The organism is Flavobacterium lipolyticum, from assembly GCF_020905335.1.
GTDB classification, from domain to species: Bacteria; Bacteroidota; Bacteroidia; order Flavobacteriales; family Flavobacteriaceae; genus Flavobacterium; species Flavobacterium lipolyticum.
In genome coordinates this window covers 1,326,447-1,384,117 of record NZ_JAJJMN010000001.1, presented here as the reverse complement: position 1 = coordinate 1,384,117, position 57,671 = coordinate 1,326,447, and the positions used below count along the sequence as shown (strand labels likewise).

Sequence of the window (57,671 nt, the reverse complement as noted above, 5' to 3'; positions counted from 1 at the left end):
ATAACCTCAAAAGCACAATCTAAACCAACAAATCAGGATAAGGTTTTAAATCAGAGTGATGAGTTAAAGGAAGTGGTTATAAAAAGTCAGCCGTCATTGTTAAAACATGGAGCAAACGGAAGTGTTGAGGTTTTGGTTGCAAATACATTACTTTCCACCAGTAGTTCTGTTACTGAATTATTAGGCAGAGTTCCAAATGTTATTGCAGCTGATGGACAAATTAGCGTGCTTGGAAAAGGTGAAGCAATTATTTATCTCAATGGAATTTTGATTAACTACGAACGATTTGCTGCAATTCCGGTTTCGCAAATTCTGAAGATTGAAGTTGTTTCCAATCCTTCCTCAAAATACGATGCCGAAGGAAAAGCAGTGATCAATATTATTACCAAAAAGAATATTGAAAACGGAATAATGGGAACAGCAAGTCAGCAGATTACCGTTTCTGAATTTGCCGGAACCAGCACCAATACACTGCTCGATTTTAATTATACAAAAGGCAAGTTCTCTTTTATAACCAATTACGGATTGCAATTAGGAAAAGGAAGGGAATTATTATATACCACAAGAACAAGATCCAATACCGACGAGTATCTGCAATCAAAATTGACTACAGATTGGCAAAGACAATTTAATAATTACTCGAATTTTGGATTTGGATTGCAATATACCATCTCGGACAAACAGTACATTACGTTGGGGTATAGCGGAAATGTCGCAGATTTAGGAGGAGCGGTTAAAAGTCGTAATGCCATAACAAATAACAGTAGCAATAGCCTTTACAGTACCAACATTTCTAAAAATGATGTGTTGTTAAATCAGTTCATTAATTTAAATTATAATGTGGTAACAGATGATCAGGGTTCATCATTATTTGTGGCTACCCAATATTCTAATTATAATGGGAATGTTGATGATTTCATTGATGAAAATGGTCTGGTCGATAGCTTTCTGACTGAAAAATATTTAAAGAACATTGTAGAAAACACTACAAATATTACAAGCCTACAGTCAGATTTTACTAAAAAGATAGATGAAGATACAACATTAGAAATGGGGGCTAAATTTAGCCGCGCTGCGATCAATTCTAAAACGAATTTTTTGGTATCGAAAGTAAAAGAAAGTGATTTTGAAGTGGACACGGGGCTTTCAAGTGATTTTAAATACGACGAAGAAATTGGTGCAGCTTATTTTAGTTACCTGTCATCATTAAGTGAAAAGTTTAGTTATTCGCTTGGTGCCCGAGGCGAGTGGACCAATTACGATTTGCGTACCAATGCTAACGGAAATCAGGAATTTAAAAAAAGTTATGCGAATTTTTTTCCAAACGTTCTGTTGAATGTGAATGTTTTGGATGAATTAAAGGTGCATGCGTCTTATGTTTCCAGAATAACAAGACCACGATATCAGTCTTTAAATCCATTTGTCATTTACCAGGATCCTTTTACGACCATAGAAGGAAATCCTAATTTGTTGCCGGAAAAAATTCATGCTTTTGAAATTGGTGCATTCTACAGAAAATTCGATTTTAAAATAGGATATACACATAGAATAGATCCTATATCCGGAGCTGCTTTGCGAGGAGAGAAGCCGAACAGTTATATCTTAAGATCGATAAATTTTGATAGAGAAAATACTTTTTTTACCTCTCTTTCAAGATCGTTCAAAAATAAAATTTGGAGTTCTGTAAATACGGTAAGTGTCAGTTATAGCAAAGCGGTTGATCATAAATATTCATATGAATTTGGTGCTGTAAAACCACAGTTGTATTTGTATTCGAACAATACGTTTACAATCCCCAATCTGTTCAAAATACAGCTGCTTGCCTGGTATTTGGGAGACAGAAGTTACGGATTGGGTCATGATGATGATCGGTCGACAGTAACTATTGGAATTGAAAGAAACTTTTTTGATGATGCTTTAAAACTAAATTTTACAGCCAATGACATCTTTCACAAATTTAGAACTTCCGGAAATTATAATGTAGGACAAACCGAAATCTATTATCACAGAACCTATACAACAAACTATTTCAGACTGGTTGCGACCTATACTTTTGGAAATTCAAAAAAACAAGCGTTTAAGAAATTAAAAACAGAAGAAGTGGAGAATAACAGAGCAAGATAATTGAAAGAAAAATGGCTCACTTAATCAAGAATAATAATTTTCATGACTTTGTATTTTGATATAATCGTTTTTTTTTGCAAGTCAGCAGAGCTGTAGTATAAGTAATTGGCTTATCTCTATAGAAAACAGTCGGGTGAGTGGTATGTTTAGTTTTTTCGCTAAGTTCTTTCCATCTTACCAGATAGTATTGTTTCTTAACAGTTGTTGAAATAATAATAAGAATTATAAATAAGAGTATGTTTCTATCGATTTTATAAGCGTATTTAATCTTTTCCTTGTTTAGGATAATGAAGTATAATGAGACCATTATTATTGTAATCTGGCTTTCGATGGCTCTGAAAGGATTTGTGAGTATGCATAATGCAAAAGTGATTAAAAGAAAGTAGTATTTTGGATTGAAGGTTTTGGTGCTTAATGATTGATAAGGGTCGAATATTTTTTTAACTGTAAAAAGTAACAAAACCAGAATTGGTACTCCAAGTTCTATTGCAGTTTGCACACCAATTGTCATAAAATACGATTAATTTTATTTTGTCCTGGATTTGATTTCTTCATTGATGCTATCTGCCTCAATTATCTGTTTTTTTATTCCCTTTGTAAGTTTATACGTTATACTGAACCTAATCCATTTCGTGTCAAATTTTTGAAAAATAAATGAGTATTGATCCAGAATTATTGAAGTACTTTTAAGTTTATATGTTCCTAAAATATCATTTGCAGTAATAGAGGCCTTAAGTCTTTTACTTAAAAAGGTTTTACTTATACTTGAATTTAAAGAAAACAGATAATTTGTTTTGTAGGGGCCTTGAATAAAAGGAGAAATGTATTCGTTTACTATTTCTAGATTAAAGTTGTTAGGAAAAGTAAATAAATTAGTAGTGGTAAATTGGTTTGACCAGTTGTAAGAATTAATGCTTAAAAAATCGTCTGAAGATTTAATGGTATCATAGAACATAACAATGTTAAAATTTAGATTCCACCATTTAAATAAATCAAATGTCGAGTTATTGCTAAAAGATAAAGAATTGCCGTTTTTAATATTGAGTGGTGTTAAAATTGTAGATAAGATCTCATTGTTTTGAAGAGGCGTTTGGAAAATTTCATTTTTATTAATGGAATAGTCAATTGCAAAAACATAATTCTGCTTTAGTATGTATTGTAGCTCAAACTGGTGTGAAATGGAGGGTTTTAAATTAGGATTTCCAACTAGTATTGTATTTGGATCCACATAATAATTAAATGGCATTAGATTATTAAAAGTAGGTCTGGTTATTCTTTTGCTATAGGACACATTAAAATTATTAGTTTGCGAATGATTATATGAGATACTAAAAAAAGGAAAGAAATTAGTTTTATTATGACTTAACGTATAGCTGTTTTTACTATTGATTCCTTCGGAAAAATTAGACTCTACTCTAGAACCTAGGATAAAATCAATCTTTTTAATTGTTTTCTTATATTGAGCATATCCTCCCAAGATCCATTCTTTATATCTATAATCATTAGACTTTTCTTTATTCAATTGCTCTTTTTCAATGGTGTCTTTTATATCAAAAAATAAATTTTCATTATCAATATTTTGAAATATCGCTTTCGCTCCAGACTGAATTACAGAGTTTGAGTCTATTTTATGTTCATAATCCAATTGATTTACAATAAAATTAATGTTGTTAGGCGATTTATTTAAAAGATTACCATGATTAAAATTTGATGGAAGAGAATAGGAAGAAAGATCCGATATATTACGTATTTTATAACTTGAATAATTTGATTTTATAATAAATGTAGATTTATCGTAATTTAAAGTATAATTAACCCCAATACTGTAATCTTTTAATTTATTATGGCTTATTTGTTTTGAGATTAATGTTGAATCGATATAGGAATTTCTGGAATAAAAATCTAGATGAGTGTTTTGTATTATATTCTCGTCATAAAATGAAAAGGTTGAGTTCAGTAATAAATTTGATTTCTTAAATTGATGTTCAAATTGAGAATTTATCGCATTGGTTTTAGATATGATTTTTGCAAAAGTATATTGTCGGGTTTCATTACTTGCGAATAGTCTCTTTGTATCTGCTTTCTCAAAATCTGTTATATTGTTTTTACTATACTGTACAAAATATTTGTTTTTTTTTGTGTTAAATTGAAACTTAATATTCTGTTCTTGCTTATAATATTGTCCTTGAGTAGATGTCATAGTAGCTCCAACAAAAAAACCTTCTCTTTTGTTTTTTTTAGTTTTTATATTTACTATTCCGCCGTGACCAGATGCGTCATATTTAGATGAAGGTAAAGAGTTGATTTCTAACAGGCTTACATCTTGGGCCGAGATGGTTTTAAGATATTGAATCAATTCACTCTCTGTCAGATATAGAGTATTGTCATCAATCTGAATTTGTACACCACTTTTCCCTTTTAGTCGAAATGTATCAGAAGACATATTAAAACTTATCCCAGGTAATTTTGCTAACATTTCAAATGCATTGCCACTTGACATTACGGGGCTATTTTGAACATTTATTGTTAATATGCCTTGTTTGTTTTCGATAAGTTTTTTCTTGGAAGTAACTACTACTTCAGCTAACTTCTCGTCTTTTAAAATTTTTATAGTATCGTTAAAAATATTTTCTGTAAGGTAAATACTGTCACATTGATTTATGTTTTCGTATGATAGACATCTATAATACTTGCCAATAGGTATATTCGTAAAATGAAAAGAATTATTTAGAGCTACTTCAGAAAATTTAACCGCAGAATTTTTTGTGTTAATAAGTGAGATTGTGAATTCAGTACTTTTCTCTTTATTTATTTCGACAATAATACCATTGTAAGAAATATTTTGCGCACTAATAAAAGAGATACTCATAAAAGATAAAAGCAGTATAAATTTAGTTTGCATGTTTAATGGGTATTACTTTTTTAAATAATTTGGCATATTCGTTGTCTGTTAAAAATATTGAATAACAGGCTAACATCATGATTGAAAAATTATCAATACGCATCAAAATAAATATTCCGGTATGGAATAAAACACCAAGCAGTAAGATTTTCATTTTTGTTTTTTTAAATAAAACCAGGAATGAAAATGAGAACTGAAATGCAATGGCAAACCATGTCATAAATTTAATGAGGAGTGTAGATTCAGTCAGTATTTTATTTAAGAAACTAGCCGAAAAATCATCATTGTTTAAAATATAATATAGTGCAGAACCTTCTCTCCAATATTCGCCCTGTAATTTATGCATAGAAGCAAAAAAATAGATTATGCATACTTGTAGCATCATAGCGATCACAAAATAGTGCGAAGCAATATTCAAATATGGCTGCACTTTGTTTTTTATATTTAGTGAGAATCGTTCATAGGAATCGATCAAACTATAAGAATCTATAAATATAAAGAATGGGATCATTACTGAAATCACATTGTCTGATCCATCAAGTAGATAAATTGCCCTTATTTTAAATATAAATAATAGAAAAAAGAGTAAAATTGCAGAAATACGAGTTAAAATTCCAAGCATAAAGCTTGTGCTTAATATAATACCGGAAAAACAAAACACTTTGATAATCACGGATTTATTAAAATCTATATATAGCCAATCTATATTATAGTAGTTAATAATATCCAAGTAAAGTTCGTAAGAAACAATTCCTTCGTCAGAAAACAAAAAACGTCTATTAAAGTAAAAGCTCATAAAGTCTTTTAAAATAAGAACACCCATTACGGTTCTAAAAATTGTTATACCGATTTTTCTATTAAAAAGATGCTCGTTCATTGTTAATCATATTTTTAGTTAGATTAATATTTTTGATTTCAAAGTAATATTGTTTTTTTTTACAACTCGGTTTTCTGAATGGGCTCAAAGGTTCATTAATCAGGTATACGTTTAGTTTTATGCTATCATGTGGAGCTATTTGATGTAAAAATTTTTCTTGCTTTGTTAATACAATTTTTGAATAATTCAAAATTGACAATAAGCCATTGGATTTCTGAAGAAGTTTTTCGGTAGTATATCCTCTAGTATGATTAATCATAATATCATTATAACATTCACTCATGTATTTGATGATCCTCTGATCTAAAGAAAATGGATTTCTAAAACTGTTATTCTTTATTTGTTCATGAATATCTATAAGAGGAGAGTTTATACTTTTAGAATGAAATTTTAGAATAATATATTCGTTTCCTTGTGGAGGTTCTGGGGCAAACATGCACCAGTTTTGTTCAAAGTAAGGGTTAATATAATTATCATCAATTTTCTCTAATATTTCATAATTGAAAAAACTCCAACCCTGATTGTAACATTGTGTTGAAATAATCAGCAGGAAATGAAATGATAAAAATGATATTATAATCAATCTATATATTTTCGTGTGCTTTAACATAATTATGTGTTTAAATGAATAAGTCAAACCTCCTAAACTTATTTAAATTTATGAAGCTGATTTAAACCAGCTTCATAAATGAATTTAACTACTCGTCTATTGTGGAGGATTTTCCAGTGGTTTTAGTGGTTTTAGTAGTTTTGGTGGTTTTGGTAGTTTTAGTTGTTTTATTTCTACTTGAAGAGTTTAATTCGTATACTCTCGTTCCAGAAATCTGAGATTCTATACCGTCTCCAATTGAAGATCTGTGACCTATTGAACTAACTGTTGCAAATACAACCGTTAATAATCCTGCTTTTAAAAAATTCATAATTAAAGTTTTAGTTGTTAATTTTTGTCTATTTCGGCACACAAAAAAAATCCTATTTCCTTTTTTAATTTTTTGATAAAAGAAAAAACCTCAATTTGTAGCTGCCAAATATGTTGATTCAGAAAAAAAGACCTGAAAATTATAAGTGCTTATTTAAATTCTATTGAATACTATTTTGCAACAGGTAATTTTACCATTGTTTTTGATGTTTTGATGACTGATAGTTCATATGTCGTCTTCTATTATGGGCTATTTATGCAAAACTTTTTAAGACTCATTTTTTTCTAAAGGTTTGTGTACTGTTCTTTTGTTTTCTCTTAATTATATGTCATTACTTTGTACTATTATAGTCAAATTTTTTAACGTCCTTTTATTTCGTACTTGACGTTTTTGGCTGTCTAGAATTTCAAGACTTGTTTAGACACGCTGTCTTTGTTTTTAGTGATTTTTTTAAATTCTTGTGAAATTTCTCCGTCCTAGTTAATTATTTCATCTTTTGTACAGGATAAAAAAAGGAGAGATGAGATCAAGAACGGCTTTGCAAATGATTTGATATGGATTTCGTTTCTCATAGTGAAGTAGTTATATTTTAATGTGTTTTTTTCTTTATATTAAAGTTAAACTGCTTTCGGGGAAATTGTCAGCCGAAAATCGGTTATTTAAAATCTGTTTTTAAATAATTGTAAAGTAATTCTTATATTTATACGCAAGAAAAGTATTAATGATGAATAAGACTGTAGGGGAAAAATTAAAGATGCTGCGTAAAGCGAAAAATATGTCACAAGAAGAAGTAGCAGACAGTCTTCATATATCACCATCGGCTTATGCAAGAATGGAACGTGGAGAAAGTACTTCCTGGGCAGTTCATTTTAAAAGGATTTGCGAGGTTTTTGAAATAGCACCGGAAGAATTGGTTAGAGAAGAGATAGGGGTTAAAACTTATGAGAGTTTGTTGAATATTGATCAATTGATAGATTATTCTATGCTTGGTATTTATCGAAAGATTATTAGGAAATACGAATTAGAGATTGAAGATCTTAAAAGTATAATTGAGCATTTGAATAAAGGACAGGACTAAAAAAAAGCTTCACTTTAGGGGTGAAGCTTTTTTAGTATAGGAATTATATAATTAACGTGTAATACAGATTTAGTTGATCTCTTTAGTAACAATTTGCATGGTCTCGCGGCTCACTTGTTTCAGTAAAACGGTTTTGTTTTCCTCTACCGTTTGTGCCGCTTGTTCTGTAAAATGGCGAATCGTGTATAAAGTCACATTCTCGCTAAATTCTACTTTGAACTTTTTCGAAAGAATGGCATTCAACTCATTAAAATTCCCAAATTTATCTTCTACACAAACCGAAAAACTAATGGCAGAATTCTGAATCAGATTTACTTTTATTTTGAATTGGTGAAACAAAGCAAAAATCTCGCTGATGTTCTCTTCCATAATAAAAGAAAAATCAATCGAAGATAGAGAAATTAAAAGCTGCTCTCTTTTTACGATAAAGCAAGGATATTGCGGCTCCAAATCGACACCTTTAGAAACACAGGTTCCTTTTAAAAGCGGATTAACAAAAGATTTTACGTACAGCGGAATTTCCTTTTTCTGTAAAGGCTGCAATGTTTTTGGGTGAATTACAGTAGCTCCGTAGAAAGCCAGCTCGATCGCTTCACGATAAGAAATCTGGTTTAATAAACTCGCATTTTCAAAATAACGCGGATCGGCATTCATAACTCCCGGAACGTCTTTCCAAATTGTAACACTTTCTGCATTCAGGCAGTAGGCAAAAATTCCGGCAGTATAGTCAGAACCCTCACGGCCTAAAGTAGTAGTAAAGTTATTCTCATCGGCGCCTAAGAATCCCTGAGTAATGTTTAAAACCTTACGAGGAACATTTTTACTGATATTTTGTTGGGTAACCTCCCAATCTACTTCTGCATCGCGGTAGTTGGCATTGGTTTTGATGAAATTTCGAACATCAAGCCATTGTGTTTGAATGCCCATAAAATTCATAAAATGACTTAAGATAGTCGTTGATATCAATTCTCCGAAGCTCACAATCTGATCGTAAACAAAATTATAGTTTGGAGATTTATTGTGCGCCAGGAAATATTCCAATTCAGAGAATAATGCTTTTACAGCAGTAAAAACAGCATGTTCTTCGTTCTCAAACAAATCCAGTAGAATTTGATTGTGGTATTTCTTTATTTCCTGTACTGATGAACTCAGTTCGGATGATTTATCAAAATAATTTTTGATTACTACTTCAAGAGCATTTGTCGTTTTTCCCATTGCGGAAACTACTAAAATCACATCTTCATAACCTACTTTTTGTAAAACGTCGTATACGTTTTTAATTCCTTCGGCATCTTTAACCGATGCTCCACCAAATTTAAATACTCTCATTTTTAATTTTAGATTTTTTATTTCAGATTTCAGACCGGATGAAATCTTGTACATGTTATTATTTTTTCTGCCATGAATCTATACTAATTGGTAAAATTCGTGGCAAAATATTGTTTTTTATAATTTTTCTAAAAACGAATTAATTCCCGTTTCGTCCATTTGAACAACTCTCCAGTCTTCAAGGATTTTTGCACCCGAATTCTCGTAGAATTTTACAGCAGGAGTATTCCAGTCCAAAACATTCCAATCGATTCGGAGAACATTATCCCGCTTTCCCTGTTTTATGATTTCGGCATAAAGTGCAGATCCTAGACCTGTACCTCTCATCTTCTCTTTAACGACCAAATCTTCAAGATGTATTGTTTTTCCTTTCCAGGTGGAGTATCGGTAATAGTAGAACGCGATTCCAACAATTTCTTTATGATTTTCGTCAGTATCAATTTCAGCAACAAACACATGAAACAGTGGTTTTTCACCAAAACCGTCACGTATTAAATCTGCTTCTGTAATGACTACAGCATTTGGTTCTTTTTCGAATATTGCCAACTCCTGTATTAATCCCAGAACCGATTTCATGTCTTCAGGATTCCCTTTTCTAATATTCATATATTCTTATTATTAAGCGTTTATTGGCTAAAAAAGTATTCTTTTGCTCAGTACTTTAGGGCTTTATTTAGCAAATATACAATAGTGGCAAACTAACGAAATAATTTTTAAACCATTCTCACAAAAAAAACGATATTTGTGACTTAAAAACAAAATTACAACGATTTAGTAATGGAAGAACGCAATAAAACACTGGGAGAGTTTATTATTGAGAACCAAAAAGCATTTCAATATTCGTCGGGGGAGCTTTCCCGAATTATCAATTCTATACGTTTGGCGGCCAAGGTCGTAAACTATAAAGTAAACAAAGCTGGATTGGTGGATATCATTGGCGCTGCAGGCGAGCAGAATATCCAGGGTGAAGACCAGCAAAAATTAGATGTATATGCAAACGAAGTATTTATTCAGACGTTAATTAACCGTGAGATTGTCTGTGGTATTGCTTCAGAAGAAAACGACGATTTTATTACTGTTCAGGGGAGCGACAACAGTCATAATAATAAGTACGTGATCTTAATGGATCCGCTAGACGGATCTTCGAATATCGATGTGAATGTATCAGTGGGAACCATTTTTTCGGTTTTCAGAAGAATTACACCTATCGGAACTCCGGTTACAAGCGAGGATTTTTTACAACCGGGAGTCAATCAGGTAGCAGCAGGATATGTTATTTACGGAACATCGACCATGTTGGTATACACAACAGGTCATGGTGTAAACGGATTTACCTTAAACCCTGCTATTGGAACATTCTATCTTTCACATCCTAATATGAAATTTCCACAAAATGGAAATATTTATTCAGTCAATGAAGGAAATTATGTTCACTTTCCACAAGGAGTAAAAAATTATATCAAATATTGTCAGAGAGAAGAAGAAGACAGACCTTACACTTCAAGATATATTGGAAGTTTAGTTTCTGATTTTCACCGAAATATGATCAAAGGAGGAATTTATATTTATCCAACCAGTTCAAAAGCACCAAAAGGGAAGCTGCGTTTGTTGTACGAATGTAATCCTATGGCTTTTATTGCAGAACAGGCAGGAGGAAAAGCAACAGATGGTTTTGGAAGAATTATGGAAATAAAGCCAACTGAATTGCACCAAAGAGTTCCATTTTTCTGCGGAAGTTACAACATGGTCGAAAAAGCAGAAGAATTTATGGCGGAAGCGCTTTAGTTTTTAGTCACAGTCACAGTTTTAGTCGCAGTTTAAGTTAGGACTAGAAACAGCAAACCCGACAGTTTTAGAGTGCACTCTAAAACTGTCGGGTTTATTTTTTATTTAGTTTTAGCTATAGTCTGAAAACTGAAAACTGCGACTGAATACTATTTATGCATGTGTTGCATTTCGTAAACAAAAGTATCACCGTCTACTTTTTTGTCGACTAATGATAATGCTTTAGAAATAATATAGTTTACGTTGCTTGGTGTAAAACCTAAAGCGATACCTAATTTTCGTAACATCACTTCTTGTTGGTCTTCAAGATGGTGATCTACGTGTACCATTCTTGTTAAGTCATACAAACGCTCTAAACGCTGTACGTGCAAATAAGGAGGATTGATAGGGTATTTTAATGGGTCGTTAAGAATTTCTTCGTATTCAGTTTCTGAAATTTCTAAACGTGCAGCCAATTTGTCCAAGAAATTTTTTTCTTCAGGATGTACAATTCCATCAGCTAGTGCTACACGAACAATAGCAGAAAAGTGACCTTTGTTTCTTTGTTTGAATTCGCTATCAAATAAATCTGAAAATGACATAATTATGGTTTTTTTTATCCTACAAAGATAATTTTTATTTTAAATTATTAATTTTAAAGTTCTCATAAAATTTAACTTAATTTTTATCGGTTGTTTTACTTTGGGACAGCTGTAATTGTTCAAAATAAATCGTAAGTTTACAACCCCTAATCATTATAATAGAGTACCCTTATGTCAGAATTTTGGATTTATTTTCAAATAGGATTAAAGCATGTTTTAGATATTAACGCTTATGATCACGTTCTTTTTTTAATTGCATTAACAACCCCTTATTTGTTTAAAGACTGGAAACGTATTTTGCTTCTCGTTTCTGTTTTTACAATTGGTCATACACTGGCTTTATTGCTTTCTGTTTACGGAATTATTGCAATAAAAGTGAATACTGTTGAGTTTTTAATTCCCATAACGATTTTAATTACTGCAGTTTTTAATCTCTTTACAGCCGGAAAGAACTCTAAAAATGATGGTTTGAATGTAGTGTTTTTTGTGACCTTATTTTTTGGAATTATACACGGACTTGGATTCTCGAATTATTTCAAAACTATTTTAGGAGGGTCACCTGGTTCAAAATTACTACCTTTAGGAGAATTTGCTTTAGGAATTGAAGCAGCACAACTGGTAGTGGTTTTTGTAGTTTTGATACTATCTTATATTGTGCAGACCATATTTCGTTTTTCAAAACGCGATTGGGCACTTGTAATGTCGGCTTTTGTTATCGGAGTGGTTATTCCCATGATTATTGAAAGCCCAATTTGGAACAGATAAAATAAATGAAGAAAAAAAAATTAAATAAATACGACAAAGCTTATCTGAGGATTGCCAAAGAATGGAGTTTATTGTCGTATTGCAAACGAAAGCAGGTAGGTGCTATTATTGTAAAAGACCGGATGATCATTTCGGATGGATACAATGGTACCCCGTCTGGTTTCGAAAATTGCTGTGAAGATGAGGAAGGATTGACCCGTTGGGACGTTCTTCATGCCGAGGCAAATGCCATTTTGAAAGTAGCAAGATCAACGCAATCCTGTGAAGGAGCGACTCTGTATATTACACTTTCACCTTGCAAAGAATGCAGTAAATTAATACATCAGTCGGGTATAAAAAGAGTGGTGTATCATGACGGATATCGTGACGATTCCGGAATACAGTTTTTAATAAAAGCAGGTGTCGAAGTCGAACATATTCCTGTTTTAGAAGAGTAAATGAAATTTAATTCAAAATATTTACCACTTGTTATCGGAGCAACTTTAGCTCTGGGTATCGTTCTCGGAAGCCTTATGAATGCTCCCGCAGATGATCAGCTTTTGGCTAAAAATTACTCAAAAACCAAACTGAACAAGCTGATCGATTTTATCAATAATGAATATGTTGACAGTATCAACACCGATTCAATTGTAAATCTTACAGTCGATAATATCTTATCAAAATTAGATCCGCATTCCGTTTATATTCCGCCAACAGAACAGGCCGAAGTAGCCGAAAGTATGAAAGGGGATTTTGTAGGGATTGGGATTAATTTTTACATGTATAAAGATTCTGTTGCCATTATAAAACCAATTGAAAATGGGCCTTCAGCAAAAGCCGGAATAAAGTCTGGTGACCGTATTCTATTTGCCGGAAAAACCAAATTGTTCGGACGCAGACTGTCTTCTGATATTTTGTTTTCTAAGTTAAAAGGATTAAAAGGATCTGAGATTGAACTGACTGTTTTTAGAAGATCAGAACAAAAGAAACTTAAGTTTAAAGTAAAAAGAGATATTATTCCAATCAAAAGCGTTGATGCGTCATTGCTGCTGGGGAATAATGCCGGATATATCAAAATCAATCGTTTTGCCGAAACTACTTTTAATGAGTTTAAGAGTGGTCTGGAGAGATTGAAGCAAAAAGGAATCGAGTCGCTGGTGATTGATCTTCGTGACAATGGCGGTGGTTATATGGAAGAAGCCAGCGCAATTGCAGATGAATTTTTAAAAGACAAACAGCTGATCGTTTTTACTAAAAATAAAAACGGTACTACCGAGAAAACTTATGCTACCAAAGCAGGCAGTTTTGAAACCGGTAAAGTGTATGTGCTGATTAATGAAAATAGTGCATCGGCCAGTGAAATTCTGGCAGGAGCATTACAGGATAATGACCGTGCGATCATTGTAGGTCGACGTTCTTTCGGAAAAGGTCTGGTGCAGCGTGAAATGGATTTCAACGACGGATCGGCAGTGAGACTGACCGTGGCTCGTTATTACACCCCAACCGGAAGATCGATTCAGAAGCCTTATAAAAAAGGAAATGAAGACTATTTTAAGGAATCTGAGGCCCGTATAAAATCAGGTGAACTTTATGCAAAAGACAGTATAAAAGTAGCTGATTCTTTAAAGTTTAAAACACCAAAAGGTAAAATTGTATATGGCGGTGGTGGAATTGTTCCTGATGTTTTCGTGCCAATGGAGGCGGAGCATGGAAATGAAAATGTGGCCTACCTGATGCAAACCGGAATTGTAGGGCATTTCGTTTTTGAAGAATTGGATAAAAATAGAGCTGTATTTGCCGGACTTCATTTTAATGAGTTTTTAGCAAAGATGAAGAGTTCTGATCTGTATTTTAAAAAGTTCAAAACCTATGTGCTGTCAGCTGGTTTAGATTTAAAATTTGACAAAACCAAAGCATTGGTAAATCGATATATCACTGCTGAGTTTGCCAGACAATTGTATGGCGAATTGTATTATTACGATGTTATTTTAAAAGAAGATGCCATGATCAAGGCTGTTTTGAAACCAAACAAGTAATCCCTAATCTTCATCAGATGAAAATAGAAACTATTGTAAATGCTGAGATTGAACTATTAACGGCCATGAAAAGTGCAGATGTTCCAACTTTGGAAAAGATGCTGCACGACGATCTACTTTTTAATTTACCGGACGGACAAACTATTACGAAAGAGTTTGATTTAAATTCGTATCGTTTAGGTAAGATGCAAATAGATGCATTAGAAGCTTCAGATCAGACTATAAACGTAATTGGTGACTCGGCTGTGGTTGCAGTGACGATTTTGTTAAAGGGAAGCTTTAATCATAATCCCTTTAATGGAACTTTCAGGTATATCAGGGTTTGGAAACAGTTTGATGAAAATCTGAAAGTAATTGCCGGCAGCTGTATTCAATTGCAGTAAAAAAGATCTAAGCTGGATTTTGTTAATCTGAGTGCTTTTGTGCTAACTTTTCCGGGGTTTTATCGAATACTGTCGTGTGCATGAGTCTGCACGCCATTGTTCCATAAAGTTAAGATGTCAGTCGCTACGGCAGCACCACTTCCGGCTGCAATCGCTAATTGACTTCTCCAGCCTGCCAGAGTTCCTGTAACGTAAATGCCGTCAGCAACCTTGTGGTCGTCGTTTTTAAGCTGGATGCGTTGTTTTTCTGGAAGTGCTTTTTTGTGTGGCTCGGTATAGTGCATCAGGCCTTCTATGTCAAAAGTATTTGCTGAACCAATACCGATCACGATACTTTTTGTTTTATAGGAGCTTTTGTTGGTAGTTACAAGGAAGTCCGGATATGAACCTTCAACTTTAACTACTTTTTCGTTTTCTATCTGAGTGATATGAGGATAAGTTTTGGCTAAATCCTGAGTACTTTCTACTAACAAATCAGATCCCAGTTTGCCAGGAGTAATGCCATAAGCATTGAAAAAAATGGCTTCCTGTAGAGAAGAGTTTTTTTGATGTGTAAAAATTCCAATTTTCTTATCGGTTACAAAAGCTTTGTTTTTGGCCGATCCCAATACAAGAGCGCAGGACATGCCTGAAACACCTCCTCCAATAATTAAAACATCAAACATAGGATTATCGTCCGTTTGTTTTTTCTTCAATTCTTTTAGAGATTCTGAAAATCAAAAGAATTAAAACGGCGCAAAATGAAGCAGCGATTCCAATAAAAGCAACTACACTGTCTCCTTGAAAAGGATTTTTGAAGTCCAGTAGCGTAATATTAAAAACGATTAATGCCAGGGCTAAAAGCACTAAAATGGAAGTGAAAATTTTCATAATGGTTGTTTGTTTGTCTAAAATAATAAAGTAGAACCGTCAGATGTGAAAAGTATCTTAAAGTTATATTTTAGAAATTTTATGGGGTAAATTTATAAAAATAAATGTTAGACAAACAAACCTTTAACATTAGCAGCAAATAATTTAACAGCAATTGCTAAAAGGATTACTCCAAAGGTCTTGCGAACTACGCCAAGTCCGTTTTCTCCTAATAAATTTTCTATTTTTTTAGATGATTTCAAAACAACGTAAACCAAAATAATATTCAGTAAAATGGCAATAATGATGTTAATTGTGTGAAACTGAGAGCGTAATGATAATAAAGTTGTCATAGTACCGGCACCTGCAATTAAGGGGAAGGCCAAAGGGACAATCGAAGCTGATCCTGGTTCTTCATCACGATAAATTCGGATTCCTAAAATCATTTCTAAAGCCAGAAAGAATAATACAAATGAACCTGCAACAGCAAAAGAATGTACGTCAATTCCAATAAGATGCAGAAAACCTTCTCCGACAAAAAGAAAAGTAATCATAATCAGACCGGCTACAATCGAAGCTTTCTCTGATTCTATATGGCCGACTTTCGCTCTTAAATTTAATATAATCGGAATCGATCCGACAATATCGATTACGGCAAAAAGTACCATTCCAACGGTGATAATTTCCTTAAAATCAATTTCTAACATAATTTTTTTATTTACTGTTTAGAGATGTGCAAAAGTAGATAATAAAGTTAATGCTTTTTTGTGATATAGTCAAAGCACTGTATTTTTGTTATAAAAACACGTGTTGTTGCTTAAAAAAATGATTTTTATAACAATTACTGCGTTGTTTTGCATATTTGCAAGGCGTTTGCCGAAAAATGTTGCGGCGGTTTTTTGTGCAAGACCGGCATAAAGTGTTTTGCATGACAATCTGTTGGGTAAGCATGAGAAAAGAATAGGCAGAATATCTGCTTTCTTTGCGTATCTTTGCACTTTATAAATTACAGTATTTCAATATCATGTTTCAATTAGGGAAAACCATTATTTCAGAAGATATTCTTGAAAAAGAATTTGTGTGCAACTTGTCAGCTTGTAAAGGAGCTTGCTGTGTTGATGGAGATGCCGGTGCGCCTTTGAGTGAAGCTGAGACTAAAATTCTGGAAGAAATCTATCCTAAAGTAAAACCTTTCTTGCGAAAAGAGGGGATTGCTGCCATCGAAGCTCAGGGTACCTGGGTAAAAGGAACGGATGGTGATCTTGAAACGACTCTGATTGATAATAAAGACTGTGCCTATGTTATTTTTGATGGCAAGACCGCACTTTGCGGAATCGAGCAGGCGTACAATCAGGGAATCGTAGACTGGAAAAAACCTGTTTCCTGTCATTTATATCCAATCCGGGTGAAAGACTTTACAGAGTTTGCTGCTGTAAACTATGACAAGTGGGACATTTGCGACGATGCCTGTTCGTTAGGTAAGGAGTTGGAAGTTCCAGTGTATAAATTTGTTAAAGAAGCATTAATTCGCCGCTTTGGACAGGACTGGTATTTGGAGCTTGAAAAAGTTGCGGAAGAACTCAAAAAATCGTAAAAAATCGGCAGCCATTACTGTTGCTGGGAAGTGCTCAGATTTTGATTAAAAGGCATTTGAGAAGTCAGGTAAAAACTTTTAAAAACATTTGAAATTTTCTTGCTTTTTGTTTCAAAAATTCTATATTTTACTTCCAAAAATGAGATGAAATTTAATATTAATTTGCTTGTTTTCAGTATTTTAGTTATTGTATGAAAAATATCTCATTTTCGACGTGTTGTTAAAAACTACGTCCGATTGTGAATAAGTTTGGCTTTTATTTTAGGCAACAAATGACAATCTTTGTAGTCTACTGAATGAGTTAAAATTTAGTATAAAAATTAAAGAAAAATTTCATGTTACAAGTCGAGCCAATATTACAAGAAAACAAAAATCGTTTCGTTATTTTCCCAATAAAACACCATGATATTTGGGAATGGTACAAGAAGATGGAGGCTAGTTTCTGGACTGCCGAAGAAATCGATTTGCACCAAGACTTGACTGACTGGAATAATAAATTAAGTGACGACGAAAGATACTTCATCAAACACATTTTAGCTTTTTTTGCAGCTTCTGACGGAATTGTAAATGAAAACCTTGCAGAGAACTTTGTAAATGAAGTTCAATATGCCGAAGCTAAATTTTTCTATGGTTTTCAAATTATGATGGAGAATATTCATAGTGAGACTTATTCTTTATTAATTGATACCTATGTGAAAGATGAAGCAGAGAAAGCAGAATTGTTTAATGCTTTAGAAGTTTTTCCTGCAATTGGTAAAAAAGCAGAATGGGCTTTAAAATGGATCGAATCGGATTCGTTTGCTGAAAGACTAATTGCTTTTGCAGCGGTGGAGGGGATCTTTTTCTCAGGCGCTTTCTGTTCTATTTATTGGTTGAAAAAACGTGGTTTAATGCCAGGTTTAACTTTTTCGAATGAACTGATTTCACGTGACGAAGGTGTACACTGTGATTTTGCAGTGCACTTACACAATCATCACCTGGTTAATAAAGTGCCAAAAGACAGAATTAAAGAAATCATCGTTGATGCTTTAAATATCGAAAGAGAGTTTGTAACAGAATCTCTTCCGGTAAGTTTAATAGGAATGAATGCAACTTTAATGACGCAATATTTAGAGTTTGTTGCGGATAGATTATTAGTAGAATTAGGTTGCGAGCGTGTGTATGGATCAGCGAATCCGTTTGACTTCATGGACATGATTTCTCTTCAGGGAAAAACTAATTTCTTTGAAAAACGTGTTGCGGAGTATCAAAAATCAGGTGTGATGAACACAGACAGTGATGCTCAGAAAATTTCATTTGATGCAGATTTTTAGCCAACAGCAATAAATTTAGTGTATTCCAAGACGCTAAAAAAGTAAATCATTTTATAAGATTGAATCTTCATCCCAAATCGTTGATTCAAGTACAATTTTTAATGCCTTTCAGTTTGTTTTTTCAAACTGGAAACAGACAACTATTGAGAATCCTGCAATTCTCAAAAAATAATTTAAAAACACACAATGTTTAAGCCTTGGAAATCGTTATTCCCGAGACTTTCATTTTTTCAATAACTAAAAAAGTAAGCTTATGTATGTAGTAAAAAGAGATGGCCATAAAGAGCCGGTAATGTTTGATAAGATTACAGAAAGAATCAAAAAATTGTGTTACGGTTTAAATGAACTTGTAGATCCTGTTAAGGTAGCGATGAGGGTTATTGAAGGATTGTATGATGGGGTTTCGACTTCTGAATTGGATAATCTTGCGGCAGAAACAGCGGCTTCTATGACTATTGCGCATCCTGATTATGCACAATTGGCGGCACGTGTGGCAATTTCAAATCTACATTCCAATACCAAGAAATCGTTCTCCGAAACGATGAAGGATATGTACAATTACGTAAATCCAAGAAACGGACAAGAGGCTCCGTTACTTTCGGATGAAGTATTTAAAGTAATTCAGGAAAACTCTGCTTTCTTAGATTCTCATATCATTTACACAAGAGACTTTAATTACGATTACTTTGGTTTTAAAACCTTAGAGCGTTCTTATCTGTTAAAAATAAACGGTAAAATCGTCGAAAGACCGCAGCATATGTTAATGCGTGTTTCGGTGGGTATTCACCTTGACGATTTAAAAGCAGTAATTGAAACCTACGACTTAATGTCTAAAAAGTTCTTTACGCATGCAACACCAACGTTGTTCAATGCGGGAACTCCAAAACCACAAATGTCTTCTTGTTTCCTATTGGCCATGCAGGACGATAGTATTGATGGTATTTATGATACTTTAAAACAAACTGCTAAAATCTCACAATCGGCGGGAGGAATTGGACTTTCTATTCATAACGTTCGTGCGACGGGATCGTACATTCGTGGTACAAACGGAACTTCAAACGGAATTGTTCCGATGTTGAGAGTTTTCAACGATACCGCACGTTATGTAGACCAAGGCGGTGGAAAACGTAAAGGAAGTTTTGCTATTTACATCGAAACCTGGCATGCTGATATCTTTGATTTCTTAGATTTAAAGAAAAACACAGGAAAAGAAGAAATGCGTGCGAGAGATTTATTCTTCGCAATGTGGACTTCAGATTTATTCATGAAACGTGTACAGGAAGATACTACCTGGACTTTAATGTGTCCTAACGAGTGTCCTGGTCTGTACGATGTTTATGGAGAAGAATTCGAAGCGTTGTATACCGATTATGAATTTAGAGGAAAAGGTAGAAAAACGATTCGTGCACGTGAGTTATGGGAGAAAATCCTCGAATCACAAATCGAAACAGGAACACCATATATGTTGTACAAAGATGCAGCAAACCGTAAATCAAATCACAAGAATTTAGGAACCATTCGTTCGTCTAACTTGTGTACGGAGATTATGGAGTACACTTCTAAAGATGAAATTGCAGTTTGTAATCTGGCTTCTATTTCATTACCAATGTTTATTGATAACGGAAAATTCGATCACGAAGCACTTTACAATGTTACGAAGCGTGTAACTCGTAACCTAAACAAGGTAATCGACAGAAACTATTACCCGGTTAAGGAAGCAGAAAACTCAAACATGCGTCACCGTCCGGTAGGATTAGGAGTGCAAGGTTTGGCTGATGCTTTCATCATGTTGCGTATGCCTTTTACAAGTGATCAGGCTAAAGCATTAAACCAGGAAATTTTCGAAACTTTATACTTTGCAGCCGTAACCGCTTCTATGGAAATGGCAAAAGAAGAAGGACCATATTCAACTTTCGCAGGTTCTCCAATGTCACAGGGAGAATTCCAATACAATATGTGGGGATTGAAAGACGAAGAATTATCAGGTCGTTGGGACTGGGCTTCTTTAAGAAAAGAAGTAATGGAGCACGGAGTTCGTAACTCATTATTAGTTGCGCCAATGCCAACAGCTTCGACTTCACAGATTCTTGGAAACAACGAAGCTTTCGAACCGTATACCTCAAACATTTACACGCGTCGTGTATTGTCTGGAGAATTCATCGTAGTAAACAAACATTTACTTCATGATTTAGTAGACAGAGGTTTGTGGAACGAAGATTTGAAACAAGAAATTATGCGTCATAACGGATCTGTCCAAAACATTGATATTGTACCACAAGATTTAAAAGATCTTTATAAAACAGTTTGGGAAATGTCGATGAAAGACATTATCGATATGTCACGTCAAAGAGGTTACTTCATTGATCAGTCACAATCGTTAAACTTGTTCATGCAGGATGCTAACTATTCTAAACTAACGTCTATGCACTTCTACGCTTGGCAATCAGGTTTAAAAACAGGAATGTATTACCTAAGAACAAAATCAGCAGTTGATGCGATTAAGTTTACGTTGAACAACGATAAAAAAGAAGAAACAACCAGTACTTTAGTTCCGGAAACTGAAGCAATCAGTGTGGAAGATTACAAAGCAATGTTGCTAAAAGCACAAGCTGGAGATCCTGAGGATTGTGAAATGTGTGGATCTTAATTCTTTTTTAGACAAAAGAGAATAGAATAAAGAAGAAAGATTTATATCTTTAATTTATAAAAAGCAGTTATTGTAATGATAGCTGCTTTTTTTTTATGGAGACTATTTTTATTGTCAGGATAGAGAAATGAGGTGTTGGATTGCTTCCAGCTTTAGCTGGAGCTTTTTAGTTTTTTTAAGATGGCTTTAGCCGAAATGTTTTTCTATGATTGTATTGCAGCCTTCAGTTATAGATGCTGACAATTTAAATACAATATCCCCAAAAATACCTCGTTTTAAGAATTACCAAAGATTTTAAAGCCTTAGCACCTTAGTAACTAAGCATCTCAGAACCTTCTCTTTAAACCTTTAAGAGAAAGTCAAGTCTTATTGTAATAATTTCTGAATTATGAAAAAAAGCAATCTTTGGTCATTACGATTGGGTTTTTCCGGAAAAGAATCCGATTCGATTGAAAAATTAGGAATAGAAAAATTCCTGAAGCAGTCCTATCAATCAAAATTTGATACCCAGCTCCCCGCTTTTCTGGAAGATGATCCCAAAACATTAGTAGAACTCAAAGAACTTAAAGAGTCTATTAAAATGGCAGATTCAGAGGGAAAAAAGAAAGCCCTGAAAAAGGAATTCTACTCCGCTGTAGAGTTGAGAAAATGGTGGATCGGAAAAATGCGTAATGACGAATTTCCATTACGGGAGAACATGGTTTGCTTTTGGCACAATCACTTTGTCTCCACTTCTCAAAAAGTAAAAGTCAATTACTGGATTTACCAGCACAATATGATTCTGCGGGAACATGCCTTTGGAAACTTTAAAGAGCTTACCAAGCAAATCATAAAATCGAATGCTATGGTAAAGTATCTGGATAATGTCGATAACAAAAAAGGAAAATACAACGAGAATCTCAGTCGTGAATTATTGGAATTGTTTACTATTGGAATTGGAAACTACACCGAAAGCGACATTAAGAACGGAGCCAGAGCTCTGGCCGGACTCAATTACGGCGACAACAGGGCTGCTTACAGACGGTTTGCTGAAGATGATTCAGACAAAACCTATTTTGGTAAAACCGGAAACTGGAAAGCAGATGATTTGGTCGATATTATTTTCGAACAGAAAAACATTCCATATCTCATTACCCGAAAAATTCTGAAATGGTTCATTTATGACAATCCGCCTGAAGATTTGGTCACTTACTATGGAGATTATTTTAGAAAGGTGAAATTTGAAATACAGCCTTTACTAACCAAAATTTTTACCGAAGAGTATAAAAAAGAGAATTCGGGAACCAAAATCAAAGATCCGTTAGTTTACATTTTACAGCTTTTAGAGGAACTGCATATCGACGATCTTGATGAGAGTATGATTTTGTTTTTTCTGAAGCAACAAGGAATGGATTTATACAATCAGGTTAATGTGAAAGGCTGGGAGGGAGGGAATTCCTGGCTGACTTCTCAGGTGTATCTGCAGCGCAACAACACAGCCGATTTACTTTGTTCAGGAAAAAGTATCACTCGAAAAACGTTGAACACCATGACTGCCGATGCTGAAAAACCAAAACCGCAGTTTGAAAAAGTAGATGTAAAAATGGACTTTGACACCAATGGTACTAATAAAACCATCATCACGGAACTTTCAAACAGATTATTGTTTAAAGTAAATGATTCGATGCAAAAAGACATGGAGAATTTACTAAAATACGATTTCGATCCCAAAGAGGAACACGCCAATTTTGCCGTAATTCGGCTCTTCAATTATATTACAAAACTGCCCGAGTATCAATTAATTTAGAAGTTATTATCATGAACAGAAGGAATTTTCTAACGCTTACAGGAACTCTTACCGGCGGAATGTTGGTGCTTCCTGATTTTTTACACGCATTTGGTTCGCAGAGTAGTTTAATTGTAGGCGAGCAATGTGTGGTGTTTGTTCAGTTAAATGGGGGAAATGATGGATTGAATACTTTTATACCGTACGACAATCCGCTGTATTACGACTATCGTACAAAAATAGCTTTGAATAGAGACGTTGTTATTGGTAAAAATAAAGGAATGGCATTTCATCCGGCATTGAAAGATCTGGCTCAGATACAGCAAAACGGAGATTTGACCGTAATTCAAAATGTAGGTTATCCTGAACCCATCCGATCACACTTTAGAAGTCAGGAAATTTGGCAAACCGCAACAGATTCTAATAAGTATAGTAACGAAGGCTGGTTAGGACGTTATTTAGATTTACAATGCAATGGACATCAGGCTACAGCGGGAATAAATCTGGATTCGATCGATAATCTGGCCTTAAAAGGAAATGAACCTAATTTTATAACCGTAAAAGACCCAAACCGATTTAAGGTAAAATCAGATAAAGAAGTAAATGTAACCTTGTCTGACAATCCACAATTGGATTTTGTTCGAAAAATTGCCAATTCGGTTACAGAGGGGTCGGATGAAATTCAGAAGGCATTGACAAAATCAAAGTCGGAAATTAGTTATTCGAAAACAGAATTGTCTAAAAACCTGGAATGGATTGGCCGATTGATTAAAGGAAATCTAAATTCGAAAGTATATTATACCTCGCTGGGCGGATTTGACACTCATGACAATCAGCTGGCTTTGCACGAAAGAAAATTAAGGGAGCTGAATGACGCCTTGTATAGTTTTTATCAGGATTTGAAACAGGCAAAGCTGCTTCAGAATGTAACGGTTGTAGTTTTTTCTGAATTTGGAAGACGTGTTAAAGATAATGGAAACGGCACAGATCACGGAACTGCAGCGCCAATGTTTATAATTGGCGGAAACAACAGAGGGACAATTTTAGGTAAGAACCCTGATTTATCTAATTTGGATAACGGAGATCTGAAACATGAAATTGATTTTAGAAGTGTGTACGCCTCATTATTACAGCAAAAAATGAATTTCGATTACACTAAAATTGGAATTAAGAATGCACCGGTTTCGGGATTATTTTAGGATTGCGAGAGAGCCACGAATTCACGGATTTTTTGTTTAAAAGCTGCAATAGTTTGAAATCATTCGTGAATTCGGGGCAAATAAATAGTGTTCTTAATTTACTCTATTCAAGGCAATTTTTAATTAATTTTGTACTATTGATAATGTATTAATACTGAAAATATGGAAATTAAAAATCTATCTAAATATAGTAATGCCGAAAAAATTGTTTTGGCAGAGCAATTGTGGGACAGTGTTTCTAAAGATGATTTAGAAATTTCTGATGATGTTAAAAGAGAATTAGATATTCGGATACAAAACTTAGAAGAAGGAAAGTCAGAATTGTATTCTTGGGAAGAGGTTCAGGCTCATTTGAAAGCTATAAAAAATAAATTTTGAAATGACATTAAATATACAACTACTATTTCCTCTTTTAATAACTTCAATAATTACAATGTTTGGATGGTTTATATTGCATAAACTTGGTCAAAAAAGAGATTTAGAGAATAAAAGGAAAGATTTAAGAATTACATATTTGATTGAAGCATGGAAGAAATTGGAGTATGCTTCTAATAGAGAACTTAATGAATTAGAATTTATAGAATATATTGAAAATTCAATAGCATTGATTCAGTTATTCGGAACAACGAATCAAATCATATTAGCTAAAAATATTGCTGACGATATGAAAAAAAACTACGATAACGAGCTTAGATTTAATATTAGAAGACTTAAGAGATGATTTAAGGAATGAGTTAAATCTTGAAAAATTAAATAGAAAAATGGTATTTGTGAGATATAAGAAAAAGATCTAAGATATTTATTGCCAAATTTTTAAAAGCTACGAATAAAATCTTAGGATCTTAGTACCTCAGAATCTTAGCATCTTTAAAAAAAACCAATTGTAAATATCTCATTTTAAGAGGATATTTTTATATTATCTTACAAAACATCATAAATTTGTTAAGAAATCCTTTTTTGTTTCATAAAAAGTATTATTTTTTTTGGTGCGGTAAAAATAATTTATACATTCGCAGAGTATTTATTGAAAAACACAAACAAAATGACTAATAACCGTTTTTATTTTAGCAACTCTTTTTATTTCTTCTTTAGTAGAAGTGAGGATTGTGCTATGGTTATTTGAGAAAATTAAAAGACAAATAAAACTAATATACAATCCTGATGCAAATCAGGATTTTTTTTTGAATATATGACAACGAAAATTGCAATACAAGGTATTAAAGGATCTTTTCACCATCAGGTAGTGAAGGAGTATTTCTCTGAAAATGTGGATATTGATGAGTGTTTGTCTTTTGAAGAATTAATTGACAGTCTGCTTTCAGGAAAATCAGAGCAGGCAGTAATGGCTATCGAAAATTCGATTGCGGGACCAATTATTCCAAATTATGCTTTGATTGATAAGAATAATATTCACATTATCGGAGAGCATTATTTGAATATTCACCAAAATTTAATGGCTTTAAAAGGTCAGAAAATTGTGGACATAAAAGAGGTTCATTCGCATCCGATGGCCTTATTGCAGTGTATGGATTTTTTGAAACAATATCCAAATATTAAATTGGTTGAGGATAAAGATACGGCCGAAACAGCAAGAAGAATTCAGGAAAAACAATTGACCGGAATCGCAGCGATCGCAAGTAAAACGGCTTCAGAAATGTACAATTTAGAAATTATCGCTCCTGAAATCCAAACCATCAAAAACAATATGACCCGCTTTGTAATCATTAAAAAGCAGAATTCATTTTTGCCGGAAAATGAAATCAACAGAGCCTCAATTAAATTTGAACTGGATCATAAGAGAGGCAGTCTGGCAGCGGTTTTAAATGTAATGAGTGACTGCAAATTGAATTTGACGAAAATTCAGTCGCTTCCAAAAATTGAAACACCTTGGAAATATGCGTTTTTTGTAGACGTAACCTTTGAGAAATACGAGGATTTTGCAAAAGCCAAATCGTTATTAAACATTATGGCAGAATATTTTAAAGTATTGGGAGAATACAAAAACACAAAACCTTTAAGTGAGTCTTAAAGTTGAAAAGTCGAAAATCATAAAGTTAAAAAGAATAATACAACAAATTAAAAAGTTTAAATGAGCTTAAAGCATACAGCTTAAAGCCTAAAACCCAAAAAAATGATCACAACAGCAAAACGATTAGATACAGTTGAAGAATACTACTTCTCCTCAAAATTGAGAGAAGTTCGTCAACTGCAATCTGAAGGGAAACCTATCATCAATATGGGCATCGGAAGCCCTGATTTGAGTCCGTCTAAAGCAGTAATTGAAGCGGTAGCCGCAGCAATTCAGGAGGAAAACGGGCATGGCTATCAAAGCTATCAGGGATTGCCGGAATTGAGAAAAGGAATGGCTGATTTTTATCAGAACCAGTTTGGTGTTGTGTTGAATCCGAATAATGAAATTTTGCCTTTGATGGGTTCGAAAGAAGGAATTATGCACATTTCGTTAGCATTTTTAAATGAAGGCGATCAGGTTTTAATTCCGAATCCGGGTTACCCAACTTATACTTCGGTAACCAATTTGGTTGGAGCAGTTCCGGTTTATTATGATTTGAAAGAGGCTAACTCCTGGGAGCCTGATTTTGAAGCTTTAGAGAAATTAGAGCTGGAGAAAGTAAAACTGATGTGGCTGGGTTATCCTCACATGCCTACGGGTGCAAGAGGAAGCTTGACGTTATTTGAAAAACTGGTTGCTTTTGCTAAAAAACACAACATACTATTGGTTAACGATAATCCGTATAGTTTTGTTTTGAATGATAATCCAATGAGTTTGCTGCAGGTTGAAGGCGCAAAGGATGTAGCTTTAGAATTGAATTCATTGAGTAAAACATTTAATATGGCCGGCTGGAGAGTGGGGATGGTTTTAGGGAAACCTGAAATTATCGATGCTGTTTTGAAAGTAAAAAGCAATATGGACAGCGGTATGTTTTACGGAATTCAGAAAGGCGCTGTCGCAGCTTTAAATTGCGATAAAAGTTGGTTCGATGATCAGAATGTAATTTACAGACGTCGTAGAGAATTAACGGAAAAATTAGCAGAGAAATTAGGCTGCGAAGTTTATAAAGAAGGTGTAGGTTTATTTGTCTGGGCAAAACTTCCGGAAGGAATAGCATCAGCAGAGAAGTTCATCGATGAAATATTATACGAGAAACACATTTTTATCACGCCGGGAACTATTTTCGGAAGCAACGGCGAAGGATACATCAGATTCTCATTGTGTGTAAAAGAAGAAAAAGTACAAGAAGCAATAGAGCGATTTTAGGGATTAAGATTTTAGAATCAAGAATCAAGTTTTTTATCCAGATTGTCGGGCTGAGCGAAGTCGAAGCTTTTTTTAAATTAATAAAATAAATACTAAGAAAGAAAATAACTAAAAATGAAAAGAATACACCTACTTTGTTTAATTATATCAATTTCTTTTACTGCCTGTGAAGGTGATGAGGGATCGCAAGGATCAAACGGAGTAAACACTTTAGTAAATATGTCGGTTGAAAATCCAGGAATCAATTGTGAAAATGGAGGATTAAAAATTGAAACAGGATTAGATAATAATTTTAATGGGATATTAGATGGTAATGAAGTTCAAAATACAAAATATGTTTGTAATGGTATAAATGGAAAAAACAGCTTAACTACTGTGATCAAAGAGCCTAAAGGGGTAAGTTGTGAAAATGGGGGGATAAAAATAAATTCCGGATTGGATCTTAATAAAAATGGTGTTTTAGAAGAAAATGAAATAACTTCTACCGCATATGTTTGCAATGGAACAGATGGAAATACGAATTTAACAAGAACTACTAATGAAAATTCAGGAGGTAATTGTGGAAATGGAGGATTAAAAGTTGAGTATGGATTAGATTTAAATAAAGATGGGGTCCTAGATGATAACGAAGTTAAATACAAAACATATGTATGTAATGGTTTAAATGGAAATCTCAGTCTTGTTAATATTACAGATGAAGCTAAGGGAGGTACTTGTGGGAATGGTGGAGTAAAAATAGAATCGGGCATTGATTTAAATAATAATAAAATATTAGATAATTCAGAAATTCAAGTTACAAAATATGTTTGTAACGGAAATGGAGGAATTGTATTTGTAGAAGTTCGAGTGAGTTTGCCTACTGTAAATCCATTATTTGTTAATGCAACTACAAAAGGGATTAGATTTGATATTAGAGATTTCAAAGATGTAAAGTCAGTTGTTCTTGAGGCGAGTCCTTATGTTGGTAATTCTAATAATTATGCATTAGTAGAACTTTATAACATCACAGATGGTAAAGTAATAGCAAATAGTTTAGTTAGAAGCAATAATTTGCCGAACGCCATAAAATATTTAGAATCAAATGAAATTTTAAATGAACTTCCTCAAAAAGAAGTAAAATTGGGAGTAAAATTGAGCTCTGAGGTTTATGGACAATATTCGGATGTGTATGATTCTTATCTTGTGTTGAGAAGTGAATAACAGGAAATAGTATCAAAAAATATATATATATGAAAATATACGTAATAGGAATAGGATTAATTGGCGGTTCGATGGTGTTGGACATCAAGGACCAACATCCAAATGCAGCTGTTTTTGGAATTGACAGTAACGAAAAACACCTGCAGGAAGCAATTGATTTAGGAGTTATTGATCAGGAAGGACATTTTGAAGATTTGTCAGGAGCTGATTTTGTAATTGTTTCGGTTCCTGTAGATGTGGCGCTAACGGTTTTACCAAAAGTATTGGATTTAGTGGGAGACAAAACAATTGTTTTTGAAGTTGGGTCGACTAAAAAACCAATTTGCGATGCAGTAGCGAGTCATCCGAAACGAAGAAATTTTATTGCTACACATCCAATTGCCGGTACAGAGTTCTCAGGGCCTTCGGCGGCGATAAGAGGGTTGTTTAAAGGGAAAACGAATATTATTTGTGAGGTGGAAAAAACCACTTTTAAATTGCAGGAAAAGGCATTGAAGCTTTTCAGCGAAATAGGAATGAGGATTCGATACATGGATCCGGTTTCGCACGACAAACATATTGCTTATGTGTCGCATTTATCTCACATCAGCTCATTTATGCTTGGGAAAACGGTAATGAACAAAGAAAAAGACGAACAGGATATTTTTGATATGGCGGGAAGCGGATTTGAAAGTACAGTGCGTCTGGCCAAAAGTTCTCCCGCGATGTGGACACCCATTTTTGAGCAGAATAAAGAATACGTTCTCGAAACTTTAGAAGCATACATTTCAAATCTCAGTCGGTTTAGGGATTTGCTGAAAGAAGAAGATTATAGCGCCATTTTTGAAGAAATGGAAAGCACCAATAAAATTAAAGAAATACTAAACGGATTAACAATTAAAAAATAAACTATAACAAAGATGGAAAATAAGAAAGAAATGAGAAAGTGGTTAGAAGATTTCAATTTAAATCACCCACTTGTGATAGCAGGACCATGCAGCGCAGAAACAGAAGATCAGGTATTGAAGATTGCACGTGAGTTGAAAGATTCAAAAGTTAGCGTATTCAGAGCGGGAATCTGGAAACCAAGAACGCGTCCGGGAGGATTTGAAGGTGTTGGAGAAATTGGTTTGAAATGGTTACAAAAAGCGAAAGCTGAAACCGGTTTATTAATGGGAACTGAAGTAGCAACTGCAGCACACTGTAAATTGGCTTTAGAACACGATATCGACGTTTTATGGGTGGGTGCCCGTACAACGGCAAACCCTTTTGCAGTTCAGGAAATTGCAGATACTTTGAAAGGAACAGATAAAATCGTTTTGGTTAAAAACCCGGTAAACCCTGATTTAGCTTTATGGTTAGGTGGTGTAGAGCGTTTGCACATGGCCGGAATCGAAAAATTAGGGGTGATTCACAGAGGATTTTCGACTTACGAAAAAACAAAATACAGAAACATTCCGGAATGGCAAATTGCAATCGAATTGCAAAATAAATTCCCTGATTTACCATTAATCATCGATCCGTCTCATATTACAGGAAACCGTAACATGATTTTCGAAGTGACTCAGGAAGCTTTGGATTTGAATTACGATGGTATGATTATCGAAACGCATTACGATCCGGACAATGCCTGGAGTGATGCCGCTCAACAAGTAACTCCGGATGCTTTGAAACAAATCATAAAAGATTTGACCATCAGAAAAACAGATGATACTACAGACGAGTACAACCAAAAAATGAAGAAATTAAGAGCAAACATTGACGTTTTGGATGCTAACTTATTAGAGTTGCTAGGAAAACGTATGAAAGTTGCTGATGAAATTGGACAGGTGAAAAAAGACGCAAACGTTGCGATTCTTCAAAACAATCGTTGGAATGAAATCTTAGGAAAAATGATTCTGGAAGGAGAGAAAAAAGGACTTACCGAAGAATTTGTTTTGAGAATGTTTAAAGCAATTCACCAGGAAAGTATTGGTCATCAGGAAAAAGTTTTCAATGCATAATTTTTTCTAAACGCATAAGTGATATAAGTGAATTGAAGCTTTTTAAACGTTGTTCTACGATTTTCTTATGTCACAATTTTAAAAATAGATTGTTTTTTTATATTAAATCTCCTTTGCTTTTGGGCTTTGGAGATTTTTTTTTGAAATAAATAGTATCTTCCCAACCTTTTGATGTTTTTTGTTCTCTATAAAAGTATAAACCTAAATTTTCGTATCATGAAGTCAAAATTGTTTTTGTCTGTGCCGGGCATTTTTCGGATGAATTTGCATGTATTGTTTTTCTTCTTTTTGCTTATTGGAACAAAAACTTTAGCACAAAGTCCTGAGCTAACAGTTAAAGGAGAGGATGCTGAAAAAGTGAGAATGAACAAACTTTTCGTCAATGTAAAAGTGGTAGGAAACATTGCTTATACTACTGCCGAAATGCACTTTTTTAATTCAGGAACCCGTCAGATGGAGGCAGAACTTATTTTTCCGTTACCGGAAAATGTTTCGGTTTCCAGATATGCTATTGATATTAACGGAAAAATACGCGAAGCAGTTCCGGTTAATAAAAATAAAGGGAAACAGGTTTTTGAAGCGATTGAACATCGTCGTGTTGACCCGGGATTACTGGAGAAAGTAGATGGAAATAATTTTAGAACCAGAATTTATCCGTTACTGCCAAATGGAGAACGAACCGTGATTATTGGTTACGAAGAAGAACTTTCGGCTCTTGATAAAGACAATCTGGTGTATCAATTGATGAGTCGTTTTCCAAAAAAAATAGACCAGTTTGAAATTAATGTATCAGTTTTAGGAGCTTCAACGGCACCAACAATTACTGAGAATTCAGGAAATGAGATTACTTTTTCAAAATGGAACCAATCTTTTCAGGCTTCGATCAAAAAAGAAAACTATCAGCCTGCAGAAAAAATAGTTTTTAAAATTCCATTACAGCAAAATCTTCCAAGTGTATTGATGCAGGATGTTGGAGGCCAACATTATTTTTACGGGAATACTTTTGTAGAAGGGAATAAAACAGCGAAAAAGACACCGGCTTCGATTGGTTTAATTTGGGATAACTCGCTTAGCTGTCAGAACAGAGATTTAAAAAAGGAACTGGATTTGTTAAATGCTTATTTCCAGAAAATACAAAACACAAAAGTTACCTTGTACTTTTTGAATTATACTTTCGAAAAACGAAAAGAGTTTGTAGTTTCTGATGGAAATTGGTCCGAATTAAAAACAGTTTTAGAGAACACAAAATACGATGGCGGAACTCGTTTTTCACAAATCAGTTTTGAAAACCAGGATGAATTTTTATTTTTCACTGATGGATTATCTTCTTTGAGTGAAAATCTTTTACCCAAAACGAAGAAACCTGTTTACATAATTAGCTCTTCAGTTTCTTCAGATTTTGCTTTTCTCAACTTTTCTTCAATGAAAACCGGCGGAAACTTCATCAATTTAAATCAGATAAATGCTGAAGCTGCTTTAGATAAATTGGTAAATACTAATTTAAAGTTTCTTGGAATAAAGGAGAATTTAACGGTAACTGATGTATTTCCGATAGAAGGGACTTCGGTTTCGGGAAATTTTAGTTTTTCGGGGATTTCTTTGAATCCGAAAAACGAGATTACACTTCTTTTTGGTTACGGAAACCAAGTAGTTTTGGAACGAAAAATTACGCTTGAAGCTACTATTCAAGATACCAAAGAAGTAAATATTGAAAAACTTTGGGCGCAGAAAAAAATTGCCAACCTCGATTTTCAATATGACAAAAATGCAGATGAAATCGAGCTTCTGGGCAAGAAATACGGAATCATAACAAAGAATACTTCATTGATTGTTCTGGAAGATATTCGCGATTATATTTCTTATGATATTATGCCGCCAGCAGAATTGCGTGCCGAATTTGACCGAATTAAAAAACAGGAACATGATGCTACACTGGCGCAGCAAAAAAATAATTGGGAAAGTATTGAAAATTATTTTAAGGAATTAAATATTTGGTGGAAAAAGAATGTTCAATACAAAGGGCAGAAAATTGCGTCTAAGTATAAATACAAAAGACAACTTCCGCCGCCTAGTTTAGGTAGAGATGAGGGCACAGTTTATCAAGAGACTATAAAAGGAGATCCTGATGCAGTCTTGACCGTAGATGAACCTGTTGGCGCAGGAACAGCTGCGACAGTAATTGAAGACAACAATGTATATAATACTGCTTCTGCACCAAAAGTAGATCAGGTTAAATTTGTTGCGCCAGTGTTAGCAAAAGCGGAAGAAGTTACTGGGGATATACCAAAAATTACTGAGATAAAAGATAAAAAAGTAGGAAGCGAAGAAATTAATAAAGTTTCAAACAGCGCAGAATTACAAGAAATAGTTGTAGTAGGGTATGGTACTCAAAAAAAACCAGATTTAACAGGTGCTCTTGAAAAAGGCACTTCAAAAAATAAAGATCTTTCAGAAGATTCAAATTTTAATGGAGGTTATTTAGCCGGAGATTCAAAAAAGCCTTTAATTATTGTTGATGGTCAGTTTTATGAGGGTGAATTAACCGATTTAAAGTCAGATGATATCGCTTCGGTAGAGGTGTTGAAAGATCCGTCGAGAATTTCTGCATATGGTAGCAGTGGGGCAAATGGAGTTATTATTGTAACAACGAAAAAGGACTCTTGGAATAGTGGAGTTGTAGAAACAAAAAGTTGGAATCCAGATCGATTGTATTTAAAAGCACTGGCCTCAGCTCCAAAAGAAAAACAATATGATTTGTACTTTGAATTACGAAAAGCACAGGAAAGGAACCCCAGTTTTTATTTTGATGTGGCTCATTTTTTCTACATTCATGGCGATGTAAAAAAAGCGTTGCTGATCCTTAGTAATATTGCTGATTTAGGGTTAGAGAATCACCAGCTTTATAAAACTTTGACTTATACTTTGCGTCAGTGGAAAGATTATAATGATGCAGTATTTACTGCAAAACAAGTCGTGAAATGGAGAGAGCATGAACCACAGAGTCTCAGAGATTATGCGTTAACACTAGAAGATGCAGGAAAATATCAAGAAGCTTTTGATCAATTAATTAAAGCGCTTGAAGTGAATTATTATGGAGAAATGAGTGGCCAGTATGAAGGTGTAGAGGATATTATTCTAATGGATGTTAATCGAATGATAACAGAACATTCTGGCATAAAAACGGGTAAGCTTGATAAAAAGTACCTTGCAAAAATGCCGGTTGATATTAGAGTTATTATGAACTGGAACCAAATGGATGTTGATTTGGATTTACATGTAATTGAGCCAACAAATGAAGAATGTTATTACAGCCATACTTCTACACAAATTGGAGGAAGATTTTCTAAAGATTTTACAGAAGGTTATGGGCCGGAGCAATATATAATTCGAAATGCAATAAAGGGGAAATATAAAATTAAAACCGATTATTTTGGAGAAACTGAATTAACTGAAAATGGTCCGGCAACATTAATGGTCGAAATTTATATTACAAGAGCGGGAAAAACGTCCAGAACTTTAAAAACGATTCAGTTAGGGAAAATCAAAGAGAATGAAATTTTAGCCGAAATTATCTGGTAAATCTTTCAATTTAAGAGTAAGTCTTTATTTTTAAAAGGTGAAGTTGCGTTGTTCAATTCTAAAAACGTAATTTTGCCTTTTATTTTTTGGTTCAAAGCATAATCTAGAATCTAAAATCAGCAATCTAAAATTAAAGAATGACAGGACTCGTATATAAATCTACAGGAAGTTGGTACACTGTAAAATCAGAAAAGGGTGATTTTATAGAATGCCGTATGAAAGGGAAGTTTAGGATGAAGGGTATTAAGAGTACCAATCCAATTGCTGTAGGTGATATTGTTGATTATGAATTGGAGCAAACTTCAGATGCGGTAACCGGAACGATTTTTAATATTCACGAAAGAAAAAATTATATCGTTCGTAAGTCGGTTAATTTATCCAAACAGATTCATATCATTGCATCCAATATAGATCAGGTTTTTTTACTGATTACTATTAATAATCCGCCAACAACAACGAGTTTCATAGATCGTTTTTTAGTTACAGCCGAAGCGTATGGAATTGAGGCTGTTTTGATTTTTAATAAAATCGATACTTTGGATGAAAGTACTTTGGATGAACAGCTTTACCTGCAGCACATTTATCAGGAAATAGGATATAAGTGCCTGCGTATTTCTTCTACAGAGAATAAAGGTGTGGATAAACTAAAAGAAATGATGGTGGGTAGAGTGAGTATGTTTTCCGGGCATTCAGGTGTTGGAAAATCGACATTGGTCAATGCGATGGAGCCAAGTTTGCATCTTAAAACTACTGTAATTTCAGAACAAAGCAAACAAGGACAGCACACCACTACTTTTGCCGAAATGTACGATCTGTCTTTTAATGCGCAGATTATCGATACTCCGGGAATAAAAGGTTTCGGAATTGTTGATATGGAACCTTCAGAAATAAGCGGTTATTTTCCGGAATTCTTCCGATTAAAAGATCAGTGTAAGTTTAATAACTGTTTGCATAAAGAAGAACCACACTGTGCCATTAAAGCCGCTTTGGAAAAAGATGAAATCGCCTGGTCCCGCTATAACAGTTACCTCAAAATTTTGGAAGGAGACGAAGAGCATTACCGCACGGATACTTATGGTGATGATCGTGCAGCGAGTGATGAAACGAGAAAATAAATTCAGTTAAAAGGGCGATGTTTAAAAAGTTTCGAAAGGGCTTTTTTACACTTTTTGACTTTCAACTTTAAGACTTACATAAATGAGAATAGTACTGCAAAGAGTTTCAGAAGCATCCGTAACAATCGATCAGAAAAAAGTTGCAGATATTCAGAAAGGTTTATTGGTTTTAGTGGGAATAGAAGAAGCCGATACGCAGGAAGATATTGATTGGCTGGTGGGTAAGATTGTCAAAATGAGAATTTTTGGAGATGAGAATGACGTTATGAACTGTTCAATTCAGGATATCGACGGAGATATTATCGTAGTGAGTCAGTTTACACTTCATGCTTCTACCAAAAAAGGGAATCGTCCTTCTTATATAAAAGCAGCAAAACCAGACTTCGCAATACCCATGTATGAGAATTTTCTAAAATCCCTAGAAAAAGAATTCACTAAAAAAATACAGGCAGGAATTTTCGGTGCCGATATGAAAGTTAGCCTGGTAAATGACGGACCCGTAACTATTTTAATAGACAGCAAAAACAGAGATTAAAAAAATATTAGACAAATGTTAAGGATTTCTAAAAATAATATATATTTGGCGAAATTACTTACTAAATGAGAAGCCTGGTTGTTACGTTATTTTTTTGCCTGTTTACCCTTATTTCTTCCGCTCAAAAAAGCGAATATGCTGTGGCTGCAATTGCCGACAGTCTTAAAGAAAATGCCAATGCAGTAGTTCGTCTAAATCAGACTGATATTACAATTTCTTCGCAACGTAGTATGACTATAAAAACGCAACGAATCGTTACGGTACTAAATGAAAAAGGTTCGAATGCGGTAAATGCTTATGAAGATTATGGTAAAAATTCGTCAGTTAATAGTATTGAAGCTATTATTTATGACGCTTTTGGAAATGAAATAAAAAAAGTCAAAAGAAAAGATTTTAAAGATCAAAGCGCAGTTGATGGCGGTACACTTATTTCTGATAATAGATATCTTTTTTTAGAATATACCCCAATTTCGTACCCATACACTGTAGTTTATAATAGTGAAACACAAACTTCTACAACTGCTTTTATTCCAACGTGGATGCCATTAGAGGGATATTATATTAGTGTTGAAAAGAATGTTTTGAACATTAAATATCCAGCTAGCTTAGGTTTTAGGAAAAAAGAATATCAATTTTTAGATTTTAATATAAAAAAGATCGTCGACAGTGAGACTCAACTTTCGTACGTTGCAGCAGCTATTTTGGCACAAAAATCAGAAGATTATAGCCCGAGTTTTAATGAAATATATCCTAGTCTTTTAATGGGACTTGAATATTTTAATCTTGAAGGGGTTGATGGGAACGCCAAGACTTGGAAAGAATTTGGTAAATGGTGGGGAGATAAAATTTTATTTGGTACTGAAGATATTCCAGAGGAAACGAAAGTAAAAATGAAAGCTTTGGTTGGGAATGAGAAAGATGCCATTGAGATAGCAAAAATAATTTATAAGTATCTTCAACAAAAAGTTAGGTATGTTGCTATTCATGAGGGAATAGGAGGTTGGAAACCAATGCTTGCTAAAGATGTTGATCGATTAGGCTATGGTGACTGTAAGGCTTTGACTAATTATACTAAAGCATTATTGAAATGCGTAGGTGTAGAATCTTATTATACAAAACTGTATGGCGACTCATATAAAATGGATATTAGATCAGATTTTGTATCTCAACAAGGAAACCATATTATTTTAGCAATTCCCACAGGTGATAGTTATACTTGGTTAGAATGTACGAGTCAGGACAATCCTTTCGGGTATCAGGGAACTTTTACGGATGACAGAGATGTATTAGTTATTAAACCTGAGGGTGGTGAAATTGTGCGAACAAAAGTGTATGCAGATGAAGGCAACACTCAAAATGAAAAAGGTACTTATACAATAGATGAAAACGGACATTTTTCCGGTTCCGTTTTAATACATTCAGAAGGTTCTCAATACGCTTCGAAAACACGGATTGAGCATTTACAGCCAACCGAAAAAGAAGCCCACTACAAAGAATATTGGGACAATATCAACAACCTGAAATTGGGTAAAATAGCTTTGAACAATAACAAAGAGGCGATACGTTTTACCGAAGATGTCCAGCTTAGTGCTTTAAATTATGCAACAGTCTCAGGGAATAAACTAATTTTTGCTGTTGATGCATTTAATCAAAGTGCCACGAACGTAAAGAGAATCCGAAACAGAAAAAATTCATTTCAAATTCAGCGTGGGTATTTAGATACTGATGAAATTGAGGTTAGTTTACCTGCGGGTTTTACGATTGAATTTTTGCCCTCAAATTTCGAATTAAATGGAAAGTTCGGAGCATACAAAACCGAAATTATCAAAAAAGAAAACAATAAACTGCTGTACAAACGTTCGCTGTTTTTAAATAAAGGGAAATACTCCAACAAAGAATACGATGACTATCGTCTTTTTATGGAGCAGATAGCCAAAAATGATAATGCCAAAATTATATTAACCAAGAACTAACCAAAATGAAACCAATCAAATTTTTAAGTTTTTTAATTGTGCTGCTGGGCATGTTTAAAGTTTCAGCACAAGAGTTTAAATTAGGGAAAGTATCTGTTGCAGAACTAGAGGAAAAAGTACACCCTAAAGATTCATCAGCAGTAGCTGCTATTCTGTATAAAAAAGGGAATGCCAGTATACAGTATGATTCAAATGAAGGTTTTATTACCGTTACAGAAGTTGAAATCAGAATTAAAATTTATAAAAAGGCAGGATACGAGTGGGCTAATCAAAAAGTATGGTACGGTAATGAGAGTGGCTTTAAAGAAAAGGTAACATTTAGTGATGCTGTTACTTACAATTTGGTTGGAGGGAAAATCGAAAAGACAAAACTGAAGAGCGATGGAGTGTTTGATGAAGTAGTCAATAAATACAGGTCACAAAAAAAGATTACAATGCCTAATGTTAAAGAAGGTTCTGTTATTGAATTTCGATATGTTTTAAGATGTCCGAGTGATCGACTTATCAGGGAGTGGGAATTTCAAAACAGTATTCCTGTGAATTATTCCGAGTTTAGCACCTATATTCCGGAGTATTATGTCTTTAATTCAAGACAGAAAGGATATATCTTTCCTAAACTAACAGTAGAAAAAGGTTTAAAGACGATTACTCTCACAAGTAAAGAAAGAAGTGAAGGGATGAACAGTACGACAACATTTTCTACAGATAAAATTAATTATACTGAAACAAGAACAACTTATGTAGCAAAAGATTTTCCGGCTATGAAAGAGGAAGCTTTTGTAAATAATATTGACAATTACGTATCCAGCATTCAGCATGAATTATCAATGACAAAACATCTAAATGCACAATTAAAAATGTATTCGACAGATTGGAATTCTGTGGTCAAAACCATTTACGAATATGATGATTTTGGTCCTGAATTAAATAAAACTGGATATTTTGAAGAAGATTTAAAGGCAATACTGGCAGGAAAAAACACTCCGGAGGACAAAATTCTAACCATTTTAAATTACGTAAAGGCTAATGTAAAGTGGAATGACTATAACGGGTACAATTGTGACAGTGGTGTTAAGAAAGCCTATAAAGAAAAGTCAGGAAACATTGCCGATATTAATTTGATGTTAACTGCTATGTTGCGCTACGCAGGATTAACCGCAAATCCGGTTTTAGTGAGTACACGTTCTAACGGGATTTCTCTTTTTCCAAACAGAACTGCTTTTAATTATGTTATTGCGGCAGTTGAAACACCAGAGGGGAATATCCTTTTAGATGCTTCAGATAAGTATTCAACCCCTAATGTTTTACCATTTAGAGCTCTAAACTGGTACGGTCGATTGATTCGAAAAGACGGAAGTTCTGAAGAAGTAGATTTGATGCCTAAAAAATCGTCGAATGACATTGTGTTTATGAATTATAGCGTTGATCCTGATGGTAAAATCACAGGAAAAACCAGAAGACAATGTACGGATTACAATGCTGTGATCACCAGACATAATATTTCTAGTCTCAAAGAAGAGGAATATCTGGAAAAATTGGAAAACCAAAACAATAAAATTGAAATTAGTGAGTACTCCAAAACCAATGAAAAGGATATTCTATTGCCTATTGTTGAATCGTACTCTTTTACAGGGAATAATTTATGTGAAGTAATTGGTGGTAAAATATATGTGAGCCCTATGTTGTTTTTTGCAAATAAGGAAAACCCATTCAAACAGGAAGTGAGAGAATATCCGGTAGATTTTGGTTTCCCGTTTACTGATAAATACAATATTACGCTTAAAATTCCTGAAGGATTCGCAGTAGAAACACTACCTGCACCAGCAATTTTCAATATGGAAGAGAATTTAGGAACTTTTAAGTTTAACATTGCAGCAAACGATAATCTTTTACAAATCACAGTGCAGCACCAGATTAATGATGCAATTGTATCTACTGAAAAATATGAAATGCTAAAAGAATATTACAAAGGGATGATCGCTAAAGAAACAGAGAAAATTGTTTTAAAGAGAATCTAGCGGTATTAAAAGATTAGAATTATTTTTGTTGAAAAATAGAACTATGGATTTGAAAAATGCACAACTGGATGTAGATACCTGGATTAAAGAACACGGCGTTCGTTATTTTAACGAATTAACCAATATGGCACAGCTTACCGAAGAAGTAGGTGAAGTTGCCCGTATTATTGCCCGCAGGTATGGAGAACAGTCAGAGAAAGAAAGCGATAAAAATAAAGATTTAGGAGAAGAACTGGCCGATGTTGTTTTTGTAGTACTTTGTCTGGCCAATCAAACCGGAATAGATTTACAAGCTGCTTTTGATAAAAAAATGGATTTGAAATCAGTTCGGGACAAGGATCGTCATAAAAACAACGATAAATTAAAATAATGTGATAAGTCCCGGTAAAGTTTTGGAGTGTCCTTTATTTAAAATAGATTTGCAAAAATGCTATAATATAATTACCCTATAATGAATTTACTACTCCAAACCACTCAACATAATTTACAAGGACAAATTGCAGTAACCGGATCAAAAAGCGAAACCAATCGTTTGTTGTTATTAAAAGCACTGTTCCCAAATATTACTTTAGCCAATACTTCCAACTCCGATGACAGTGAGGTAATGCAAAAAGCACTAATTGGCCATGACGAAATCATAGACATTCATCATGCGGGAACGGCGATGCGTTTTTTAACAGCCTATTTTGCAGTAAACGAAGGCCGCGAAGTAGTCATGACCGGTTCCAGCAGAATGCAGGAGCGCCCAATAAAGATTCTGGTAGAAGCTTTAGAACAATTGGGAGTCGAGATTTCCTATGAAAAAGAAGAAGGTTATCCGCCAATTCGAATCAAAGGAAAAAAAGTAACCGCTTCAAAAGTAACTTTGGCAGCCAATGTAAGCAGTCAGTACATTTCGGCACTTTTATTAGTGGCACCAAAACTGGAGAATGGCTTAGAATTGACTTTAGAAGGTGAAATCACTTCGGTTCCATACATCAAAATGACTTTGGCTTTGCTAAACGATTTAGATATTCAGACCAGTTTTGAAGGTAATGTGATTAAAGTATATCCAAAAACAGAAGTCGCTTCTAAAGAAATGGTAGTAGAATCGGATTGGAGTTCGGCTTCGTACTTCTTTAGTTTAGTAGCTTTGGCAGATACTGCTTCTATAACGTTGAGCAGTTACAAAGAAAACAGCTTACAAGGAGATTCTGAATTGGTATCACTTTATGAAAAATTAGGAGTGAAAACTACTTTTCAGAACAATCAAATGACTTTGGTAAAACAAGAGAATTTTAAGTTTGAAAATGTAAATTTTGAATTGAACAATACTCCGGATATTGCGCAAACGATTGTTGTGACTTGTCTGGGATTAGGTATAGGATGTCATTTAACAGGTCTTCATACTTTAAAAATTAAAGAAACAGACCGATTGGAAGCATTACGAGTTGAGCTTACAAAATTAGGAGCTGCCATTTCAGTAACCAATGACAGTTTGACTTTGGCGGCATCAGAAAATATTAAGCACAATGTGAAGATTGCAACCTACAATGACCACCGCATGGCAATGGCATTTGCACCCTTGGCTTTAAAAGTACCAATTGTTATTGAAGATGCGGGAGTAGTTTCAAAATCGTACCCTGATTTCTGGAATGATTTGAAAGCATTAGACTTTGAAATTGTCGAAACACTATAAAAAATAGAAACTCGTTTAAGAGCTGAACATAGTTCAATAACCTCCGATTCAAACCGGAGGTTTTTTTGTGGATTTATTTTTGATTTTGATCAGGAAAAGCAACAGCAATTTTTCAGGAGTTCGGATTAAATGAACTTTGGTTTCCTCTAAAGTTAAAAAAAAGCTAAAACTTTCATTTTTAAGGAACTCTAAGGGGCAGTAAACCAAAGGCTTTTGAAAATAAACAGCAAAACACTTGACAACGCCTATCTCACAATCGTATATTTGCACACGATTTACAATTTTAGATAAAAAAATCTAAAATCTACACTCTAAAATCAGCAATGTCAATATGAAATTATCACATTTTCAATTCAACTTACCAAAAGAACTTTTAGCGGAATTTCCAGCAGAGAATAGAGACGAGTCTCGTTTAATGGTAATTGATCGTCAAAAACAAACTATAGAGCACAAAATGTTCAAAGATGTTATCAATTATTTTGATGACGGAGACGTTTTGATCCTTAACAATACTAAAGTTTTTCCGGCACGTTTGTACGGAAACAAAGAAAAAACAGGAGCAAGAATTGAAGTTTTTTTATTAAGAGAATTAAACTCAGAGCAGCGTCTATGGGACGTTTTGGTTGATCCGGCCCGTAAAATCAGAATTGGTAACAAACTTTATTTTGGCGACGACGATTCGTTAGTGGCTGAGGTAATCGACAACACCACTTCACGTGGTAGAACTTTACGTTTCTTATACGATGGATCTTACGAAGAATTCAGAAATAAATTGACAGAACTTGGAGAAACTCCGATTCCTAAATACATCAACAGAGAAGTAACGGCTGAAGATGCTGAAAGATACCAGACCATTTATGCAAAAGAAGAAGGAGCTGTAGCGGCACCAACGGCAGGTTTACACTTCTCGAAACACCTTTTGAAGAAATTAGAAATTAAAGGAGTAAATTTTGCAGAAGTAACACTTCACGTAGGTTTAGGAACTTTTAACCCGGTTGAGGTTGAAGATTTGTCCAAACACAAAATGGATTCTGAAGAATTGATCATCAGACAAGAAGCTTGTGATATCGTAAATGCTGCAAAAGCAGGTAGAAAACGTATCTGTGCTGTTGGAACAACTTCAATGCGTGCCATCGAAAGTTCAGTTTCCTCTCAAAATACTTTAAACCCTTATGAAGGCTGGACCAATAAATTTATTTTCCCTCCTCACGATTTTAGTATTGCCAACTGTATGATTACAAACTTCCACACACCAAAATCAACATTATTAATGATGATTTCTGCTTTCTGTGGACATGATTTAATGAAAAGAGCTTACGAAGAAGCGATCAAAGAAGAATACAAATTCTATTCTTACGGAGATGCGATGTTAATTCTTTAATTAGAATTTATCTTATAGACAGACCCGACAGGTTTTTAAACTTGTCGGGTTTTCTATTTTATAATGGTTTCAAGTTTCAGGTTTCAGGTTTTAGGTTCTGTTGGTAACTTGAAACCTGAAACTTGAAACAAAATAAACAATTTTTGTTATTTTTACGATTCAAAACAAACGCAATGACTTTTCAAAATACACGCGAATTCGCGAAACAACTCGATTCAGAGGACATCTTAAATCACTATCAGGACCAATTTATATTTCCAAAAGTTAATGATAAAAAAGTGATTTATTTCACCGGAAATTCTTTAGGATTACAGCCAAAACGTACCAAAGCTTATATTGATGAAGTAATGAACGATTGGGCAGATCTTGCCGTAGAAGGTCACTTTTATGCCGAAAAACCATGGTGGGATTATCAGGGAAGATTCGCCGAACCCCTGAGTAAAATAGTCGGAGCTTTACCTTCTGAAGTAACGGTAATGAATACTTTGACTGTAAATCTTCATTTGTTAATGGTTTCTTTTTATCAGCCAACAGCAACCCGTTACAAAATCATCTGTGAGGAAAAAGCATTTCCTTCAGATCAATATATGTTTCAGAGTCAGGTACATTTTCATGGTTATAAAACAGAAGATGCGATTGTAGAAATTAAACGCCGTGAAGGAGAACATAATATTCGTCTTGAAGATATTCTGGCCAAAATCGAAGAAGTCGGAGAGGAATTGGCTTTAGTGTTAATAGGAGGAGTAAATTATTATACCGGGCAGGTTTTCGATATGAAAACAATTACTGCAGCAGGTCAAAAAGCAGGAGCAAAAGTGGGCTGGGATCTAGCACATGCAGCCGGAAACATTAAACTGGAACTTCACGATTGGAATGTAGATTTTGCTGCCTGGTGCAGTTATAAATATATGAACTCAGGACCGGGGAATGCTTCAGGCTGTTTTGTACATGAAAAACATCACAACAATCCGGACTTACCAAGATTTGCCGGATGGTGGGGGCATAACAAGGAACGTCGTTTTAAAATGGAGCCTAATTTTGATCCGGTTCATGGAGCAGACGGTTGGCAAATTAGTAATCTACCAATACTTACCTTAGCACCTTATTTGGCTTCCGTTGAAATGTTTGCTGAGGTTGGGATGGATACCCTGATCGTAAAAAGAGATAAAATTACCGCTTATTTAGAGTTTATCCTACAGGAAATTGATAAAGAGGTAAAAGGCAATTTTGAGATTATAACACCTTCAAATCTTAGTGAAAGAGCTTCTCAGCTTTCTGTTTTTCTACATGGAGAAGGAAGGAGCTTATTTGATTACCTGATGAAAAATGGAGTAATAACAGATTGGCGTGAACCCAATGTAATCCGTCTGGCACCCGTTCCATTGTATTGTTCGTATGAAGACATGTATGATTTTGGTCAGATTCTTAAAAAAGGAATTTTAGGAGCATAAGTCAAAGTATAATCCCATGCAGATTCAAATAGATTGAAGTAGTTTTTTAAAATCATTATAATCTTTATAAGCTGTGGCGGAACAGAACCTTCAAATTCTATAAGTTTTCTGCAAAATCCTGTAAGCTTTCAGAAAAAAGTTCTTCTTTACTTTGTAGTGTAATAATTTTTTAAACTACAATCTCATGAAAGCTTTATATATTTTTATAGCTGCGGTTTTTCTTGTTTCTTGCCAGAATCAAGGAAAAGAGGATATCAATAAAGCAAAACAAGCTAGTATTGATTCGATGAAAGTTGAAATTAGTAAACAAAGAGTTATTGATTCAATGAGAACGGAAATGGCAAAAATCAGAGAAGAGCAAAAGGTAGAGGCACAACAAAAGTTAGAAACACAAAAAGTGGTAGTGGTCAATCACAAAGCTGACGGAACCTCGACCGCAACACAAACCACTCCCAAAAAGAAAGGCTGGAGTTCAGCAGCCAAAGGAGCTGTAATAGGTGCCGGAGTAGGAGCAGTGACAGGAGCCATTGTTAGCAAGAGAAAAGGGGAAGGTGCAATAATAGGCGGTTTAGCCGGAGCAGGTGTTGGAGCCGGAACCGGAGCTATTATCGATGGCAGCAAAAAGAAAAAAGAGTAAACTGGAAAAACAGTTTTAAAATAAAACCGCCGATTTAAATTTTAAATCGGCGGTTTCTTTATACCAACTCACAAGTTGGAACTTGAATTGTAGCCAGTTCCAGTTTGTAAAAATCGAATTGGTATTTGATTTTTTCGGGATCTTCCTGAAAATAGAAAGAAGACGAAAACAAATTTTCGTAATAGGCAATTCCTTCTAAGAGATTAGCTTTAAAAACAGTCCATTTCTTTAATTGGGCATTGGTGATTTCTCCCGAAATATTATTTATTTCATTCCTAAAATAGTCGATATACATTTTTAATTCCTTTACAAACAGATTAGGCCTGTTATTAGCCCTCAGGATGGAATTATTCCCATAAATATGTGCCAGCATATCAGACAAAGAAACTTCTTGGTCAAAATAGGCCATATTAGGCCCCGGACAGATAACAACTCCCTGTGCCTGACCTTTTATCTGGATATCATTTTCTAAATAGGACGCATTGGCCAATCCGACACATAAACAGGCTTTTTCGGTGATCGAAAACTGTTCTCTCTCATAAGCTTCCTTCGAAAGACTATTTTTTTTAGCAGCCAATTCTTCCAGTTTAATGTCCTGGAATTTTTTCGACGCTGTACAAATTCCATGTGGATCATATTCCTTACTCAAGGCCAGGAATTTTTTCGGGCAGGAACTTCCTGCTTTATTTTGCTCGATTCTTTTTTGCTTTAAAGCCTCATTTGTAGTGCCTTTTAAAGTATTAAACGGAACTCCTAATGGAGAAATGTGGCTCAGATACAAGTCTTTTTCTTTGGCATCCATTAATAATTTGCGAGTCGCCGGGTCTACAGAAGTCGCTTCGGGAACCAGTAAAAAAGGAGATCCCCATCCTACAGAGTCTACTTCGTAATTTTGCAATAAAAAATCGTGTTCTTCGGCAGTACCTACGCCTCCCTGAACCGTAATTTTCAAAGGCAATGGTACTTCAGGGACATGAACTTGTTTTTGCTGTAATACTTTTGTCATCAATTCATGTGCAGACTGAATGAGCTGATTCTTTTTCTGTTTGAATTCTTCTAAAATCGGACCTAGTAAAAGGCCTTCAGTGGCAAAAGCATGTCCGCCGCAGTTTAGTCCTGATTCTATGCGGTATTCAGAAACCCACAGGCCTTTTTTGGCTAGAAAATTTCCCTGTATCATAGCCGATCTGAAATCGCTGACTTTTAGAATAATTCTCTTTTTAAGTTCGTTTTTACTATTGGGAAAGAAATCCGTAAAATTTTCGAAATAGCTGTACAATCTTGGATTCATTCCGGCAGAAAGTACCACTGAAGATTCAAGATCACTATTAGCGAAACCTCGCAAAGCGGCATGAGCATCATTAAATTCAATGGGAAGCTGTTCGTTTTTTTCAAAATTATCTTTGTCGATTTTGGTCATAATGTTCACGTCAATACAACCGGGTGAAAGATGAGATTCGATATAGTTTTGAATGTTTTCCTTAAAAGAAATCCCGTCCTCCAATAAATTCTGAAACCCCTTTTTGATGTCGGAAGTATTCGGTAACATTGTAATATAATTTTCTACCGCAGTCTTGCTTTCGATTAATTCCGTTTTAAAATTTTCAAATTTCTCTTTCACAATTTTATCGACCAAATTGAGATACGAGGTAATGCGCTGTGCCCTGTAGTCCTGAAATTTTTGACTTATCTCCTCGTAGGGAAAATTAAATTTAGTACTGTAAAAATTACGCATCTTCTCAATTAGATCATCATCAGCGATAGAAACTACAGATGAAATACCAAATTGTGCCACTCGAATTGGACTGTCGATTGTATATGCGAGACCCATTACAGGGATATGGAAAGTGTGTATCGATGGTTTTGCCATTTGTTTTTAAATTAAAATAAAAGCAAAGGTTGGGAAAATAAAATTCAAAAAACCTGATAAATGTCAGGTTTGCAGTTTGTTATTCTTCAACTGCATTCGGAATGTTATTTTAAAGTAGAAAGTTAATTCATTAATTTTTAAAAGATTTTACTGCGATCAAAAAGACGCCTATTATAAAAGGAGCAAAAAAAATCTGTAAAATCTGCGTGAAAAAAAATACCACTCCCAAACATAGTTGATTTTAAATACATAAATTTAGACTTTTAAAAGCGATGTTTCTTACAGTATTTTAAATTTAAGGGACATTATTACAAAAACATTGATCCTTATACGTTTCATAAATATGAGAAAAATTAAAAAAATTCTGTTGGTTTTATTGGTATTGATTGTTATTCTTGGGATTGGTCTTTGTGCCTACATTTTTCATCTGAAGCCTAAATACGAAGGTGAAGTACAACTCAAAAACCTCCAGAAAGAAACCACGGTGTATTTTGATGATTTTGGAGTGCCTCATATTTATGCCGATTCTGAAAAAGACGCGATGACAGCACTTGGTTATGTTCATGCGCAGGAACGATTATGGCAAATGGAATTACTTCGAAGAATTGCACCCGGACGATTATCAGAAATCTTTGGATCGGTTGCACTAAAAAATGATAAATTTTTCTCCGGAATCGGTATAGAAGAAGCTTCAGCAAAAGCCATAGCAAAATTAGATCCGAACAGCCAGAGTTATAAAATGACCATGGCTTATCTGGACGGGATAAATCAGTACATGGAAGAGGGAGTAACGCCGATTGAGTTTACCCTGGTAGGAGTGAAAAAAGAAAAATTTACCATAAAAGACGTGTATAATATTTTTGGTTATATGTCTTTTAGTTTTGCAATGGCGCAAAAAACAGATCCTTTGTTAACTTTTATTCGTGATAAATACGGCGTTGCATATTTAAAAGATTTAGGGATCGAGGGAGAGTTTAATACCACCAGGATCAAAAACTCAAAAGAGAATATCGAAGAATATGCCACCATTTCAAAGTCGGTAGTGGCATTGCTGGAGAATTCGCTTATTCCTCCTTTTGTGGGAAGTAACAGCTGGGTCGCCGGTCCTACTAAAACGAAAAGCGGAAAAGTGATTTTTGCAAATGATCCGCACATTAGCTTTTCACAGCCAGGGACCTGGTATGAAGCACATTTGGTAACACCGGATTTCGAATTGTACGGCTGTTATCTGGCCGGAACGCCGTATCCGCTATTGGCGCACAATCGCAATTATGCTTACGGACTGACGATGTTCGAGAATGATGATATCGATTTTTATCAGGAAAAAAATAAAGAGGGTGATTCTAATCAATATCAGACACCAACAGGTTTTGCGGCTTATACGTCGATTAAAAAAACGATAAAAGTAAAAGATACGTCAGATGTTGTTCTAACGGTTAAATCAAGCCGTCACGGGCCTATCATGAATGATGTGCTGGATCGCTTAGGAAAAAAGAATCCTATTGCAATGTCGTGGGTGTATACACAACAGCCCATCCAGATTTTAGATGCCGTTTATGGACTTTCGCATGCTAAAAATAAAGACGATTTCAGAAAAGCAGTTTCGCTTGTAGCGGCACCGGGTTTGAATGTGATGTATGGTGATGCTAAAGGAAATGTGGCATGGTGGGCAACCGGAGCACTTTATAAACATGATAAAGGAGTGAATACCTTTTTTATTTTGGACGGTGCCAGCGGTAAAGACGATATTAAAGAACATTTAGATTTTTCGAAGAATCCTTCTGCCGAGAATCCAAAATGGGGTTATGTGTATTCTGCCAACAACCAGCCTGAGGCTATCGATGGCTTTTTATATCCGGGATATTATTTGCCGGAGGATCGTGCCAAAAGAATTTCAGGTTTAATGGAGGCAAAATCAGATTGGGACAAAGAAGCCATCAGTAAGATGATTTTTGACAATACGTCACTGGTTTCACCAGGAGTGGTGCAACGTTTAATTTCGACTGTAGCCGGAAGTTCGCTTTCAGCAGAAGAAAAAGAAGCGATAAACGCTTTGCAATCATGGAAAGGAACCAATAATACGGAGGATGTTGGACCAACGATTTACAACAAATGGGTTTATCTGTATCTGAAAAATACTTTTGAAGACGAGATGGGAGCCGATAACTTTAGTTTGTATCTTGATACCTCACTGGGGAAACAAATCATTGCAAGACAAATTCAGAATGAAAATTCCGTTTGGTGGGACAACATCAAAACCAAAAATGTAAAAGAAACCAGAAGTGATATCGTTTCAAAATCCTTCCATGAAGCCATAGCGGAACTTCAGGAACAATTTGGAAATCAGGTCGCAGATTGGAACTGGGGTAAAGCGCATACAGTTGAGCATGAACATCCTTTGGGTAAAATAGCTGCTTTACGCAGTTTGTTTAATGTAGGACCATTTGCAGCTCCGGGATCGAATGAAGTAATAAACAATCAGTTTTTCGGATTCAATAAAGAAGGGAAGTATCACGTAAAAGGCGGGCCATCAACCAGAAGAGTAGTGGATTTCTCGGATATCGAAAATAGCTGGAGTATTTTGCCAACGGGACAATCCGGTAATCCGTTTAGTAAACATTATGACGATCAGGCTGAGATGTACAATGCCGGTAAATTCAGAAAGATGAAACTGAACAAAGAAGAGATCATTAAAACATCCACCAAATTAGTTTTGAAACCAAAAGTGAAATAGTGCTTTTGGTTTCAGGTTTCGAGTTTCAGGTTTCAAGTTGCACGTTTCAGGTTTCAAGTTCCACTTGTACCTGCCGGGAAATGTTTTTTTTAGTTTTAGGATTACTGGTTTTACCGCAAAGTGAGCAAAGTCTTTTCGCAAAGATTCGCAAAGTTTCTTTTGCGTTTTTATGATTACATCTTTGTCAAAGTGTAAGCTTTGACAAAGATTAGAATCTTAGAATCTTAGAATCTAAGAACCTCAGTACCTCAGTACCTATTGAAACCAAAAGTGAAATAGTGCTTTTGGTTTCAGGTTTCAAGTTTCAAGTTGCACGTTTCAGGTTTCAAGTTTCATTTGTACCTGCCGGGAAATGGTTTTTTTAGTTTTAGGATTACTGGTTTTACCGCAAAGTGAGCAAAGTCTTTTCGCAAAGATTCGCAAAGTTTCTTTTGCGTTTTTATGATTACATCTTTGTCAAAGTGTAAGCTTTGACAAAGATTTGGAATCTTAGTACCTCAGAACCTCAGTACCTCAGAACCTCAGTACCTCAGAATCTCAGTACCTCAGAATCTCAGTACCTCAGAATCTCAGTACCTATTGAAACCAAAAGTGAAATAGTGCTTTTGGTTTCAGGTTTCAAGTTGCACGTTTCAGGTTTCACTTGTACCTGCCGGGAAATGTTTTTTTTAGTTTTAGGATTACTGGTTTTACCGCAAAGTGAGCAAAGTCTGCAAAGATTCGCAAAGTTTCTTTTGCGTTTTTATGATTACATCTTTGTCAAAGTGTAAGCTTTGACAAAGATTGGAACCTCAGAACCTCAGAACCTCAGAACCTCAGAACCTCAGAACCTCAGAACCTCAGAACCTCAGAACCTCAGAACCTCAGAACCTCAGAACCTCAGAACCTCAGAACCTCAGAACCTCAGAACCTCAGAACCTCAGAACCTCAGAACCTCAGAACCTCAGAACCTCAGAACCTCAGAACCTCAGAATCTCAGAACCTCAGAATCTCAGAACCTCAGTACCTCAGAACCTCAGAACCTACTTATACCTTCCCCGAACAATATCATTTGCAAATATTTCGAGGTTATAACCCAGTGCATCGTTGGTAACCATGACATTGGTTGTTTGATAGACAGTATCTTTCTGATAGGTTTTTAAAAGTGTTTCCAATTCTATTTCATTATAAAAAGCAAACATATTATAAACAGCATCCCGGAAGTTTTTGTAGTTGATACTCTCCGTTATTTCAATCGTTTTTTGATCGTTCCATTTTTCTTTAAGGGCAGCTTCGCTAATAGTTGCCAGACAAAAATCGGTCACATAATTTTTATAATGGGCAGCCTCGACAATTTTATCAATGATAATTTTGTTTTGCTGACTGGGCATCGGGACGGTCTTGGTTGAGGTTTGAGCACTACCGATAAGCGGAATAAACAGGCATAGTACGAGTACTAAAAGAGTTTGTGTCTTTAATTTTTTCATAGGTTAATAAAAACAGTTCACAACAGTTCTTGTTGTAAATCATGTTGATTTGAGGGTTTACTATTGTTTTTTTGGGCAGCGCTAAAATAGTATTTTTAATATTTAATTGTCGAATGTGACTGTTAGAAATTGTAACAAAAAAAACTCCGCTAAAACTGATTTCAAATCAATTTTAGCGGAGTTTTTAAAGAGGTTTGTTAAGAACTATTTCGTTTTGTTTTTCGAAATTTCTTCTAAGACCTTTTTTCCGTTTTCATTGGAAGGATCCAGTTCAACTGATTTGGAATAATTTGCAATCGCAAGCTTTTTATCCCCATCAGCCAAATAGGCCTCTCCTAAACTATCATACGCATTTCCGGATTTTGGAAAAGTCTCGGCATTAATTTTAAAAACTTCAATAGCTTCTTTCTTTTTTCCGCTTTGCAGCAATTGATAGCCGGCTTCGTTCATATCGTTTTCTTTAATAACAAAAGTGGGATCATTCTTTAGTTTTTTATAAGTATCAATTCCGGCTGTGACACCTTTTGTAGAGAAAATATCCAATAAATCAATTGCCAATGATTTTCTGGCAGGTTTATAAGGCTGGTTGTATAAAATAGCACGAATAGCAGTGTTCATTTCACCCAAAACAGTATTACCTGTATTGTTAAGTAACACCACTAGAATTTTATCGGCAGGAACGCGTGAAATGAGCGTGTTAAATCCGTTAATTCCTCCACCGTGCTCCGTAACTTTCAGTTTATCTTTGCTGCCATTATTAGCCTCTGAAATAAACCATCCGTAACTGTAAAAATCACCCCAGGCTTTTACATACGGTTTAAAAAGAGACTCCATAGATTTTTCTGAAAGCAATTTAGTCGTATAAAGTGCCTGATCCCATAAATATAAATCTTCGACAGTAGAATACAAAGATCCCGCGGCATATGGAATACTCATGTCAATGAAAGAAGAATTGACAAAATTTTTGCCTTGTTTTTCATAACCCGCAGCTCTGTTTTTAAGGATCACTTCACTATGATCAAAGCCTGTATTTACCATTTTTAAAGGAGTAAGAATAGTTTCCTGCAGATATTGTTCGTAGGTTTTGCCGGTAACTTTTTCGATAATATACCCCAAGAGGAAATATCCGGAATTACTGTAGTTGAATTTTTCACCCGGTTTAAATTCCAGAGGAAGTTTATTAAATGTTTTTACAAAGTCTTCCGGAGTATAAGGATTGCGGCTTTTATCTCTAAGAAAATTTGGTGTAGCAGTATAATTTGGAATTCCTGAAGAATGTGTTAGTAAATGATGAAGCGTTATTTTGTCGCCGGTTTCTTTAGGGTAATCCGGTAAGTAAGTAGTGATAGGGACGTCTAGTTTTAGTTTTCCGTCATCGACTAATTTTAAGATTAAAAAAGCGGTAAATTGTTTGGTGATCGAGCCTAATCTGAATTTGGTATTAGGCTGATTCGGAATATCCCATTCCATATTGGCTGAGCCAAATCCTTTTTTAAAAATTACCTTTCCATTTTCGGCAATCAGTGCCGAACCATTAAATTGGCCATATTGATGGTAGGTACTTAATAATTGGTCAATTTGTTTTCCTTTGTCCTGTGCGGAAGTAATGTTCAAAGCGAAAAACAGTAGAATAACACTAAGAACAACTAGTTTGATTGGTTTCTGCATATTGATTGATGATTAAGGTTAGTAAATCAGTGATTGATTTTTGATTTGATGATTGAAACTCTTTAATCTGTTCAGGATTATGTCGTTGTCTTTGGTTAGACGACGAATTTTCAATTATGTTTCAGGATCAATACTTTTTTATCTTTTTCTTAACACTCTAGCAGGAGAGCATAGGCCGAGAACTGCCAGGAACTACTATATATACGCCTATGCTCATAACTAACAAATTTCTTTTGAACCAATAATAGGTTTATGCAAATAGAACTTTACTTAACAACAACACAATAAGAATACATAATTTTACCATAGATTTCCGAATAATGATTTTGTAGACATCACTTTTTTGAATTGAGATTTACTTGGTTTCAATCTCAATTATTTGCTTCCCTTTTTTACCCATATAATGGGTAAGGATTTTTTCGTAAACCTTATATCCATCATCAACATTGGTAAAAATAATCAGACCTTGTTTGGCTTTTGGAAGTAACAGAAAAATCGTCTGAACCCCATTGTCAGCACCGCCATGAGACAAAGCAAAATCGTCATTCCCTAAATCATAAATCTCAAAGCCTAAACCAAAATATTTATTCTTTTTGGTTTGAACCTGATGTGCTGTCATGTCTTCATAAACTTTTTTACTCAAACCGTCACTGTTCATCACGCTGCATAGAAATGTCCCGTAATCTTCAAGGGTTGTGAGCAAGTCATCGGCTGCACTTGCCGTTTTATTTTTGGTAGGCTCGTAAGCATTCCCTTTATTGTCATAACCGATGGCATATCTTGAAACATCGGTTATGGCATTCCAGGTAAATTTAGTGTCATTCATTTTTAACGGTTTAAGAATTAATTCATCCGCTAATTGATCCAATGATTTGTGAAACTTTTTTTCCAGAGCTTTTCGCAAATATTCCATGCCTTCTCCTGAGTATTGGTATTTTGTTCCGGGTTTGAATTTGAAATCCAGTTTACCGGATTCGTTCATATACCTCCAATTCGGAAAACCGGTTTGGTGACTTAAGACAATTCTCGTCGTTAATAATTTAGTATTCGCATCATTTGCGATATCCGGATCTGTCCAGTATTTGTAAAGTGGTTCGTCGAGATTCCATTTTCCGGAACTTACTAATTTTAAAGCGACCATTGCAGTAATTGGCTTAGTCAGAGAAGCCACATTCCAAATCGTATTGTAGGGTGCTGCAACTCCTTTTTTAAGTTCACCAAAGACTTTTACTTCTTGTAGTTTTCCCTCATTGATCACACCAATACCCAGTGCTGGAACATTATTCTGAACCAGCCATTTTTTAATGGCTTCATCGTTGTCAAAAATATCCGATTTGGTACCCGCTGTATTGGCCTCCTGATGATCGTAGCTTAGAGATCTTTTAAGTTTCCAATCACCATTTTCTAAAACCCATAGGTGAGTAAATCGCGCAGTACTGCCAAATTTTTCTTTGGCATCTGCAAAAGATTCGTTTTTGCCTATTGATTTTTCGTAGAATTGGTGAATTCCCATTTGTATAGCGCCATACAATACGCCTTTGTTATAGAGCGGGTAAACTTCGGTACTGCCAGGAACCAGGTACCTTCTGGCTTTGTAAGTTTCAACCGATTTGCATAAGCCTTTTTTGAGATTGACTAAAAAAAGTGCCTTATCTGAAGGACCGTCCTTGTCGTGATAAAATTCAAAACCGTCACTGTAAAGATTTTCAAACTGGCTAATGTCGCAGGTATTAAAACCAATATTAAAAAGAAGGCTGTCTCTTGACATAATCGTTTTGTACAATGCTGAGTTTTTTTCTTCCTGAGAAAACCCGGTTTGGAAGTGGAAAAGTAATATTCCAATTAAAAAAACTTTTAACGGGAAAAGAGATGGATTGATTTTCATTTTATATTAATTTTGATTGATTGATGATTTTGCAATAGTACTGCAATCTAAAACCTAAAAATTGTACAAATGCGAAAATCTTATCTTTTTTTAGAAAGAAAGTACAAACTGGAGTTGAATGTTTTTGGAGTTGTTTTCATGACTCCTTTAAATTGTTTTATAAAATGCGACTGGTCAAAATACTTATTGTAAAGAGCAATCTCTGTCAGACTGAGTTTCTCAGGATTCGAATGCACCATCTGATCTACGGATTTTCTGAACTTCAGAATTTGAATGTATTTTTTAATCGTAAGCCCTGTTGCCGTTTTAAACTTCATTTGCAACAACCGTTGAGAGACTCTTAAAATCCCGCTAATTTCAGAAACTGAGATTTCTTCGTCATGATGTCTGATAATTTCGCAGATTCTTTCGATGGTATTTTTCTCTGAATGTAAAGCAGACAATTCTTCAAAATAAACATTTATAGCCTGCAATAAATTTTCAGCAACAGCATCAGTTTGTATTTTAAAGGGAAGCTCTTCGGGAGTAATCCTGATAATCGAATCGCTAAAATGGCTCAAATCATATTGCGGATACATCGAAAGCGTCCAGGGCTGCAATTGAATGATGGTTACTTTGGTTTTAGGTCTTATGTTGACCAAAACCTTGTTCGTCATTTGCGAACAAAAGTAAAAGCCTTCGTTCATTTCATATTTTCGCTTACTGGTGTGAACTTCTATGTGGGTTCCGCTAACAATAGCAAGATTAAAACAGCCGTTGGGTAAGACAAGCTTATTTTCAACTGTTGTTTCACCATTGCCATTATCCAGACACCAGATTTTGGTAACAAACCGCTCGCTTTTTTCGCTTACATAATGTTCTGAATAGAGGTTCATTTTGAGATTATGTTTTGATGAGTTGTGACCTACGATTTTTCGACGGTACAATACAGTAAATAATTTTGAATTCTTTCTAAAAGTCTTTTTTCTAAATAAGCGTTACCGCCTTTAAGTGTATTTAGTATTTGTACCGCTTGTTTATGATATTCTCTTATCTTTTCCACACTCCAGTTTTCTGGTGGAACCTGTAAATTAGTTATTCTGTCAGCTAATTTCACAGCCCATACCTCTTTTGATAATGCTTTAATTCGGGCCAGACTGTCGGTCATTCTTTCTTCTTTAGGTATTTTAGAATTCTTGGTTAGTGCCAGGACGGCCTGAGCAATTTCTTCATCAAATTCCGCTGCAAGTTCTTCAAATGTAGTTGCTGTATCTTCAAGAATATCGTGGAGTAATGCAATTTGAATTGCAAATGCAGTATTAAAAGATGTTGTGTTTTGCGAAGCAAATAGAATCTCCATGGTTACATTGCTTAAATGAACAACATACGGTAAATTGGTTCCGGGAATTACTTGATTTTGATCGGCATGTCTTTTGGCAGCAAATTTTAGGGTTCTTTGATAGATCGTCTGCAATTCAGTCATAGATGAGGTACTTTAGAATAAGCTAAAATACCATTTTTCTATCACAATAATTGAGGCGCTTTTCTTATATAAATTCAGGGAAGTAATTCGTTTTAACTGCTTGCCAGTCTTCGGGAATAATACTGTAATAAACGTCATCTTTGCTTTTTCCTTCCGAATCGATATAGTTATTTCTAAAAAGACCTTCTTTAGTTGCTCCTAGTTTTTCAATCGCCCGTTGTGACTTTTTGTTTTCAAGATCAGCACTCAATTGTATTCTTCTAAATTGAATGACTTCAAATCCAAAATTTAACAATTCAAATTTACAGGCTTTGTTTAAACCGGTTCCCTGAAATTTTTCCCCGTACCAGGTCCAGCCAATTTCACACTTCTGACTAGCATGATTCAGGTAACCGTATCTGGTACTTCCTGCAACCCGATTGGTCGTTTTATCAATGATTAAAAAAGGATAACAAAGCCCGGCGGCTTTTTGCTGTAAAGTATTTTGAATGTAATTTTTAAAATCTTTTTCATTGCGAACATACATACCCATGTATTTCCAGATCCCATCATCAAAAATGATTTCTGTGAGTTCTGTATTTCTTTCGCTCTCAAACGGAACTAATAGTACTTTTTCGTTTTCCAGAATAATTTCTGATTGTAAAATTGTGCTGTCCATGATGGGGATATATATTAAGGTAAAACCGAAAGCGAATGTAAGAGTTTAATTTTTTCAGATAAATTGAATAAAATAACATTTTGTTATATTTTTGAATTAACTCTGAATTTTGGCAAAAATCGAAACGGTTGTGAGTCGGTACAGTAAATAATTTATTTATTTTAAAGCTTATGTACAATTATTACTTATTTTTACGATCTTATATTTAGATTTTTCTTGATGCAAACTCCACTAAAAATTGCTGTTGTTGGTTCCGGATTAGTAGGATCACTCTTGTCGATTTATCTTAAAAAAGCAGGTCATACCGTTCATGTTTATGATCGTAGTCCTGATATCCGTAAAATTAATTTCTCAGGCCGTTCTATAAATCTGGCAATGTCAAACCGGGGCTGGAAAACGCTTGATGGTGTTGGTGTTGGAGATGCCGTTCGGGAAATCGCTATCCCAATGGACAAACGTGCCATTCACTTGGTTGATAAACTCAATTTTCAGAACTACGGTCAGGAAGGCGAGTCCATTTATTCCATTTCCAGAGGAACTTTAAACCGGAAAATGATTGATCTTGCAGAAGAAGCCGGTGCAGAATTTCTTTTCGAACAAAAAATCTGGGACGTAACGTTAAATGATGCTACGTTACATATAGGTGAAACCGAAAGAGGAGAGTGGGAAGAGAAAAAATACGATATGGTTTTTGGTGCCGATGGTGCTTTCTCGAGAATACGACACCGAATGCAGCGTCAGAACATGTTCAATTATTCCCAGGAATTTTTGAATATGGGGTACAAAGAACTAAACATTCCGGCAAATGCAGACGCTTCACATAAACTAGACAAGAACTCTTTTCATATATGGCCTCGTGGCGAGTACATGTTAATCGCACTCCCTAATCTCGATGGAAGTTTTACTTGTACTTTGTTTATGCCTTTTGAAGGCGAAAATTCATTTGCATCGCTTAAAGATCGTAAAATGGTTGAAG

Annotated in this window: 49 protein-coding genes (2 of these 49 cut by a window edge); 31 read left to right on the top strand and 18 right to left on the bottom strand. The window is 34.7% G+C overall.

Features of this window, described 5'->3' with window-relative positions; all coding sequences use genetic code 11:
- Window positions 1-2,124, top strand: partial view of a TonB-dependent receptor domain-containing protein gene (locus LNQ34_RS06210; protein WP_229998974.1) — the 3' portion only. Its footprint begins 48 nt before the window's first position; the window shows 2,124 of its 2,172 coding nt (coding positions 49-2,172); its start codon lies beyond the left edge, outside the window; its stop codon occupies window positions 2,122-2,124.
- A 40-nt stretch (window positions 2,125-2,164) separates the two neighbouring features.
- Here the strand turns inward: LNQ34_RS06210 and LNQ34_RS06205 are convergent, their stop codons facing one another.
- From LNQ34_RS06205 to LNQ34_RS06185, 5 genes are all read right to left on the bottom strand, one after another.
- The gene (locus LNQ34_RS06205) at window positions 2,165-2,635 is read right to left on the bottom strand and encodes a hypothetical protein (RefSeq protein WP_229998973.1); all 471 of its coding nucleotides are present in this window, start codon (window positions 2,633-2,635) and stop codon (window positions 2,165-2,167) included.
- Between the two features lie 15 nt (window positions 2,636-2,650).
- Complete coding sequence (locus LNQ34_RS06200; RefSeq protein ID WP_229998972.1) at window positions 2,651-5,026, bottom strand: outer membrane beta-barrel family protein; 2,376 nt, start codon at window positions 5,024-5,026, stop codon at window positions 2,651-2,653.
- Window positions 5,016-5,903, bottom strand: a complete 888-nt coding sequence (locus LNQ34_RS06195; protein WP_229998971.1) for an HTTM domain-containing protein — start codon at window positions 5,901-5,903, stop codon at window positions 5,016-5,018. The genes LNQ34_RS06200 and LNQ34_RS06195 overlap by 11 nt, the downstream gene beginning before the upstream one ends.
- Complete coding sequence (locus LNQ34_RS06190) at window positions 5,884-6,513, bottom strand: DUF5819 family protein (protein ID WP_229998970.1); 630 nt, start codon at window positions 6,511-6,513, stop codon at window positions 5,884-5,886. The genes LNQ34_RS06195 and LNQ34_RS06190 overlap by 20 nt, the downstream gene beginning before the upstream one ends.
- 88 nt (window positions 6,514-6,601) lie before the next feature.
- Window positions 6,602-6,823 carry a hypothetical protein gene (locus LNQ34_RS06185; RefSeq protein WP_229998969.1) on the bottom strand — a complete coding sequence of 74 codons (222 nt, stop codon included), beginning with the start codon at window positions 6,821-6,823 and terminating at the stop codon, window positions 6,602-6,604.
- A 721-nt stretch (window positions 6,824-7,544) separates the two neighbouring features.
- Here LNQ34_RS06185 and LNQ34_RS06180 point away from each other — a divergent pair.
- The gene (locus LNQ34_RS06180; RefSeq protein WP_229998968.1) at window positions 7,545-7,901 is read left to right on the top strand and encodes a helix-turn-helix domain-containing protein; all 357 of its coding nucleotides are present in this window, start codon (window positions 7,545-7,547) and stop codon (window positions 7,899-7,901) included.
- A gap of 69 nt (window positions 7,902-7,970) precedes the next feature.
- On the opposite strand, the gene LNQ34_RS06175 is transcribed toward LNQ34_RS06180, so the two are convergent.
- Window positions 7,971-9,230, bottom strand: coding sequence for an aspartate kinase (locus LNQ34_RS06175; protein ID WP_229998967.1), 1,260 nt, complete (start codon window positions 9,228-9,230; stop codon window positions 7,971-7,973).
- Between the two features lie 117 nt (window positions 9,231-9,347).
- The gene (locus LNQ34_RS06170) at window positions 9,348-9,836 is read right to left on the bottom strand and encodes a GNAT family N-acetyltransferase (RefSeq protein ID WP_017496191.1); all 489 of its coding nucleotides are present in this window, start codon (window positions 9,834-9,836) and stop codon (window positions 9,348-9,350) included.
- Between the two features lie 171 nt (window positions 9,837-10,007).
- Here LNQ34_RS06170 and fbp point away from each other — a divergent pair, with 171 nt between their 5' ends.
- A complete protein-coding gene (fbp, locus tag LNQ34_RS06165) occupies window positions 10,008-11,015 on the top strand; it encodes a class 1 fructose-bisphosphatase (RefSeq protein WP_202703815.1) in 1,008 nt (335 codons plus the stop codon).
- A gap of 149 nt (window positions 11,016-11,164) precedes the next feature.
- On the opposite strand, the gene LNQ34_RS06160 is transcribed toward fbp, so the two are convergent.
- Window positions 11,165-11,596 carry a tellurite resistance TerB family protein gene (locus LNQ34_RS06160; RefSeq protein WP_017496189.1) on the bottom strand — a complete coding sequence of 144 codons (432 nt, stop codon included), beginning with the start codon at window positions 11,594-11,596 and terminating at the stop codon, window positions 11,165-11,167.
- A gap of 171 nt (window positions 11,597-11,767) precedes the next feature.
- Here LNQ34_RS06160 and LNQ34_RS06155 point away from each other — a divergent pair, with 171 nt between their 5' ends.
- Genes LNQ34_RS06155 through LNQ34_RS06140 form a run of 4 tightly spaced genes read left to right on the top strand, consistent with a single transcriptional unit; the run spans window position 11,768 to window position 14,759 of the window.
- On the top strand, window positions 11,768-12,361 hold the full coding sequence (locus tag LNQ34_RS06155) for a HupE/UreJ family protein (protein WP_202703816.1): 594 nt from the start codon (window positions 11,768-11,770) through the stop codon (window positions 12,359-12,361).
- A 5-nt stretch (window positions 12,362-12,366) separates the two neighbouring features.
- A complete protein-coding gene (locus LNQ34_RS06150) occupies window positions 12,367-12,798 on the top strand; it encodes a deoxycytidylate deaminase (RefSeq protein WP_017496187.1) in 432 nt (143 codons plus the stop codon).
- Window positions 12,799-14,376, top strand: coding sequence for a S41 family peptidase (locus LNQ34_RS06145; RefSeq protein ID WP_202703817.1), 1,578 nt, complete (start codon window positions 12,799-12,801; stop codon window positions 14,374-14,376). It begins immediately after the preceding gene.
- Between the two features lie 17 nt (window positions 14,377-14,393).
- Window positions 14,394-14,759, top strand: coding sequence for a nuclear transport factor 2 family protein (locus LNQ34_RS06140; protein ID WP_229998966.1), 366 nt, complete (start codon window positions 14,394-14,396; stop codon window positions 14,757-14,759).
- A 59-nt stretch (window positions 14,760-14,818) separates the two neighbouring features.
- Here LNQ34_RS06140 and LNQ34_RS06135 read toward each other — a convergent pair whose 3' ends face one another.
- The 3 genes from LNQ34_RS06135 to LNQ34_RS06125 form a co-directional block, all read right to left on the bottom strand.
- Window positions 14,819-15,424, bottom strand: a complete 606-nt coding sequence (locus LNQ34_RS06135) for an FAD-dependent oxidoreductase (RefSeq protein WP_230000578.1) — start codon at window positions 15,422-15,424, stop codon at window positions 14,819-14,821.
- Between the two features lie 4 nt (window positions 15,425-15,428).
- Window positions 15,429-15,629, bottom strand: coding sequence for a hypothetical protein (locus tag LNQ34_RS06130; protein WP_017496183.1), 201 nt, complete (start codon window positions 15,627-15,629; stop codon window positions 15,429-15,431).
- 107 nt (window positions 15,630-15,736) lie between these two features.
- The gene (locus tag LNQ34_RS06125) at window positions 15,737-16,315 is read right to left on the bottom strand and encodes a MarC family protein (RefSeq protein ID WP_017496182.1); all 579 of its coding nucleotides are present in this window, start codon (window positions 16,313-16,315) and stop codon (window positions 15,737-15,739) included.
- A gap of 317 nt (window positions 16,316-16,632) precedes the next feature.
- Between LNQ34_RS06125 and LNQ34_RS06120 the strand changes: the two genes are divergently transcribed.
- From LNQ34_RS06120 to LNQ34_RS06015, 22 genes are all read left to right on the top strand, one after another.
- Window positions 16,633-17,202, top strand: a complete 570-nt coding sequence (locus LNQ34_RS06120; RefSeq protein ID WP_017496181.1) for a DUF3109 family protein — start codon at window positions 16,633-16,635, stop codon at window positions 17,200-17,202.
- Window positions 17,203-17,537: 335 nt separating this feature from the next.
- Window positions 17,538-18,515, top strand: coding sequence for a ribonucleotide-diphosphate reductase subunit beta (locus LNQ34_RS06115; RefSeq protein WP_070906526.1), 978 nt, complete (start codon window positions 17,538-17,540; stop codon window positions 18,513-18,515).
- Between the two features lie 253 nt (window positions 18,516-18,768).
- Window positions 18,769-21,162 carry a ribonucleoside-diphosphate reductase subunit alpha gene (locus LNQ34_RS06110; protein ID WP_229998965.1) on the top strand — a complete coding sequence of 798 codons (2,394 nt, stop codon included), beginning with the start codon at window positions 18,769-18,771 and terminating at the stop codon, window positions 21,160-21,162.
- 388 nt (window positions 21,163-21,550) lie between these two features.
- Window positions 21,551-22,948, top strand: a complete 1,398-nt coding sequence (locus LNQ34_RS06105; protein ID WP_229998964.1) for a DUF1800 domain-containing protein — start codon at window positions 21,551-21,553, stop codon at window positions 22,946-22,948.
- 11 nt (window positions 22,949-22,959) lie between these two features.
- Complete coding sequence (locus LNQ34_RS06100) at window positions 22,960-24,126, top strand: DUF1501 domain-containing protein (RefSeq protein WP_202703821.1); 1,167 nt, start codon at window positions 22,960-22,962, stop codon at window positions 24,124-24,126.
- A 162-nt stretch (window positions 24,127-24,288) separates the two neighbouring features.
- A complete protein-coding gene (locus LNQ34_RS06095) occupies window positions 24,289-24,504 on the top strand; it encodes an addiction module protein (RefSeq protein ID WP_202703822.1) in 216 nt (71 codons plus the stop codon).
- Window position 24,505: 1 nt separating this feature from the next.
- Entirely contained in the window at window positions 24,506-24,847 is a 342-nt protein-coding gene (locus tag LNQ34_RS06090; protein WP_229998963.1) for a hypothetical protein, read from the top strand.
- A 468-nt stretch (window positions 24,848-25,315) separates the two neighbouring features.
- A complete protein-coding gene (locus LNQ34_RS06085) occupies window positions 25,316-26,155 on the top strand; it encodes a prephenate dehydratase (protein ID WP_229998962.1) in 840 nt (279 codons plus the stop codon).
- Window positions 26,156-26,257: 102 nt separating this feature from the next.
- Window positions 26,258-27,403, top strand: coding sequence for a pyridoxal phosphate-dependent aminotransferase (locus LNQ34_RS06080; protein WP_229998961.1), 1,146 nt, complete (start codon window positions 26,258-26,260; stop codon window positions 27,401-27,403).
- 114 nt (window positions 27,404-27,517) lie between these two features.
- Window positions 27,518-28,603, top strand: a complete 1,086-nt coding sequence (locus LNQ34_RS06075; protein ID WP_229998960.1) for a DUF7151 family protein — start codon at window positions 27,518-27,520, stop codon at window positions 28,601-28,603.
- A gap of 29 nt (window positions 28,604-28,632) precedes the next feature.
- Window positions 28,633-29,490, top strand: a complete 858-nt coding sequence (locus LNQ34_RS06070) for a prephenate dehydrogenase (RefSeq protein ID WP_017496172.1) — start codon at window positions 28,633-28,635, stop codon at window positions 29,488-29,490.
- Window positions 29,491-29,502: 12 nt separating this feature from the next.
- Window positions 29,503-30,585, top strand: coding sequence for a bifunctional 3-deoxy-7-phosphoheptulonate synthase/chorismate mutase type II (locus LNQ34_RS06065; protein WP_070906531.1), 1,083 nt, complete (start codon window positions 29,503-29,505; stop codon window positions 30,583-30,585).
- Window positions 30,586-30,801: 216 nt separating this feature from the next.
- Window positions 30,802-34,164 (top strand): DUF2135 domain-containing protein, encoded by a 3,363-nt coding sequence (locus tag LNQ34_RS06060; RefSeq protein WP_229998959.1) that lies wholly within the window; start codon window positions 30,802-30,804, stop codon window positions 34,162-34,164.
- Window positions 34,165-34,301: 137 nt separating this feature from the next.
- Window positions 34,302-35,279: a ribosome small subunit-dependent GTPase A gene (gene rsgA / locus LNQ34_RS06055; RefSeq protein WP_202702566.1), complete on the top strand. Its 978-nt coding sequence runs from the start codon at window positions 34,302-34,304 to the stop codon at window positions 35,277-35,279.
- Window positions 35,280-35,361: 82 nt separating this feature from the next.
- Entirely contained in the window at window positions 35,362-35,814 is a 453-nt protein-coding gene (dtd, locus tag LNQ34_RS06050; protein ID WP_202702565.1) for a D-aminoacyl-tRNA deacylase, read from the top strand.
- A gap of 65 nt (window positions 35,815-35,879) precedes the next feature.
- Window positions 35,880-37,787, top strand: a complete 1,908-nt coding sequence (locus LNQ34_RS06045) for a DUF3858 domain-containing protein (RefSeq protein ID WP_229998958.1) — start codon at window positions 35,880-35,882, stop codon at window positions 37,785-37,787.
- A 5-nt stretch (window positions 37,788-37,792) separates the two neighbouring features.
- Complete coding sequence (locus LNQ34_RS06040; protein ID WP_202702563.1) at window positions 37,793-39,805, top strand: transglutaminase family protein; 2,013 nt, start codon at window positions 37,793-37,795, stop codon at window positions 39,803-39,805.
- A 43-nt stretch (window positions 39,806-39,848) separates the two neighbouring features.
- Window positions 39,849-40,175, top strand: coding sequence for a nucleotide pyrophosphohydrolase (locus LNQ34_RS06035; protein WP_012022600.1), 327 nt, complete (start codon window positions 39,849-39,851; stop codon window positions 40,173-40,175).
- Between the two features lie 81 nt (window positions 40,176-40,256).
- Entirely contained in the window at window positions 40,257-41,483 is a 1,227-nt protein-coding gene (gene aroA / locus LNQ34_RS06030) for a 3-phosphoshikimate 1-carboxyvinyltransferase (protein WP_229998957.1), read from the top strand.
- 331 nt (window positions 41,484-41,814) lie between these two features.
- Window positions 41,815-42,864 (top strand): tRNA preQ1(34) S-adenosylmethionine ribosyltransferase-isomerase QueA, encoded by a 1,050-nt coding sequence (gene queA, locus LNQ34_RS06025; RefSeq protein ID WP_173965934.1) that lies wholly within the window; start codon window positions 41,815-41,817, stop codon window positions 42,862-42,864.
- A 173-nt stretch (window positions 42,865-43,037) separates the two neighbouring features.
- A complete protein-coding gene (gene kynU / locus LNQ34_RS06020) occupies window positions 43,038-44,315 on the top strand; it encodes a kynureninase (protein WP_202702561.1) in 1,278 nt (425 codons plus the stop codon).
- A gap of 184 nt (window positions 44,316-44,499) precedes the next feature.
- The gene (locus LNQ34_RS06015) at window positions 44,500-44,952 is read left to right on the top strand and encodes a glycine zipper family protein (RefSeq protein ID WP_202702560.1); all 453 of its coding nucleotides are present in this window, start codon (window positions 44,500-44,502) and stop codon (window positions 44,950-44,952) included.
- A 58-nt stretch (window positions 44,953-45,010) separates the two neighbouring features.
- Here LNQ34_RS06015 and LNQ34_RS06010 read toward each other — a convergent pair whose 3' ends face one another.
- Window positions 45,011-46,822, bottom strand: coding sequence for a hypothetical protein (locus tag LNQ34_RS06010; protein WP_229998956.1), 1,812 nt, complete (start codon window positions 46,820-46,822; stop codon window positions 45,011-45,013).
- A 343-nt stretch (window positions 46,823-47,165) separates the two neighbouring features.
- On the opposite strand from LNQ34_RS06010, the gene LNQ34_RS06005 reads away from it, so the two are divergent.
- Window positions 47,166-49,556, top strand: a complete 2,391-nt coding sequence (locus LNQ34_RS06005) for a penicillin acylase family protein (protein WP_229998955.1) — start codon at window positions 47,166-47,168, stop codon at window positions 49,554-49,556.
- Between the two features lie 1,022 nt (window positions 49,557-50,578).
- On the opposite strand, the gene LNQ34_RS06000 is transcribed toward LNQ34_RS06005, so the two are convergent.
- From LNQ34_RS06000 to LNQ34_RS05975, 6 genes are all read right to left on the bottom strand, one after another.
- Complete coding sequence (locus tag LNQ34_RS06000; RefSeq protein WP_229998954.1) at window positions 50,579-51,022, bottom strand: hypothetical protein; 444 nt, start codon at window positions 51,020-51,022, stop codon at window positions 50,579-50,581.
- Window positions 51,023-51,226: 204 nt separating this feature from the next.
- Window positions 51,227-52,690 carry a serine hydrolase gene (locus LNQ34_RS05995; protein WP_229998953.1) on the bottom strand — a complete coding sequence of 488 codons (1,464 nt, stop codon included), beginning with the start codon at window positions 52,688-52,690 and terminating at the stop codon, window positions 51,227-51,229.
- A gap of 355 nt (window positions 52,691-53,045) precedes the next feature.
- Window positions 53,046-54,575, bottom strand: coding sequence for a serine hydrolase domain-containing protein (locus LNQ34_RS05990; RefSeq protein WP_229998952.1), 1,530 nt, complete (start codon window positions 54,573-54,575; stop codon window positions 53,046-53,048).
- 80 nt (window positions 54,576-54,655) lie between these two features.
- Window positions 54,656-55,450: a helix-turn-helix domain-containing protein gene (locus tag LNQ34_RS05985; protein WP_229998951.1), complete on the bottom strand. Its 795-nt coding sequence runs from the start codon at window positions 55,448-55,450 to the stop codon at window positions 54,656-54,658.
- Between the two features lie 29 nt (window positions 55,451-55,479).
- Window positions 55,480-56,037, bottom strand: a complete 558-nt coding sequence (locus LNQ34_RS05980; RefSeq protein ID WP_202702553.1) for an HD domain-containing protein — start codon at window positions 56,035-56,037, stop codon at window positions 55,480-55,482.
- 64 nt (window positions 56,038-56,101) lie between these two features.
- The gene (locus LNQ34_RS05975) at window positions 56,102-56,695 is read right to left on the bottom strand and encodes a GNAT family N-acetyltransferase (protein WP_229998950.1); all 594 of its coding nucleotides are present in this window, start codon (window positions 56,693-56,695) and stop codon (window positions 56,102-56,104) included.
- Window positions 56,696-56,914: 219 nt separating this feature from the next.
- Here LNQ34_RS05975 and LNQ34_RS05970 point away from each other — a divergent pair, with 219 nt between their 5' ends.
- Window positions 56,915-57,671, top strand: partial view of an FAD-dependent oxidoreductase gene (locus tag LNQ34_RS05970; RefSeq protein WP_229998949.1) — the 5' portion only. It continues 584 nt past the right edge of the window; only the first 757 of its 1,341 coding nucleotides appear in the window; the start codon lies at window positions 56,915-56,917; its stop codon lies off the right edge, out of view.

Excerpts from the sequence above, each read along its gene's own strand:
- LNQ34_RS06040 (WP_202702563.1), top strand. The coding sequence starts at position 37,793 with ATGAAACCAATCAAATTTTTAAGTTTTTTAATTGTGCTGCTGGGCATG.
- LNQ34_RS06145 (WP_202703817.1), top strand. The coding sequence starts at position 12,799 with ATGAAATTTAATTCAAAATATTTACCACTTGTTATCGGAGCAACTTTA.
- LNQ34_RS05980 (WP_202702553.1), bottom strand. The coding sequence starts at position 56,037 with ATGACTGAATTGCAGACGATCTATCAAAGAACCCTAAAATTTGCTGCC.
- LNQ34_RS05995 (WP_229998953.1), bottom strand. The coding sequence starts at position 52,690 with ATGCAGAAACCAATCAAACTAGTTGTTCTTAGTGTTATTCTACTGTTT.
- LNQ34_RS06065 (WP_070906531.1), top strand. The coding sequence starts at position 29,503 with ATGGAAAATAAGAAAGAAATGAGAAAGTGGTTAGAAGATTTCAATTTA.
- LNQ34_RS06170 (WP_017496191.1), bottom strand. The coding sequence starts at position 9,836 with ATGAATATTAGAAAAGGGAATCCTGAAGACATGAAATCGGTTCTGGGA.
- kynU (WP_202702561.1), top strand. The coding sequence starts at position 43,038 with ATGACTTTTCAAAATACACGCGAATTCGCGAAACAACTCGATTCAGAG.
- LNQ34_RS06100 (WP_202703821.1), top strand. The coding sequence starts at position 22,960 with ATGAACAGAAGGAATTTTCTAACGCTTACAGGAACTCTTACCGGCGGA.
- dtd (WP_202702565.1), top strand. The coding sequence starts at position 35,362 with ATGAGAATAGTACTGCAAAGAGTTTCAGAAGCATCCGTAACAATCGAT.
- LNQ34_RS06155 (WP_202703816.1), top strand. The coding sequence starts at position 11,768 with ATGTCAGAATTTTGGATTTATTTTCAAATAGGATTAAAGCATGTTTTA.
- LNQ34_RS06115 (WP_070906526.1), top strand. The coding sequence starts at position 17,538 with ATGTTACAAGTCGAGCCAATATTACAAGAAAACAAAAATCGTTTCGTT.
- LNQ34_RS06060 (WP_229998959.1), top strand. The coding sequence starts at position 30,802 with ATGAAGTCAAAATTGTTTTTGTCTGTGCCGGGCATTTTTCGGATGAAT.
- LNQ34_RS06015 (WP_202702560.1), top strand. The coding sequence starts at position 44,500 with ATGAAAGCTTTATATATTTTTATAGCTGCGGTTTTTCTTGTTTCTTGC.
- LNQ34_RS06125 (WP_017496182.1), bottom strand. The coding sequence starts at position 16,315 with ATGTTAGAAATTGATTTTAAGGAAATTATCACCGTTGGAATGGTACTT.
- LNQ34_RS06190 (WP_229998970.1), bottom strand. The coding sequence starts at position 6,513 with ATGTTAAAGCACACGAAAATATATAGATTGATTATAATATCATTTTTA.
- LNQ34_RS06090 (WP_229998963.1), top strand. The coding sequence starts at position 24,506 with ATGACATTAAATATACAACTACTATTTCCTCTTTTAATAACTTCAATA.
- aroA (WP_229998957.1), top strand. The coding sequence starts at position 40,257 with ATGAATTTACTACTCCAAACCACTCAACATAATTTACAAGGACAAATT.
- LNQ34_RS06140 (WP_229998966.1), top strand. The coding sequence starts at position 14,394 with ATGAAAATAGAAACTATTGTAAATGCTGAGATTGAACTATTAACGGCC.
- LNQ34_RS06110 (WP_229998965.1), top strand. The coding sequence starts at position 18,769 with ATGTATGTAGTAAAAAGAGATGGCCATAAAGAGCCGGTAATGTTTGAT.
- LNQ34_RS06175 (WP_229998967.1), bottom strand. The coding sequence starts at position 9,230 with ATGAGAGTATTTAAATTTGGTGGAGCATCGGTTAAAGATGCCGAAGGA.
- LNQ34_RS06085 (WP_229998962.1), top strand. The coding sequence starts at position 25,316 with ATGACAACGAAAATTGCAATACAAGGTATTAAAGGATCTTTTCACCAT.
- LNQ34_RS06095 (WP_202703822.1), top strand. The coding sequence starts at position 24,289 with ATGGAAATTAAAAATCTATCTAAATATAGTAATGCCGAAAAAATTGTT.
- LNQ34_RS06005 (WP_229998955.1), top strand. The coding sequence starts at position 47,166 with ATGAGAAAAATTAAAAAAATTCTGTTGGTTTTATTGGTATTGATTGTT.
- LNQ34_RS06160 (WP_017496189.1), bottom strand. The coding sequence starts at position 11,596 with ATGTCATTTTCAGATTTATTTGATAGCGAATTCAAACAAAGAAACAAA.
- LNQ34_RS06135 (WP_230000578.1), bottom strand. The coding sequence starts at position 15,424 with ATGTTTGATGTTTTAATTATTGGAGGAGGTGTTTCAGGCATGTCCTGC.
- LNQ34_RS06195 (WP_229998971.1), bottom strand. The coding sequence starts at position 5,903 with ATGAACGAGCATCTTTTTAATAGAAAAATCGGTATAACAATTTTTAGA.
- LNQ34_RS06010 (WP_229998956.1), bottom strand. The coding sequence starts at position 46,822 with ATGGCAAAACCATCGATACACACTTTCCATATCCCTGTAATGGGTCTC.
- LNQ34_RS06080 (WP_229998961.1), top strand. The coding sequence starts at position 26,258 with ATGATCACAACAGCAAAACGATTAGATACAGTTGAAGAATACTACTTC.
- LNQ34_RS06075 (WP_229998960.1), top strand. The coding sequence starts at position 27,518 with ATGAAAAGAATACACCTACTTTGTTTAATTATATCAATTTCTTTTACT.
- LNQ34_RS05990 (WP_229998952.1), bottom strand. The coding sequence starts at position 54,575 with ATGAAAATCAATCCATCTCTTTTCCCGTTAAAAGTTTTTTTAATTGGA.
- LNQ34_RS05975 (WP_229998950.1), bottom strand. The coding sequence starts at position 56,695 with ATGGACAGCACAATTTTACAATCAGAAATTATTCTGGAAAACGAAAAA.
- LNQ34_RS06035 (WP_012022600.1), top strand. The coding sequence starts at position 39,849 with ATGGATTTGAAAAATGCACAACTGGATGTAGATACCTGGATTAAAGAA.
- LNQ34_RS06200 (WP_229998972.1), bottom strand. The coding sequence starts at position 5,026 with ATGCAAACTAAATTTATACTGCTTTTATCTTTTATGAGTATCTCTTTT.
- LNQ34_RS06130 (WP_017496183.1), bottom strand. The coding sequence starts at position 15,629 with ATGAAAATTTTCACTTCCATTTTAGTGCTTTTAGCCCTGGCATTAATC.
- LNQ34_RS06150 (WP_017496187.1), top strand. The coding sequence starts at position 12,367 with ATGAAGAAAAAAAAATTAAATAAATACGACAAAGCTTATCTGAGGATT.
- LNQ34_RS06000 (WP_229998954.1), bottom strand. The coding sequence starts at position 51,022 with ATGAAAAAATTAAAGACACAAACTCTTTTAGTACTCGTACTATGCCTG.
- LNQ34_RS06105 (WP_229998964.1), top strand. The coding sequence starts at position 21,551 with ATGAAAAAAAGCAATCTTTGGTCATTACGATTGGGTTTTTCCGGAAAA.
- LNQ34_RS06185 (WP_229998969.1), bottom strand. The coding sequence starts at position 6,823 with ATGAATTTTTTAAAAGCAGGATTATTAACGGTTGTATTTGCAACAGTT.
- LNQ34_RS06120 (WP_017496181.1), top strand. The coding sequence starts at position 16,633 with ATGTTTCAATTAGGGAAAACCATTATTTCAGAAGATATTCTTGAAAAA.
- fbp (WP_202703815.1), top strand. The coding sequence starts at position 10,008 with ATGGAAGAACGCAATAAAACACTGGGAGAGTTTATTATTGAGAACCAA.
- LNQ34_RS06180 (WP_229998968.1), top strand. The coding sequence starts at position 7,545 with ATGATGAATAAGACTGTAGGGGAAAAATTAAAGATGCTGCGTAAAGCG.
- LNQ34_RS06070 (WP_017496172.1), top strand. The coding sequence starts at position 28,633 with ATGAAAATATACGTAATAGGAATAGGATTAATTGGCGGTTCGATGGTG.
- LNQ34_RS06205 (WP_229998973.1), bottom strand. The coding sequence starts at position 2,635 with ATGACAATTGGTGTGCAAACTGCAATAGAACTTGGAGTACCAATTCTG.
- rsgA (WP_202702566.1), top strand. The coding sequence starts at position 34,302 with ATGACAGGACTCGTATATAAATCTACAGGAAGTTGGTACACTGTAAAA.
- LNQ34_RS06045 (WP_229998958.1), top strand. The coding sequence starts at position 35,880 with ATGAGAAGCCTGGTTGTTACGTTATTTTTTTGCCTGTTTACCCTTATT.
- LNQ34_RS05985 (WP_229998951.1), bottom strand. The coding sequence starts at position 55,450 with ATGAACCTCTATTCAGAACATTATGTAAGCGAAAAAAGCGAGCGGTTT.
- queA (WP_173965934.1), top strand. The coding sequence starts at position 41,815 with ATGAAATTATCACATTTTCAATTCAACTTACCAAAAGAACTTTTAGCG.